Source organism: Cylindrospermum sp. FACHB-282 (genome assembly GCF_014697195.1).
GTDB lineage: Bacteria > Cyanobacteriota > Cyanobacteriia > Cyanobacteriales > Nostocaceae > Cylindrospermum.
The window spans coordinates 115,343-170,043 of sequence record NZ_JACJRJ010000005.1; the positions used below are offsets into that span (position 1 = coordinate 115,343).

Annotated in this window: 49 protein-coding genes, 3 tRNA genes, 2 pseudogenes and 1 CRISPR repeat array (1 of these 55 cut by a window edge); of the genes and pseudogenes, 24 read left to right on the forward strand and 30 right to left on the reverse strand. The window is 42.5% G+C overall.

Annotated elements, in window-relative coordinates:
• From cas10d to H6G32_RS04255, 9 genes are all read left to right on the forward strand, one after another.
• Nucleotides 1-1,595, forward strand: the 3' portion of a protein-coding gene (gene cas10d / locus H6G32_RS04215) for a type I-D CRISPR-associated protein Cas10d/Csc3 (protein ID WP_190455243.1). The gene continues 1,774 nt to the left of window position 1, outside the view; 1,595 of the gene's 3,369 nt are visible here — the last part of the coding sequence; its start codon lies off the left edge, out of view; the stop codon is at nt 1,593-1,595.
• A 187-nt stretch (nt 1,596-1,782) separates the two neighbouring features.
• Entirely contained in the window at nt 1,783-2,793 is a 1,011-nt protein-coding gene (cas7d, locus tag H6G32_RS04220) for a type I-D CRISPR-associated protein Cas7/Csc2 (RefSeq protein WP_190455246.1), read from the forward strand.
• Nucleotides 2,794-2,798: 5 nt separating this feature from the next.
• Nucleotides 2,799-3,506, forward strand: a complete 708-nt coding sequence (cas5d, locus tag H6G32_RS04225) for a type I-D CRISPR-associated protein Cas5/Csc1 (RefSeq protein ID WP_190455249.1) — start codon at nt 2,799-2,801, stop codon at nt 3,504-3,506.
• Nucleotides 3,507-3,655: 149 nt separating this feature from the next.
• Nucleotides 3,656-4,276 (forward strand): 2OG-Fe(II) oxygenase, encoded by a 621-nt coding sequence (locus tag H6G32_RS04230; RefSeq protein WP_190455252.1) that lies wholly within the window; start codon nt 3,656-3,658, stop codon nt 4,274-4,276.
• Nucleotides 4,266-5,105 (forward strand): CRISPR-associated endoribonuclease Cas6, encoded by an 840-nt coding sequence (gene cas6 / locus H6G32_RS04235; protein ID WP_190455255.1) that lies wholly within the window; start codon nt 4,266-4,268, stop codon nt 5,103-5,105. The genes H6G32_RS04230 and cas6 overlap by 11 nt, the downstream gene beginning before the upstream one ends.
• 287 nt (nt 5,106-5,392) lie before the next feature.
• A complete protein-coding gene (cas4, locus tag H6G32_RS04240; RefSeq protein ID WP_190455258.1) occupies nt 5,393-5,986 on the forward strand; it encodes a CRISPR-associated protein Cas4 in 594 nt (197 codons plus the stop codon).
• Between the two features lie 11 nt (nt 5,987-5,997).
• On the forward strand, nt 5,998-7,002 hold the full coding sequence (gene cas1d, locus H6G32_RS04245; protein WP_190455261.1) for a type I-D CRISPR-associated endonuclease Cas1d: 1,005 nt from the start codon (nt 5,998-6,000) through the stop codon (nt 7,000-7,002).
• Between the two features lie 220 nt (nt 7,003-7,222).
• Nucleotides 7,223-7,510 (forward strand): CRISPR-associated endonuclease Cas2, encoded by a 288-nt coding sequence (gene cas2, locus H6G32_RS04250; protein ID WP_190455263.1) that lies wholly within the window; start codon nt 7,223-7,225, stop codon nt 7,508-7,510.
• Nucleotides 7,511-7,775: 265 nt separating this feature from the next.
• Nucleotides 7,776-8,817: direct repeats of the CRISPR family, unit length 37 nt; unit sequence GTTGCAATTCATCAAAATCCCTATTAGGGATTGAAAC.
• Nucleotides 8,818-8,912: 95 nt separating this feature from the next.
• Complete coding sequence (locus tag H6G32_RS04255; RefSeq protein ID WP_190455267.1) at nt 8,913-9,284, forward strand: Dethiobiotin synthetase; 372 nt, start codon at nt 8,913-8,915, stop codon at nt 9,282-9,284.
• Between the two features lie 42 nt (nt 9,285-9,326).
• On the opposite strand, the gene H6G32_RS04260 is transcribed toward H6G32_RS04255, so the two are convergent.
• The 3 genes from H6G32_RS04260 to H6G32_RS04270 form a co-directional block, all read right to left on the reverse strand.
• Nucleotides 9,327-9,938 (reverse strand): hypothetical protein, encoded by a 612-nt coding sequence (locus H6G32_RS04260; RefSeq protein ID WP_190455381.1) that lies wholly within the window; start codon nt 9,936-9,938, stop codon nt 9,327-9,329.
• 374 nt (nt 9,939-10,312) lie between these two features.
• Nucleotides 10,313-11,338 carry a zinc-dependent alcohol dehydrogenase gene (locus tag H6G32_RS04265; RefSeq protein ID WP_190455270.1) on the reverse strand — a complete coding sequence of 342 codons (1,026 nt, stop codon included), beginning with the start codon at nt 11,336-11,338 and terminating at the stop codon, nt 10,313-10,315.
• A gap of 228 nt (nt 11,339-11,566) precedes the next feature.
• A complete protein-coding gene (locus H6G32_RS04270; RefSeq protein ID WP_190455272.1) occupies nt 11,567-11,752 on the reverse strand; it encodes a hypothetical protein in 186 nt (61 codons plus the stop codon).
• Between the two features lie 562 nt (nt 11,753-12,314).
• On the opposite strand from H6G32_RS04270, the gene xth reads away from it, so the two are divergent.
• The 3 genes from xth (at nt 12,315) to H6G32_RS04285 (ending at nt 15,671) form a co-directional block, all read left to right on the forward strand.
• Nucleotides 12,315-13,097 carry an exodeoxyribonuclease III gene (gene xth / locus H6G32_RS04275; RefSeq protein ID WP_190455275.1) on the forward strand — a complete coding sequence of 261 codons (783 nt, stop codon included), beginning with the start codon at nt 12,315-12,317 and terminating at the stop codon, nt 13,095-13,097.
• Between the two features lie 111 nt (nt 13,098-13,208).
• On the forward strand, nt 13,209-14,084 hold the full coding sequence (locus tag H6G32_RS04280; RefSeq protein WP_190455278.1) for an SDR family oxidoreductase: 876 nt from the start codon (nt 13,209-13,211) through the stop codon (nt 14,082-14,084).
• A 90-nt stretch (nt 14,085-14,174) separates the two neighbouring features.
• A complete protein-coding gene (locus H6G32_RS04285; protein ID WP_190455281.1) occupies nt 14,175-15,671 on the forward strand; it encodes an HlyD family efflux transporter periplasmic adaptor subunit in 1,497 nt (498 codons plus the stop codon).
• A gap of 150 nt (nt 15,672-15,821) precedes the next feature.
• Here the strand turns inward: H6G32_RS04285 and H6G32_RS04290 are convergent, their stop codons facing one another.
• Complete coding sequence (locus H6G32_RS04290; protein WP_190455283.1) at nt 15,822-17,255, reverse strand: S8 family peptidase; 1,434 nt, start codon at nt 17,253-17,255, stop codon at nt 15,822-15,824.
• Nucleotides 17,256-17,961: 706 nt separating this feature from the next.
• Entirely contained in the window at nt 17,962-18,642 is a 681-nt protein-coding gene (locus tag H6G32_RS04295; protein WP_190455284.1) for a Uma2 family endonuclease, read from the reverse strand.
• 357 nt (nt 18,643-18,999) lie between these two features.
• Here H6G32_RS04295 and H6G32_RS04300 point away from each other — a divergent pair, with 357 nt between their 5' ends.
• Nucleotides 19,000-19,314, forward strand: coding sequence for a hypothetical protein (locus tag H6G32_RS04300; protein WP_190455287.1), 315 nt, complete (start codon nt 19,000-19,002; stop codon nt 19,312-19,314).
• Nucleotides 19,314-19,754 (forward strand): type II toxin-antitoxin system VapC family toxin, encoded by a 441-nt coding sequence (locus H6G32_RS04305; protein WP_190455289.1) that lies wholly within the window; start codon nt 19,314-19,316, stop codon nt 19,752-19,754. The genes H6G32_RS04300 and H6G32_RS04305 overlap by 1 nt, the downstream gene beginning before the upstream one ends.
• Before the next feature lie 63 nt (nt 19,755-19,817).
• Here the strand turns inward: H6G32_RS04305 and H6G32_RS04310 are convergent, their stop codons facing one another.
• The 4 genes from H6G32_RS04310 to H6G32_RS04325 form a co-directional block, all read right to left on the reverse strand.
• Nucleotides 19,818-22,511, reverse strand: coding sequence for a peptidase domain-containing ABC transporter (locus H6G32_RS04310; protein WP_190455291.1), 2,694 nt, complete (start codon nt 22,509-22,511; stop codon nt 19,818-19,820).
• Nucleotides 22,460-23,218, reverse strand: coding sequence for a peptidylprolyl isomerase (locus H6G32_RS04315; RefSeq protein ID WP_190455292.1), 759 nt, complete (start codon nt 23,216-23,218; stop codon nt 22,460-22,462). The genes H6G32_RS04310 and H6G32_RS04315 overlap by 52 nt, the downstream gene beginning before the upstream one ends.
• Before the next feature lie 256 nt (nt 23,219-23,474).
• Nucleotides 23,475-24,251 (reverse strand): TIGR00297 family protein, encoded by a 777-nt coding sequence (locus H6G32_RS04320; RefSeq protein WP_190455294.1) that lies wholly within the window; start codon nt 24,249-24,251, stop codon nt 23,475-23,477.
• Between the two features lie 56 nt (nt 24,252-24,307).
• Nucleotides 24,308-24,925, reverse strand: a complete 618-nt coding sequence (locus H6G32_RS04325) for an esterase/lipase family protein (RefSeq protein WP_190455296.1) — start codon at nt 24,923-24,925, stop codon at nt 24,308-24,310.
• Between the two features lie 357 nt (nt 24,926-25,282).
• Here H6G32_RS04325 and H6G32_RS04330 point away from each other — a divergent pair, with 357 nt between their 5' ends.
• The gene (locus H6G32_RS04330) at nt 25,283-25,723 is read left to right on the forward strand and encodes a hypothetical protein (RefSeq protein WP_190455299.1); all 441 of its coding nucleotides are present in this window, start codon (nt 25,283-25,285) and stop codon (nt 25,721-25,723) included.
• A 154-nt stretch (nt 25,724-25,877) separates the two neighbouring features.
• On the opposite strand, the gene H6G32_RS04335 is transcribed toward H6G32_RS04330, so the two are convergent.
• From H6G32_RS04335 to H6G32_RS04355, 5 genes are all read right to left on the reverse strand, one after another.
• Entirely contained in the window at nt 25,878-26,960 is a 1,083-nt protein-coding gene (locus H6G32_RS04335) for a tetratricopeptide repeat protein (RefSeq protein ID WP_190455301.1), read from the reverse strand.
• Nucleotides 26,961-26,981: 21 nt separating this feature from the next.
• Nucleotides 26,982-27,689, reverse strand: coding sequence for a 16S rRNA (uracil(1498)-N(3))-methyltransferase (locus tag H6G32_RS04340; protein ID WP_190455304.1), 708 nt, complete (start codon nt 27,687-27,689; stop codon nt 26,982-26,984).
• Nucleotides 27,690-28,351: 662 nt separating this feature from the next.
• Nucleotides 28,352-28,990, reverse strand: a complete 639-nt coding sequence (locus tag H6G32_RS04345) for a histidine phosphatase family protein (RefSeq protein WP_190455307.1) — start codon at nt 28,988-28,990, stop codon at nt 28,352-28,354.
• Between the two features lie 389 nt (nt 28,991-29,379).
• Nucleotides 29,380-31,290 (reverse strand): sulfite reductase, ferredoxin dependent, encoded by a 1,911-nt coding sequence (gene sir / locus H6G32_RS04350; RefSeq protein WP_190455310.1) that lies wholly within the window; start codon nt 31,288-31,290, stop codon nt 29,380-29,382.
• Nucleotides 31,291-31,577: 287 nt separating this feature from the next.
• Nucleotides 31,578-32,114 carry a hypothetical protein gene (locus H6G32_RS04355; protein ID WP_190455313.1) on the reverse strand — a complete coding sequence of 179 codons (537 nt, stop codon included), beginning with the start codon at nt 32,112-32,114 and terminating at the stop codon, nt 31,578-31,580.
• A 483-nt stretch (nt 32,115-32,597) separates the two neighbouring features.
• Between H6G32_RS04355 and H6G32_RS04360 the strand changes: the two are divergent.
• Nucleotides 32,598-33,565: pseudogene (locus H6G32_RS04360) on the forward strand (ADP-ribosylglycohydrolase family protein).
• A 54-nt stretch (nt 33,566-33,619) separates the two neighbouring features.
• Nucleotides 33,620-34,587: pseudogene (locus tag H6G32_RS04365) on the forward strand (ADP-ribosylglycohydrolase family protein).
• 90 nt (nt 34,588-34,677) lie between these two features.
• Here H6G32_RS04365 and H6G32_RS04370 read toward each other — a convergent pair.
• The 3 genes from H6G32_RS04370 to H6G32_RS04380 all read right to left on the reverse strand — a co-directional run bounded on the left by H6G32_RS04370 (nt 34,678) and on the right by H6G32_RS04380 (nt 37,326).
• Nucleotides 34,678-35,652 carry a transposase gene (locus tag H6G32_RS04370; RefSeq protein WP_190455315.1) on the reverse strand — a complete coding sequence of 325 codons (975 nt, stop codon included), beginning with the start codon at nt 35,650-35,652 and terminating at the stop codon, nt 34,678-34,680.
• A 21-nt stretch (nt 35,653-35,673) separates the two neighbouring features.
• A complete protein-coding gene (locus H6G32_RS04375; RefSeq protein WP_190455317.1) occupies nt 35,674-36,525 on the reverse strand; it encodes a hypothetical protein in 852 nt (283 codons plus the stop codon).
• A 141-nt stretch (nt 36,526-36,666) separates the two neighbouring features.
• Nucleotides 36,667-37,326, reverse strand: a complete 660-nt coding sequence (locus tag H6G32_RS04380) for an Npun_F0813 family protein (protein WP_190455384.1) — start codon at nt 37,324-37,326, stop codon at nt 36,667-36,669.
• Between the two features lie 364 nt (nt 37,327-37,690).
• Here H6G32_RS04380 and H6G32_RS04385 point away from each other — a divergent pair.
• Nucleotides 37,691-37,763, forward strand: a tRNA-Arg gene (locus tag H6G32_RS04385).
• A gap of 73 nt (nt 37,764-37,836) precedes the next feature.
• A complete protein-coding gene (locus tag H6G32_RS04390; protein ID WP_190455319.1) occupies nt 37,837-38,490 on the forward strand; it encodes a group I intron-associated PD-(D/E)XK endonuclease in 654 nt (217 codons plus the stop codon).
• 52 nt (nt 38,491-38,542) lie between these two features.
• Here H6G32_RS04390 and H6G32_RS26640 read toward each other — a convergent pair whose 3' ends face one another.
• The 10 genes from H6G32_RS26640 to ffh form a co-directional block, all read right to left on the reverse strand.
• Nucleotides 38,543-39,319 carry a PmeII family type II restriction endonuclease gene (locus H6G32_RS26640; RefSeq protein WP_190455320.1) on the reverse strand — a complete coding sequence of 259 codons (777 nt, stop codon included), beginning with the start codon at nt 39,317-39,319 and terminating at the stop codon, nt 38,543-38,545.
• On the reverse strand, nt 39,316-40,188 hold the full coding sequence (locus H6G32_RS26645) for a DNA-methyltransferase (RefSeq protein ID WP_309232559.1): 873 nt from the start codon (nt 40,186-40,188) through the stop codon (nt 39,316-39,318). The genes H6G32_RS26640 and H6G32_RS26645 overlap by 4 nt, the downstream gene beginning before the upstream one ends.
• Before the next feature lie 276 nt (nt 40,189-40,464).
• A tRNA-Thr gene (locus H6G32_RS04405) sits at nt 40,465-40,536 on the reverse strand.
• Between the two features lie 84 nt (nt 40,537-40,620).
• Nucleotides 40,621-40,706 (reverse strand) — tRNA-Tyr (locus tag H6G32_RS04410).
• A gap of 90 nt (nt 40,707-40,796) precedes the next feature.
• The gene (locus tag H6G32_RS04415; protein ID WP_190455324.1) at nt 40,797-42,617 is read right to left on the reverse strand and encodes an ABC transporter ATP-binding protein; all 1,821 of its coding nucleotides are present in this window, start codon (nt 42,615-42,617) and stop codon (nt 40,797-40,799) included.
• Between the two features lie 93 nt (nt 42,618-42,710).
• Entirely contained in the window at nt 42,711-43,505 is a 795-nt protein-coding gene (locus H6G32_RS04420; protein ID WP_190455326.1) for a DUF6816 family protein, read from the reverse strand.
• Nucleotides 43,506-43,611: 106 nt separating this feature from the next.
• The gene (locus H6G32_RS04425) at nt 43,612-44,565 is read right to left on the reverse strand and encodes a PhoH family protein (RefSeq protein ID WP_190455328.1); all 954 of its coding nucleotides are present in this window, start codon (nt 44,563-44,565) and stop codon (nt 43,612-43,614) included.
• 486 nt (nt 44,566-45,051) lie between these two features.
• Nucleotides 45,052-45,486, reverse strand: a complete 435-nt coding sequence (locus tag H6G32_RS04430) for a KH domain-containing protein (protein WP_190455329.1) — start codon at nt 45,484-45,486, stop codon at nt 45,052-45,054.
• A complete protein-coding gene (gene rpsP / locus H6G32_RS04435; RefSeq protein WP_190455331.1) occupies nt 45,449-45,709 on the reverse strand; it encodes a 30S ribosomal protein S16 in 261 nt (86 codons plus the stop codon). Before rpsP ends, H6G32_RS04430 begins: the two co-directional genes overlap by 38 nt.
• 159 nt (nt 45,710-45,868) lie before the next feature.
• Entirely contained in the window at nt 45,869-47,326 is a 1,458-nt protein-coding gene (gene ffh / locus H6G32_RS04440; protein ID WP_190455334.1) for a signal recognition particle protein, read from the reverse strand.
• 360 nt (nt 47,327-47,686) lie between these two features.
• Between ffh and H6G32_RS04445 the strand changes: the two genes are divergently transcribed.
• The 3 genes from H6G32_RS04445 to H6G32_RS04455 all read left to right on the forward strand — a co-directional run bounded on the left by H6G32_RS04445 (nt 47,687) and on the right by H6G32_RS04455 (nt 49,329).
• Nucleotides 47,687-48,004, forward strand: a complete 318-nt coding sequence (locus tag H6G32_RS04445) for a hypothetical protein (RefSeq protein ID WP_190455337.1) — start codon at nt 47,687-47,689, stop codon at nt 48,002-48,004.
• Nucleotides 48,001-48,402 carry an aspartyl protease gene (locus H6G32_RS04450; protein WP_190455339.1) on the forward strand — a complete coding sequence of 134 codons (402 nt, stop codon included), beginning with the start codon at nt 48,001-48,003 and terminating at the stop codon, nt 48,400-48,402. The genes H6G32_RS04445 and H6G32_RS04450 overlap by 4 nt, the downstream gene beginning before the upstream one ends.
• A 285-nt stretch (nt 48,403-48,687) precedes the next feature.
• Nucleotides 48,688-49,329: a Uma2 family endonuclease gene (locus H6G32_RS04455; protein WP_190455342.1), complete on the forward strand. Its 642-nt coding sequence runs from the start codon at nt 48,688-48,690 to the stop codon at nt 49,327-49,329.
• Between the two features lie 219 nt (nt 49,330-49,548).
• Here H6G32_RS04455 and H6G32_RS04460 read toward each other — a convergent pair whose 3' ends face one another.
• From H6G32_RS04460 to H6G32_RS04470, 3 genes are all read right to left on the reverse strand, one after another.
• The gene (locus H6G32_RS04460; protein WP_190455345.1) at nt 49,549-49,743 is read right to left on the reverse strand and encodes a hypothetical protein; all 195 of its coding nucleotides are present in this window, start codon (nt 49,741-49,743) and stop codon (nt 49,549-49,551) included.
• 175 nt (nt 49,744-49,918) lie between these two features.
• Entirely contained in the window at nt 49,919-50,398 is a 480-nt protein-coding gene (locus tag H6G32_RS04465) for a hypothetical protein (RefSeq protein ID WP_190455385.1), read from the reverse strand.
• Between the two features lie 99 nt (nt 50,399-50,497).
• Nucleotides 50,498-51,880 carry an aminopeptidase P family protein gene (locus tag H6G32_RS04470; protein ID WP_190455348.1) on the reverse strand — a complete coding sequence of 461 codons (1,383 nt, stop codon included), beginning with the start codon at nt 51,878-51,880 and terminating at the stop codon, nt 50,498-50,500.
• Nucleotides 51,881-51,971: 91 nt separating this feature from the next.
• On the opposite strand from H6G32_RS04470, the gene H6G32_RS04475 reads away from it, so the two are divergent.
• Nucleotides 51,972-52,772 (forward strand): PhzF family phenazine biosynthesis protein, encoded by an 801-nt coding sequence (locus H6G32_RS04475; protein ID WP_190455351.1) that lies wholly within the window; start codon nt 51,972-51,974, stop codon nt 52,770-52,772.
• 624 nt (nt 52,773-53,396) lie between these two features.
• Entirely contained in the window at nt 53,397-54,527 is a 1,131-nt protein-coding gene (locus H6G32_RS04480) for an oxygenase MpaB family protein (RefSeq protein ID WP_190455354.1), read from the forward strand.
• The last annotated feature ends 174 nt before the right edge of the window (nt 54,528-54,701 follow it).

The window sequence follows — 54,701 nt, forward strand, 5'->3', positions numbered from 1 at the left end:
TGTTACCAAGCGCTAATCAGGAACCATCTGTTAAACCTCAATTCAAAACGTTTTTAGAGGAGTTGAATAACTATAATGCTGCTAAAAAACCAGGACGGGGACGGCAATTAATCTGCTCAATTTCTCATTCAGCTTACACAGTAACTGAGCAGATGGAATCAGCAGTTTTATTTACACCCCAAGTTTATACAAATAAGCAAATGTTAGGAGGTTCTAACGCTAAACGCAATATCTCCAGTATTGCGGGTGTGGAGATGATGCTGAGGCAAATCTTGATGAATCAAACTCAAGCTGTAGGTAAAAGATTTGAAGATGGTAAATATCGCTATCTTTACTTTTATCCTACTTATTACTTCACTCCAGAAACTAACAAGTTTTTGCAGAAGGCTTACAACGGAATTGCTCAAACTCGCTTTGATACCAGCGTCCGCAACCACTTTATTAGTAAAGATTTACAGGCAAATTTGGGACGGGAACGCTACCAAAGTGTTGATAGTTTCTTGATTGATGAAAACTTACAGTCTGAGAAAGACCGCACATTTAAACTTTCTTATCCTGAAGACCAGCCTTTAACATTTTACTTCATGGCACTCCCACCAGGACGAGACAGCACAGATACAGAATCTTGGGTAATGCCTAGTTGGTTAGCCTTTGCTTTCCCGATGATTTTAGATGTAAAAACTGTTGTCTCTGAGTCGCCAATTCCCCCATTTAATGATGGTTCTGAATTTGAAGAAAGTGTTTTTCTGGATAGTGCGCCTCATGCATTTCGCGCCTTGGTAAAGCGTGATAGATTTCGGCTTGACTACATCCTTGAAGGTTGGGAAGAGAACGGCATTCAATACCCTGCACCATTAAACGTTTTAACTGCTGCCTATGCCATTCATTTAGATGTCAATGCAAAACAAGGTAAGTCTGGTTATGATGCCAACTGGGGGAGATTTACCGAACTAGCAAAGGATTTTGAAACAAGTCCGCTTTATGTCTTCTCTTATCTCAATCGTTGGGTACGTAATCAAGGAGTAGAAACAGCGCGAATTGAAAAAATCCGGCTTTATGTCTATCATTTTTACCCTTGTTTTGACCCTTATGTGAAATATAACCCTAATACAGAGGAGTTAACGGTGTTAGCAGAATCAAGTTTGAATCATCCCCAGAAATTAACAGAACTTTATCGCCGCTTTTACAGAGCAAATAAGCGTTTTAATCCCAAAGCTAATGCTGTGTTAAAACCAATTGATATTGCAGCAGAAACTATACTCAAAGCTGAGTCAAGTGTGTTTCAAGGAGAAACCTTAGTTGTAGCTGTTGCGGCAGAAGTCTTTAAACTGATGGATAGAGTGCATTCTTCTACAGCAGAAGGACGCTGGAAAATGAGCAAACGTGAGGAAGAAAGACAGGCTGTTTTAGAGTTTTCTAAGTATTTTGTAGTGGAGGTATTTGATAAATCATTTGCAGGAGACCGCGCTCGTTTAGCAGGTCGTCAACTTAACTTAATTCGAGATACCTGTGAGTTTCTTTATCGCTTAGAAGATGATAAAGAAAACTCCGAAAAAAATGAAAAAACTGCTGAAATAGATGATGACAATGAGTAAAGGTAAATCCTTTGCTATTTATCTCGCTCCCAGTTTCTGACTGGGAATGCCTCTAGTATCAAGGAAGGCAGAGCCTTCTAGAATTCATTCCCATACAGAGTATGGGAACGAGGGAAGGAACGAGGAAACGAACGAGAAAGCGAGAAATTCAATTTTGAACTAATTAACCTTATTTTGGAGAAACATCATGACACTTTTAAAAACCGTTGACCCTAAGTTCTTTCAATCAGAAATTCCCTACAAACCGATGGGTAAATACGTCCATTTTTTGACAGTTAGAATTACTGAATCTTATCCTCTATTTCAGACTGATTCAGAATTGAATAAGGCAAGAGTAAGAGCCGGAGTTAAAGATAAAACTACAATTAGTCGTTTGTCAATGTTTAAGCGGAAGCAGTCTACACCAGAGCGTTTAGTTGGTCGGGAATTGCTGCGTAACTATGGCTTGATGACTGCTGAAGAATGCGAATATAACGTAAGTTTTGCAATGGATAATCCTGATTGCATTATTTACGGGTTTGCTATTGGTGATTCTGGTTCTGAGAAATCTAAAGTTGTGGTAGATACGGCATTCTCAATTACATCTTTTGATGAATCACACGAAACCTTCACGCTCAATGCTCCCTATGAAAATGGCACAATGGCTTCTAAAGGAGAAAACGGTTCTAAACCTGGTGAAGTTACCAGCCGTATTAATCAGCAAGACCACATCAGACCGCAAGTTTTCTTTCCTAGTATTGTGACGCTGAAAGACCCTACAGAAGCTAGCTTTCTTTACGTTTTTAATAATATCTTACGGACACGCCACTATGGAGCGCAAACAACCCGCACAGGTCGCGTTAGAAATGAGTTGGTTGGTATTATTTTTGCAGATGGAGAAATTACTAGCAATCTGCGTTGGACTCAGGCAATATATGACCAAATGAAGGCTAATAATAGTCTCAATGCACCTGATCCTTTAGATGAAGATGAGGTAATTACTGCTGCTAAAAATGCAATTGAGGTGCTAATGTCTGATGAGTTTATCGTGCATACTGACTTTATTGGTGATGCTTTTGTACCTCTGTTGAATGAAATTAAGACTCTCACGGGTAGCGAAGCTGGAATTAAGTCAATTTTGCAAAAAGCTGATGCAGAAGCTAAAGAATATGCCAATAAGCATATTAGCAAAAAGAAACCTGCTGCTAAGGCTAAGTAACAACCATGACCATTATCTATCGCTGTCAGTTAGAACTACATGACAGTCTCTATTTTGCCACTCGTGAAATTGGTAGACTTTATGAAACAGAGCCAGCAATTCATAATTATGCGCTTTGTTATGCACTGGGTTTAGTTGATAGCCTAATCTACTCAACTACTGTTGCTGAAGAAGATTCCTATCGCTATTTTTGCCCGGAACAAGTGCCAAAATATGAGCAGCATTTAACGCCGTTAAATAAACAGGGAATTTACCTGACTCCAGCGCGTGCAATTAACTATTCTGCGGTTCTCAATACTTGGAAATATGCTAATAATAACTACCATGTTGAAATGGAGAAAACCCAGAAAAATATCCCTAGTTTTGGGAGAGCAAAAGAAATTGCACCGGAAAGTCAATTTGAGTTTTTCTTAATTGCTCAAAAACAACTAAAATTACCAAAATGGATTCGCTTGGGTAAATGGATGAGTAAGGCTGAGTTAATAGTTGAAGAATTGCCTAAACCTAAAACTCATGAAGGTTTATTCACCTGTACACATCCTCTAAATCCTTTAGATGTAATGTTCACTAATCAAGTGATTAGTTATGATGTGGTGAATATGCCTCCTGTTAGTTTGATTCAAAATGTGCAAATGCGGGGGCAATATTACCAATTTGATGGTAGTAAGGAGTTAAAAATTCCGGTGCGGATGGAATATCGTTTTGGGAGTTAATGACTTTCTAAAGCCTAAATCATGCTTTTTGATTGGAAATTGTAATGTTGGGTTTCGTCCCTCAACCCAACCTACATCTAAATACATCTAATTTGGACAGGCAAAATGCCTGTCCTACGGGAAATTTGAAATAAATCGTCACAGCTATCGTGAAAAACTATCAACAACAAATTAATGCTTTCCCCAATAGTTACCTGAATGATTTGTGGGGAGAAATTCATGCTTCACCTTATTTTGCTATCAATAACCTCAACCGCGATTTTGTGAATACTAAGGGATTTTCTGTGGTGTTTCAGCGTGAGGGAATAGCAGAAGTTGAACAAAAATTTCCCTTTTTTAAGCCTTATTTAGATTTTGCTCTTCTGCCGAATTGTAATGCTTTTTACCTTAATCCTTTGCTGCTGAAGGAGGGATCTCGTGTTGATCCGCACATTGATCGGTCTTTGCGTTCTTATTGCAAAACTATTGAACCACCTGCTGTTGTGAGTGTGCTTTATGTAAGGGTTCCAGGGGAGATGGAGGGGGGAGAGTTGGTGCTAAAGTCCCACAAACGCCTACTTGGGCAAGTTAAGCCCCAAACTAATACTCTGCTTTACTTTCAGGGTGATTTAACCCATTCTGTCAATGCGGTGAAAACTCCGGGAAATCGCTTAAGTTTGGTTTGTGAACAGTATAGTTTGAGTGAGGATGAACTTCAGGAAATTCCGAAGTTTACACTGGAGTCAAGAAGCTCTCAGTCTACAAATAAGAAGAAAAAGTATGCCTCATAGCTTAGTTTTAAATCTGCTTCCTCAGTCGCCGATTCCCCCACAGTTTCTCACTGGTAGACATCTGCACGCCTTGTTTTTAACTCTCGTCAGTTCTGTAGATAAAACATTAGGCGATCGCTTACATGATTCTACCGCAGATAAAGCCTTCACCCTGTCTCCCTTGCAAATTAAAGGTAACACGCCTCTGTTAAAGGGTGGTAAGGGGGTTTCTCAGTTGCAATTCTCACACCAAAAACCCATTGATGGGGGAATTCCTTGTTGGTGGCGGATTTCTTTATTAGATGACAATCTCTTTAGCCAACTTACTCAACTGTGGCTAAATCTCAACCCCCAGCAACCTTGGCATTTGGGGCCTGCTAACTTATTTATTACCAGTATTCAAGGGACACCCCAATCTACCCAACTTTGGGCAAATGCTATCTCATATCCTCAATTGTATGAGCAAGCTAGCGAAAGCGATCGCACTATTAACTTTAGTTTTGCCACACCAGCGGCTTTCCGTCAAGGAAAATTTGATACTACTCTCCCCACTAGAGAATGTGTCTTTAATTCTCTACTTTCTCGATGGAATAAATACAGCGGTAGCGAATTTACCCAGATTGCTATTGAGTCAATTTTTCCCTCTTTTATCAATATTCATACAGAGGCGTTAGCTGATTCTCGCAGTAAGTTTATTGGTGTTGTGGGTGAAGTTAATTATCGGCTTTTAGGGGAGATTGAACCAATTCAAATTAAGCAAATAAATGCTTTGGCTGATTTTGCTGTGTATGCGGGAATTGGGCGGAAAACAACGATGGGTATGGGGATGGTGCGGCGGTTAGATTATTAGCGACTAGAATTCGCGGACATACACAAAGAAATTAATTGAATTCCGGGCGAATAGAATTCGTGGACATACACAAACAAATTAATTAAATACCGGGCGAATAGAATTCGTGGACATACACAAACAAATTAATTAAATACCGGGCGAATAGAATTCGCGGCTACACAAACAAAGTCCGCCTGCGCGGACTAAGAGAATATAGATAGCCGTTTTAGCCCCCCTTTTTAAGTGGGGTTGGGGGGATTTTGTCGAAAAGTTAGCAATCAATAATTCACAATTAATTAGCACCTATGAATGATATCGATTACATTCCTATTGCGGCATTGAATCAATATGCGTATTGTCCGCATCGCTGTTGGCGGATGATTTGTGCGGGTGAGTTTAGCGATAATCAATACACAATTGAAGGGACAAGTTTACATGAAAGAGTTCATACGGTGGGGGAGGCAAATCGGGATGATGTTTGGCAAGTTCGGGCGATTTGGCTGAAGTCTGAAAAATATAAACTTATTGGTAAATCAGATTTGATTGAGGTGGAATCTGGTGAGCTTTTTCCTGTGGAATATAAGCGGGGAAATAAGGGTCAATGGGATAATGATGAGTTGCAAGTCTGCGCCCAAGCTTTGTGTTTGGAAGAGATGACGGGGAAATCTATTAAGACTGGTTATATCTATTATGCCCAATCTCATCAACGCCAATTAGTGGAGATTTCTTCGGAGTTGCGGCAAAGTGCGATCGCCACAATTCAAGCTGTCACTAGCCTCCTAACGACCGGAATTATGCCAAAACCTTTTTACAGCAAGCGTTGCCAAGGATGCAGCCTTAAATCTCATTGTCTGCCCAAAGCAAATGAAAAAATTCAGCATTACGAAGAAGCTAATTAAGGGGTGAAATCATGAGTACAGTTTACGTGATGGAAAATGATGCTTTTATCGGCAAAGTTGATGAACGTCTGACGGTGAAGGCTGATAAAAAAACTATTTTGGATGTACCATTAATCAAAATTAATGGTATTGTGGTCTTAGGTCGGGCGACTGTTTCGCCGGCGGTGATTACGGAACTATTAAAAAACCAGATTTGCTTAACTTTTCTCACAGAAAATGGCAAATATTTAGGGCGTTTAGAACCAGAAGTCACGAAAAATATCTTCATTCGTAAGGCACAATGGCAAGCAGCGGGAGAATCACTCGAAGCGATACATTTAGTTAGGGCTTTTGTGCGGGGAAAATTGAAAAATTACCGCCAAGTTTTACTTCGCGCCCAACGAGAATATGCTCATCTTAAGTTGAGTTCTCACATTACCCGATTGGAAAATGCGATCGCACCCATTAACCAGACTAGCAAAATAAATTCACTCCGAGGACTAGAAGGGGCGGGGAGTGCAGCCTATTTTGGTTGCTTTGACCAGTTGATAAAGACTTCAGAGTTTGAATTTGCAACGAGAAACCGCCGTCCACCGACTGACCCAGTTAATGCTTTATTGAGTTTTGGCTATTCTTTGCTACGTCACGATGTCCAAAGTGCTGTAAATATCGCGGGTTTCGACCCTTATCTAGGATACCTGCACGTGGAGAGATATGGTAGACCTTCTCTAGCATTGGATGTGATGGAAGAGTTTCGTCCTTTGGTGGTGGATGGGATGGTGTTGTCGCTGATCAATAAGCGATCGCTAACTCCAGATAATTTTATCACTGAACCTCTGAGCGGCGCTGTGAATTTAACCAAGGAAGGACTGCGGATTTTCCTCACCGCTTACCAGCAAAAGAAGCAGTCGAGTTTCAAGCATCCAGTTATGGGAACGAAATGCACTTACCAGGAGGCTTTTGAAATTCAAGCCAGGTTGTTGGGTAAATATCTCATGGGTGAAGTTGATAAATATCCCCCTTTGGTTTTGAAGTAATTAGTCATCTTTCGCTTTAGCAATATCCCCACCGAAAAACCTCACCCTGTCCTAACGGACATCCCTCTCCAACGCATAGAGAGAGAAAAATAATCAAAAGCAATAGCAAACTAATTAAAGCTGTCCTAACGGACATCCCTCTCCAACGCATAGAGAGGGACAGGTAAAGCGATAGCAGAACCAGGGTGAGGTTTTATTCGGTTCCATAAACCATCTATATATGTTTATTGTTGTGAGTTACGATATTCCCGAAGATAAGCGCCGGACTAAGATTCATTCGGTTCTCAAGTCTTATGGACAGTGGATGCAGTATTCTGTGTTTGAGTGCGATTTGACTGCTACCCAGTATGCTAAACTGCGATCGCGTTTGGTTAAACTAATTAAACCAGATACTGACAGCGTTCGTTTTTACTTTCTCTGCGCCTGTTGTCAGGGAAAAGTTGAACGCATTGGCGGTGAACAACCACGGGACGAAACTATCTTTTTTGCAGAGTCCCCTTCTAGCTAGGGTTTTGGACGTTTTTTGCGCGGATGGGTGGGTGTAGAAATTTGATGGTCGAAAAAAACGCTTGTATCCCAACCCCAGCAAGGTTTTCGAGCCATTTTCACCCAAAATCGATCCGCGCAAAGTCTGAAAAGCTTACCGCACAAGGGTTTCCGCCTTTTTATTTTCTTCCCTCTTTTCAAACCAACGGCTGGAATGGTATATTTATGATCGATTCGCGCAACTGCACCTTGAAAACTAAATATGGTAAGGCTTCCAGACCCCAGCGGTTGCAATTCATCAAAATCCCTATTAGGGATTGAAACGGTGCTGATGGTAGAGATTGCTTGATTGGCCCAGTTGCAATTCATCAAAATCCCTATTAGGGATTGAAACATTCTTATACCAAAGCAGATCAAAAACAACTTGTGGTTGCAATTCATCAAAATCCCTATTAGGGATTGAAACATTGTAGTAACTTCTAGGATTTTTCTATTTTTGTTGCAATTCATCAAAATCCCTATTAGGGATTGAAACCCCTTGTTTTGGCAGATAGTTGATCTTCCAAGGTTGCAATTCATCAAAATCCCTATTAGGGATTGAAACCAGAGACACGACATCATCCCTATTCAAGCTAAATCGTTGCAATTCATCAAAATCCCTATTAGGGATTGAAACAATTGCCGCAAGATATTCAAAATGAATTAGATAAGTTGCAATTCATCAAAATCCCTATTAGGGATTGAAACTTTTGAGCGCTTCTCCCATTTCTCAGATTTCTCCGTTGCAATTCATCAAAATCCCTATTAGGGATTGAAACTTTAGGTATTAAATTCCTCTCCACTTTCTTAACCAGAGTTGCAATTCATCAAAATCCCTATTAGGGATTGAAACCTTTCCTCTTCTAACCCACACCAAAAGGAAGATGTTGCAATTCATCAAAATCCCTATTAGGGATTGAAACTAGAGTTAAACTCATAAATCCCCTCTTTTAGTGAATCAATTAGTTGCAATTCATCAAAATCCCTATTAGGGATTGAAACACCATGGAGTTCACAGGAACCGTGCCCACTGGCTATGTTGCAATTCATCAAAATCCCTATTAGGGATTGAAACGAAGTGTCTTGTGAGTCGGCTCATGTATGCGCAGTTGCAATTCATCAAAATCCCTATTAGGGATTGAAACGGGGCCATTCATAATATGGAAGCCTCCCTAAACTTGTTGCAATTCATCAAAATCCCTATTAGGGATTGAAACAATTTCATCATATTCCAGGCTGTTAGCCGCATCAAAGTTGCAATTCATCAAAATCCCTATTAGGGATTGAAAAAATGTGGAATATATGGAGTAAATAGAACCAGAGCCGCATTCCCCAGGCAAAATTAAGTATTACTACGGAACCAAAAACTGCGGTAAGCTGGAGGCATGAATTACGAAACAGCTCGCAAACTCCTCATAGACCAGACAAAAACCGAGGAAAACCCAGATGCCCTGTTAAACCGTTTAAAACAGGGAAGATCCCCGGTTCCAGGTCAGATTACCTCGATTTTGTTAGCGTTGAAAGTCGTGTTTGAAGCCCTTAAAGAAACCCCTAGCCTAGATAGAGAACTGGCATTTGCCCTCTATCAGTTAGGTGTTAAGGCTCAACAGCTGTTTGTCGCAGGGCACAAAATAGGCATTGATTGGCCACCACTGCTAAAAGAAGATTTGCAGCGAATTTCCCTAGCCTCAGAGAGCATCTTTTCTGGAACATGGCAAACCCTACCTTCGGGAGGCAAACTGATAAATGAAGTTTGAAGGTTGAAATTGACATCTTTTCAGCCTTCAGCCTTCATCGGGTTAACGATTTCGCAGTTCCCCCTCTAACTTGTCTAAATCAGATTTCAGCAAAACTGTGATTTGACCGGTTATAGCCTTACCTGTCTTGGGTTGGGCAATTTCTACCCAGTAGGCATAGCGATCGCCTACTCGCAATTCTCCCCGTAAAGCTTCCCGAATCGGAGTTTTAGCCAAACGAGCCGAATTAATCGCACTTTGGTTAGGATACTGATAAATTACCTGAGCGCTTTTATAGTCTTGATAAATATCCAAACCATAAATCACCCGCAAAGATTCTTGGAAACGCTGGAAACTAACGCCATTAATACCATCATACATAGTCATGCGTTCAGTGCGTATTTGGCTGCGGTTCTTGGTAAATTCCACCCTACCGGGAGGTAATACCGACGATTGAAAGGTAAATCGCTGGGCAGCTGTATCACTCTTTTGCACAAATAGTTTCTCCCCAATTTTGGGGCGGAGTGTAGGATGAGCTTGAATCCAAGTAGTGACTTCTTCTGTACTTTGCCCTGGTAAAGCATTAACTGGACTATCCAACAGCATTCCCACCGACAGCCAGGGTACTAGAGAACAAGGCAAAATCAAAAACTTATGCAGAGATTTTTTGAGCATTTTCTGATTCAAGACTGACATAGCAATTTCCCATTGGGCGCTAATCAAAACGCGGTAATCATAGTTTTCCCCGTTTTTTCCCCAGCATTAAACTTCCCCTGAAAAAAAAATCTGTAACAGGAGTGTAGAGACGTTGTAGGATACATCTCTACATTTGGAGCCAGGTGTACACACCAGTCTCTGGTGATGCAATTGATGCTTGATCCAACAGAGTCCTAACGGACATCCCTCTCCTTCGGAAGGAGAGGGACAGGTTGTGCGTAGCAGAACCAGGGTGAGGTTTTGGGAGAATTTTGGGTAATCGGCTAATTTGTGTGTACACCGTAGACATTTGCAGAAGAGCGGTCAAAGTGTATACAAAGAAGAAAGACTATTTAACAGGGTATGAGCGCCACCTTAATTACTTTACGCGCCTTCATGTCATTAAACACCTGTGCTAAATCCTGCAATGGGCGGTGTTCGCTGATCAGTAACTCAAAGGGAATTCGACGACTAGCTATCAATGACAGGGCCGCCCGCACATATTCTGGAGTGTTGTGAAATACGCCTTTTATGGTCAGTTCGCTGTAGTGTAGCTGTTCTGTGTTCAGGGTAATTGTGGTATCCCGTGGACAGCCGCCAAATAAGTTTACAGTGCCACCAGGACGGGCACAGGCGATCGCAATTTCCCAAACCCTGGGTACACCAGTCGCCTCAATCACCACATCTGCACCCCATCCGGCGGTGAATTCCTTCACCACTGGGGGAATATCCGGTATTTGATGATAATTAAAAATCTGGGCTGCACCGAGTTTTTTACCAATTTCTAACCTGTGGTCATTTCCTCCCCACAGCAAAACCTCGGTTTGATCAGCCAAAGCTGCCACAAACATCAGTCCAATTGCCCCATCTCCCAAGACGACAACCCGGTCTTTAGCTTTGACATGAGAACGCCCTATGCCATGCAACACACAAGCTAAAGGTTCGGTCATCGCTGCTAATTCCCAAGGTAACTCATCGGGAATCGGCAACATATTCTGCTGGACTATGGGTGCGGGAATCTTCAGATATTCGGCAAAAGTCCCATTATTCCATGTCAAATTGGGACAGAGGGAATATTCTTGGCGTTGACAAAAAAAACATTTCATGCATGGTGCAGAATTATTAGCAACAATGCGATCGCCTATTTGCCAACCACTGACACCAGCGCCCAAAGCCACAATTCGTCCCGCCCCTTCATGACCAAACAGCGTTGGTAGTTTCAGCATCTTCGCATGACCACCACGACGCCAAACTTTTAAATCAGTACCGCAAGTTGTGGCTACCCCCACTTGGATCACCACCTCACCAACCGCCGGAGTAGGGTCAGCGACTTCCTCTAGGCGTAAATCTTCTTGTCCATAAAGTAACGCTGCTAACAAAGCTTTTAACCCAATGAATTAGCGACACCTGACATCTTGCACAATTCTCAAATTTAGGGCTGAAAGCTTAAATTAGAAGACAGCTAACCAAGATAAAAATTCTAACCAGTTTTAACTGGTTTTTGCTTTCAGCCGGAACTTTAGTTCACGGCTTTTGGCAATGGATGCAAGATATCAGCTACACCTGATTTTATCAGGTAGAGACTATGCAAACTAAAACTTTTCAAACTAAGAATTCACTGCCGGCAGGGGAAGTTTTCCCGGAATCCGGGTTTCTATCTTCGCGAGGCGACTGATAGTTAATAGTGGTACCTCTTGGCGGCATGACACACAAAACCAATACAGTTCACCATGACGGACATGACGCAGAATCGAACCGCCGCAGCATGGGCAAGTGTTAGCTCTCATGCTCATACCAATGTCCTCCTTGAAAAAAGTTATTGTTTAAGACAGGCAAAAAAAGTTTGTTGATTAAAACCGCATCTTGGTGACATGAATCCAGTTATTCAATGCTCTATAATCCTTAATAATTTATTTAGAGATCGCCTCGTAGTTAAGTGATCACCAACCTAATTTTCCGAGGTATAGAGCATTTGTACTTACTATGGGTTAATTTGAATTAACTTAACTGATTTCCCAGAACGCAATTTCGGTTAACTGTAGCCCCAAACCACCACCAAATCTATTCTTAAACCATCAGCTATAGTCAACTGACCGCCATAATCTAAAACTAATGCCTATAGTTAATAGTTTCATCTATCTTGAGGATCATAAGCAATTAGAATATTTTGTAAGCTTGGCTACAAAATTGCCTATTTTGTATCTGCAAATACTAAATTATGTCATGGGATCAATTACTTAGGGCCCATTTTAGGGGAAAGTTAAGAATGAAAATATAAATTATCAACATTAATTAATCAGGAAAATTTCATATCATTTATAATTCTTTACCTATCGACACACAGATAAATAACTAATGAAAATCGCTACTTGGAATGTCAACTCGATCCGTACCCGCCTAGAACAGGTTATTGAGTGGTTAACTCAAAATCCCGTTGATGTTCTCTGCTTGCAAGAAACAAAAGTTGTAGACGCCGACTTTCCGCGATCGCCTTTTGAACAATTAGGCTATCACCTTTATATTTCCGGACAAAAAGCTTACAATGGCGTTGCCCTGATTAGCCGCCAACCGCTTCTAGACGTTACCACAGGTTTTCAAGGAATTTTGCCAGACATATCACCAGAATGGGATGAGCAAAAGCGGGTAATTACTGGCATTATTGACGGAATTCGGATTGTAAATCTCTATGTTCCCAATGGTTCAGCCGTCGGAAGTGATAAATATATTTACAAACTGGGTTGGTTAACAGTATTGCGCGAATACTTGCAGACACTTCTGCTCTCACAACCTGCCATCTGCCTATGCGGCGACTTTAACATTGCCCTAGAAGCTAAAGACATTCACGACAAAGTTAAAACTGAAAATCACATCATGGCTTCTGAAATAGAACGCCAAGCCTTACAGAATATACTCGCCCTAGGATTTGCCGATGCCTTTCGCAAATTTACCACAGAAGGCGGACACTACAGCTGGTGGGACTATCGCACCAGCGCCTTCAAGCGCAATTTAGGCTGGCGAATTGACCATCACTACCTCACACCCATCTTGTATGAAAAGGCGCAAAGTTGCATTATCGACGTTGAACCGCGCAAATTGACCCAGCCTAGCGACCATACGCCGGTGATTGTCGAGTTTTAGAAATTTTCCCCTCAGAAAATAGTGATTAGACTGAACTAGGGAAGGAGATTTGAGCCAGAGGAACTGTCCAAATATCCCATACCCCCTACCCCCTAATCAAATCCAAAAGCTATGTTTCTAGTCACAGGAGCAACAGGAGATATTGGTCGTAGAGTCGTGCGACTTTTGCGCCAACAGGAGAAATCTGTGCGGGCATTTGTCCGGATCACATCGCGCTACAGCGAGTTAGAACACCGGGGTGCTGACATCTTCATCGGTGATTTGCAGGAAGAAAAAGATATCCAGAAAGCTTGTCAGGGCGTCAAATATATCATTAGCGCCCACGGTTCTGATAGCGATGCTCTATCTCTAGACTATCGCGCTAATATTGAACTCATTGACCAAGCAAAACAAGATGCAGTTGAACACTTTATCTTCATTTCCGTACTGGGTGCCGAACGAGGATATGAAGATGCTCCTGTGTTCAAAGCCAAACGGGCAGTAGAGCGATATCTGCAAGCTAGTGGCTTAAATTACACAATTTTCCGCCCGGCTGGATTAGCATCAAACTTGCTCCCACTGGCCGAAAGGTTTCGCGAAACTGGTTTGTATCTACTCATCGGTGACCCCAAAAACCGTACCTCAATTGTGAGTACCGATGATTTAGCTAGGTTAGTAGTTGATTCTATAACAATTGAAGGCGCTCGTAACCAGATTTTTCCTGTGGGAGGGCCGGAGATTTTATTGCGAGAGGATATTCCGCAAATTTTTAGCCGCATCTTCCACAAAGAGCCAGTAGTGATTAATTCACCGTTATTTGCCATTGATGGATTACGCAGTGTCTTGGGTTTATTTAATCCTCAAGCACAGGCAGGTTTGGGAACCTTTCGCACCTTGTTGGCTAATGAATTTTTCTGTACAAAAGAAGAAATTGCCAATTTAGAAAGGATTTTTAACTTTCAATTGGAGACATTAGAAAATTTTGTGCGCCGCTATCTAGCAGATTGAATGTGGTCATGGGTAATTGGTAATTGGTGATTTTCAAAAAACCATTACCGGTTACCTATTACCGATTACCGATTACCGATTACCAAATCTATGAAATATTCCCTAGCGGCAAATGGCGCTCAAGCACGTCAGACTAAAGAGAGATTCGCTAAACCAGAGGAGCAATTATCCTATGAATTAGGCAAGGCGGTACAGGAATTACCATCGCTCTATATCAGACTATTGGCGGGAACGATTAGCGTTATAGTATTTGGCGCGATCGCCTGGGCATATTTTTCAGAAATTGATGAAGTCGCTACAGCACCAGGGGAATTAATCGCTGCCACACAGGTAAGACCGGTCACAGCCTTGGGTGGAGGGACAATTTTGTCTGTGAAAGTCAAAGAAGGCGATCGCGTTAGCAAAGGACAAGTTCTGATTCAGCGAGATCCAGACTTACAACAAACCGATGTGGCCCGCTTCGCCAAATCTAGTAAATTGATTCAAGACGACTTGCAACGTTTGGATGCAGAACGCAGCGGCAGCAAAAATGCAGGGACGAAACTGCAAGATGAACTGTTAAACTCCCGGTTGTTAGACTACCAAGCGCGTCAAGCAACGGCAGAAGCAGAAGCAAATCGCCAATTGTCACTGATCAATCAAGCCAAAGTCCGCTCAACTCGCCTACAAGATAACTTAGTTAACGCCAAAACCAGCCTCACCAACGCCAAAGAAAACTTGATTAACGCCCAAAGCATTAGCGTTAGAGTTGAAAGTAATTTAGCGATCGCCCAAAAAAGAGAAGCAGGACTACGCACCCTAGTTACTCCCGGTGCTGTACCGCGAATTGATTACCTGGACTCCCAAGAAAGATTAACTCGTGCCAAAACAGAAATCACCAGAGCCAAAGATGAAGTTACCAACGCCCAAAATCGGGTAACAGAAGCTCAAGACAAAGTTGCATCTTTACAAAAAGATATCGCCGCCCAAATCCAAGAAATTCGCCAGGCTGAACAAGCCTATCAAGCTGCACGTAATCAGGGTCTACGTTTGGCATCAGAACGCCAAAGCGAAATTTTGACCCAAATCAACAAACGCAAAGAAGACCTAACCACCATCGCCGGTCAACTGGAGCAAGCCAGAAAGCAGAAAGCCTTAGAAACTATCGAGGCTCCCGTTGCAGGCACAATTTACAGAATCAAAGCCACTAAAGGGCCAGTACAATCTGGAGAAGAATTGCTGTCAATCTTACCCGAAGGCGAAGAAATGCAGCTAGAGGTGAAAGTCCTTAACCGCGATATTGGCTTTATTCGTCAGAAGATGAAGGCAAAAGTGAAAATGGCGACCTTCCCCTTCCAGGAATTTGGCGTGATTGAGGGCGAAGTTGCACAAGTCAGCCCAAATGCAATTGTTGATAAAGAATTAGGCTTAGTATTCCCCACCAGAATTAAATTAAGCAAACACTCAATCAACGTCCGGGGTCAAGAAGTTCCATTTACCCCAGGGATGGCGGCAAATGGGGAAATTGTCACTCGCAAAAAGTCAATTTTTACTTTTATTGTTGAGCCGATTACTCGCCGCTTTAGCGAAGCATTTTCTGTCAGATAAGGCATTTTTTAGAGACGTTGTCTACAACGTCTCTACAATAATTACAGCGATTTTTAGGTAAATAGACCATACCGTAGGGGCACAGCAGTGCTGTGCCCTGACGATAGATGTGGTTCAAATAGATGAAAACTGCTGTAAGCTAAAATTCGGTCAGTTTTTTTGGCGCTTTTTGACTATTCCTTCAGCATCATAATTATGATCGCTGCCAATGCTGTTGTTACTTAAACTATTATCGTAATAGCGGAATGGTGATTGATTTGCTGAACTCACTACACTGCTGTTGATGCTAGAGTTGGCAATTTGGTTTTCGCTGCTGATAGAACTGACGCTCAACTCCATTGTTGGCAGTTCATAATCACCAAACTTCACCGGCCAGCCATTTTCGCCAATGGTGACAACAACAGACGGTACTGGGATGGGTTCTGTAGATTTTGCTGATTTATTAATTGAATCAGATGTCTGGCTAGAGGTTAAAGTTTCTGAGCTACCTTCTGCCTGCCCTGTAATTATCTGACGCACTTGGGTTTGAGTCAAGTTGGGGTTAGCACTGAGCATCAGAGCAACTACCCCAGCAACATGAGGGGTAGCCATAGATGTGCCGCTATAAGTGCCGTACTGATTATTTGGTAATGAGGAGTAGACATCTACCCCTGGGGCTGTGACATAAGTGATTTCTTGGGAGCCAGAACGGTTAGAGAAGTCAGCCAGGTTATTATCTTCATCTACGGCGCCAACTGCAATGCCTGTATTGTAGGCATAGCGAGCCGGATAACCTGGGGATGAGGCACCATCATTACCTGCGGCCATGACAACAATTACACCTTTGCTGCTGGCATATTCAATAGCTGTCTTGAGAGTGTTGTTAGAATAAGAGCCTCCCAAGCTGAGGTTAATTACATTAGCGCCATTATCCGCAGCATAGCGAATGCCTTTAGCGATCGCACTATAGGAGCCTGAACCTGATTCATTCAGCACCTTAACAGGCATAATCTTGGCATCATAAGCAACACCCGTTACACCAATATCATTATTCTCTCCGGCGATTGTGCCAGCAACATGGGTACCATGACTATTGTCGTCTAGGGTATTGTTGTTATTGCTAACAAAGTTCCAGCCCTGGACATCATCAACATAGCCGTTGCCATCATCATCGATGCCATTACCGGCAATTTCTTTGCTATTAGTCCAAATATTATTCTGCAAATCTTCGTGGTTATAGTCAACCCCAGTATCTATAACTGCAACGATAACGCCCTTACCTGTGTATCCATGTTCCCAAGCTTCAGGAGCTTTGACCATATCTGCTCCCGAATTGTTGCCACCAATATTAGCAACATCATCATAAGTATCCTCACCAGCAGCTCGACTAACAGCATCAGCTGCATTCACCAAGCCATAGCCAGAGCTAGAGTTATAGTTCCCAGTACTAGAAATATTAGCAGTATCGTTGGCTGAATTAAAGCTACTACGACCACTCAAACTGAGGCTGTTATCTCCCTGAATATTGAAGGTATCAACTGAGGAGATAGGCGTAACATTTAACCCATTATTCGACAAAGAACTACTAATCTCATCAATGGGCATAAGTATTTTAGCCTCAAAAATATCAATATTTCGTGACAACGTGAACTGTGAAAACCTTTGCCATTAATAGGTTTTACAGCACAAATTATTTCCCTTTGCCAAAAAATACTATAAAATCAAATATTAAATTGCTAATTTTATTACAAATAAGATTATGTAAATTGTAATTATTTATAGCCCACCCAGATTAAATATAAATAGGACTTACACAAGTGTCACACTCAATGTAAGATTGTAGGGTGCGTCAGATATCGAAAATTTGCTCATTGTTACTGAATTACTGGGTCTGACGCACCCTACAAAGCCATGCCAGTTGCGTAAGTCCCAATAAAATCTCTTATTTTTGTCTCAATACTCTTGGTGTTAATAAAATTGTAGGTTGGGTAGAACGAAGTGAAACCCAACAAAGTCCTGGAAATGTTGGGTTTAGTCCCTCAAACCAACCTACGTAGACTTGATAGATTTTCTTAAATATGCTGATAGGGCAAAGTAATATTTTGGTACTTTGCATCTTTTAATTTTTAATTTTTAATTTTTAATTGTTTACGACTTACGCACCGCACAAATTTACTACCCGTAGGGTGCGTTCCCTAACGCACAAATCATGATTTTTAATAACACAAACCATACCGCATATTTGCTAATTTCTGTCCGTTAAGTCTTATTGTTTAAGCTTTTGTGATTTCGGCAATCGGTGTGCTACGCTCTAAATTGTATCTGGATCAATATTTAATTCCCGCAGTTTTGCAGCCAAGCGTTCTGCTCGTTGGATTTCTTGTTCTGCCGTTTCTTCTGGTGTCGGGACTAGCTCACCTTCGCGGGTAAAAAATCGTAATAGTCCTTGATATATTCCCAAATATAAACCCAATTGCTGACTCCACAGATGCCCTTGGGTATTTGGTTCTAGAGGTTCGTACTTACCATCTAATAAGTGAAAACCAGCAAATTCTAATGTATATGGGTCGAACCAAAAATAATCGGGTGTGCGAAAGGTATCTTGATAAATCTTTTTCTTTAAATCTTTGTCGGTATTAGCTGTTGATTCAGAAAGAATTTCTAGAATTAAATGAGGATATTTACCATCTTCTTCCCAAACTACCCAACTTTTACGGGTTTTGCGTTCAGTGTCCAGCACCACAAAAAAATCTGGCCCCCGGAAGTATTCTGATTTGCGTTGGTTAGGACTATAGTAAATAGTCAGGTTGCCAGCCGCGTAGAAATCATTTCTGTCTCGCCACAACCATTTTAGGCATTTGAGTAAGAGCATTATCTGCTCTAGATGCAGTTCACTTTCCAAGGGAGGTTCGTCACTGTATAAATCACCTGGGGGAAAGATAACATTTTCTGGGGTATTTTGGGGAGAGGCTAATTCTTTCGCTAGGGTCATGGAATGCTTACAGCAGTGGGTATGGGTTTATTTTAGCTGCTGTAGTTAGGCGTTGGCGTACCCACCGTAAATCGCGCAGCTTATCGGTGGGTAGGCTTTGCTCTATTCTTGCGCCTTGAAACTTGTAAACTAGAATCTTCTGTACCACCATCAACAGATGGTAGATAATACCCACCTTTATGAGTTTATCCTTCTAGTTCAGCCCTAATTTTTTCAATATGTTGGATGCTTTTGAAAGAATAAAATCTCTCAGACCATCCAAAATAACAGCACAACCTACAAAAAGTCAACATCTTACTCAAAACTTATAATATTATTTTACTAATGGGATATTGAGACAATTACTCTTCTGTACCTATGAACAGGACTACATCTAATAGTCAAAATAGTGCGTTATCCGAGTTTAAAGAAGCTCATCCTGAAGAAATACAAACAATTACTGAAGCACTAGTGAAGATAACAAGTCTTCCAGCAGAAGCCATTAAGTCTCATCTTGATGCCATGTTGGAGAAGTTAGTAAAAACCACAGAAAGTCCATTTTATGAAACAGCCTCAGATGAAGAGTGGTTTCAAGCACTGCATGAATGGAGTTATAGACATAAGCAAAACATACCTCCTTTATCTGACTATGCCGTAAGTCGGGCAGGTATCTATGAGGATGAGGAGATTTAGTGGCGTATCTTATTGATACAAATATTATATTGAGAATGGCACAGCCCAACCACCTAATGTGTGCGGAAGCTTTGAATGCACTGGGGATACTTCGGCAAAGAAAAGAAGATTGTTATCTAACTCATCAAAATCTAGTTGAGTTTTGGCGCAGTGCTACCCGTCCGGTTGAAAAAAACGGATTAGGAATGAGTTTAGCTGAAGCTGAAGCAGAACTAAAGCGTTTAGAAACACTTTTCCCCATACTGCCAGATATACCTGAGATTTACCCTGAATGGAAACGACTTGTACTTAAGTATGGGGTAATGGGTGTGAATGTTCATGACGCTAGGCTTGTGGCAGTCATAATCGCTCATGGACTGACTCACATCCTTACTTTTAATATTAAAGACTTTGCACGTTATGCGAATGAGATTACCCCTGTACATCCAACAAAGATTTGAAAAAAACCGCAGATAAACGCTAATGCAGACGGATAATTTATTGGCGTTTATCGGCGGTTAATATTAAACGTTTGCTTGCTGTCTTTGATAAAGTGACCAATACAAACCCTTTTGTTGCAATAACTGTGCGTGGGTTCCACGTTCAGCAATTACACCCTTCTCCAACACCAAAATCAAATCAGCGCGTTTGAGAGGTGCAAAACGGTGAGCAATCAAAAACACTGTGCGGTTTGCAGATGCCTTTTGAAGATTTTGCAAAACTTGCTGTTCGGTTTCACTATCCAAAGCGCTGGTAGCTTCATCTAAGATTAAAACTGGCGCTGTGGAGAGAAATAACCGCGCTAGGGCGATACGTTGTCTTTGTCCACCAGATAAAGCTGTACCCCTTTCCCCAACGTTGTTTTCGTAACCGTAGGGTAATTGACTGATGAAATCGTGAGCTACGGCTAATCTAGCAGCTTCTACCACTTGTTCGGCGGTAATATCAGGGTTGCCGAGGGTGATATTTTCCAAGATGGAACCGTTAAATAAAAAATCTTCTTGGAGAACTACGCCAATTTGTTGCCGCAAAGATGCTAAATCTGCACTTTTAATATCAAAACCATCGATGAGGATGCGTCCTGATTCAATTTGATAAAGGCGTTGCAGTAACTTTGACAGGGTACTTTTACCTGAACCACTCCGCCCGACGATGCCGACAAATTGCCCTGGTTCAACGTTAAAGGAGATGCCCCGCAGCACTGGTTCTGTGTTGGCTTTGTAGCGGAAAAAGACTTGGTCAAAACTAATTTCACCTTTGAGGGGGGGTAAAACTAGACCGGTGCCGGCTTCCGCTTCTGGGGCAACATTGAGAATATCACCAATTCGATCTACTGAAAGCAGTACTTGTTGCAGACTTTGCCACAATTGCACTAAACGCAGAAGTGGCCCTGTAACTCTGGCTGAGAGCATTTGAAAGGCAACTAATTGACCAACTGTGAGTTGATGGTCAATCACCAGCTTGGCACCAAACCAGAGGATCAACATGGTGGACAAATTGGTGAGAAAGTCGCCAATGTTGCTGCTAATGTTGGAGGTGGTAGAGGCTTTGAAACCTGTGCGGATGAAGCGGGCAAATAAGCCTTCCCAGCGATCGCGTGTTACTGGTTCTGCTGCATGGGCTTTAACCGAGTGAATCCCTGTCACCGTCTCCACTAGAAAGGATTGACTATCAGCGCTGCGGTTAAATGTTTCGTTCAGCCAACCGCGCAAAATTGGTGTCGCGACAATTGTCAAAGTGGCAAATAAGGGAAGTACCGCTAAGGCCACAAAGGTGAGAGGGATACTGTAGTAAAACATCAATACCAGGTACACCACCGCAAAGATGCTGTCGAGGATCACCGTTAAGGCTGTACCGGTGAGAAACTGGCGGATTTGTTCCAGTTCCTGAACTCTGGCTACTGTATCCCCCACCCGACGCGACTCAAAATAAGCTAGGGGTAAGCGCATTAAGTGGCGAAATAACTGGGCGGATAAACTCAAATCCAGACGCCGCGCTGTATGGGTAAAGATGAATAGCCGCAGGATGCCGAGGATAGATTCAAATGTCGCAACTAATAAAAGTGCGATCGCCATCACATCCAGAGTTGGTAAACTCTCCTGCACCATCACTTTATCAATCACAACTTGGGTAATTAACGGTGTCGTTAACCCCAAAAGCTGCAACGTAAAGGACGCCAGCAACACTTCTCCCAACAATCCCCGATACTTCCAAACCGCCGGAGTGAACCAAGCAAGGTTAAATTTCTCTTGCTTAGATATTAGTTCTGCTTGCCACAATTGCCCATCCCAAGACGCCTCAACCACAGACTGGGGCAGGCTTTCGCAAGTGCGATCAAGATTTAGGGGATTAGCGATAATTAACCGCTGGCCTTTGACACCATAAGCCACTACCCAAGTCGATTTTGGCTTTCCTAGTTCGTCTTTTTCGCTGTTGAGTGAGTCAGAATTCCACAGCATTAAAGCAGGAAACGACAATTGTCGCAAATCGCCCCAACTCACTTGCAACCGGCGCAAAACAAACCCTAGCTTTTCTGCTACCTCCACAACATTCTTTGGGCGTTGTCCCCGGAGTTGGCGTTGCACCCATTCCAGTTGCACAGCATTTTCTAACTGTTGCGCCACCATTGTTAAACAAGCAGCAGCCGGATTCGTGCTAGCAACAAAAGGATAATTGGAGATTATCGACGTAGGAGATGGCGAGATTGGCAAATTAGCAGATTGGGAAATTGGCAAATTGGGAGATTTCGGAAACGTCCCTTTCTCCTCTTCTGCTTCTAAACTTACCCAAAACTGATCAATTTGTGGAGTAGAAAATTCTGCCCACAATGCCGAATTCCAGCACACCACAACTACTTCTTTACTAGCAGCTACGGCTTTACACTCACCAGCTAATTTTTGTAAGTCGCCAAACCAATCCCCCGCTTCTAGGGATGCTAAAGGTTTGCCAACACTGCCGTCTCGCAAGCGGACTTTTCCCACAGCAATAAAGAATTGGTAACCTCCGGTTTGTTGTGACCAGATTTTTTCCCCAAGACTATAGTGGCGGATTTCTGACTGATTTTTTAATTGGGTTTGTTGTACATCCGTAAGCCAGCATAATGGCGGTTGATTCCAAGGTACAGAAGCTAGCGCATTTTCTTGTAGAGATTGATTATCCAGAGGTTTTAGCTCACTTCTAATTTGACCGTCAAATTTTGAATTTTCGACCCTAGCCATTTCTCAAACAACTCATTTTGTAGTGTTTGTTTTAGTTGAGTATCTTCTAAAGATGCCGGCAGAAATTGCTCTACTCGAAACACAGCAAAACGCCCTTCAAGTTCTATTGGCCCTACCAATTGTCCAGGAGTCGCTGCATCCACAGCCGCCCTGACTATATCCGGCAGGGTTCCCCGGCTAATAGGGCCCATCATGCCATTAAAAATTCGCTCTTCTGCTAGAGAATATTCTTTGGCGAATTCTTCAAAACTACCTCTTTCTTCAATTTGGGTTTGTAGTTCTTCAGCCAGTTCGCGATTATCAACAAGAATCCGTGAGAGTACCACCCGATCTAAAAAGAGCTTCCGTTCAATGAAGTATTCTGAAAGTTTTGGTTCTGTGACTAAAGCTTTCAGTTTTTCTAACTTGAAGCTAAAAGTAATTGATGCATGAAATGTAGCGTAATCGCTGCCATTACTTTTTAACCATTCTTGAAAAGCTTTGGGATCACTCAGTTGATTTTTTAGCCGAAACTCAATAATTGTTTGTTCAGCTAATGAGGAACTAATCTCAATATCTTCGCGCGTTTCTATTTCTTGCTCAATTACTTGCTGGCGGAGAATAGTGCCAATGAACTGCCCCATTTTTCCGGAGGCTTGTAGATATTTTACCGCCTGTGAAATGGTAATTGGCTGGTCATTGACAGTCAAAAATGATGAAGATTCCATGAAATAAACACGTCGAAGAGATTAAAAAGCGATAAAACTTTCAATTAAATGATAGAGAAAATAGCAGAAAGTTACAGTCAAGAATGATAAAGATTCTATGAAATAAATAATAAAAAAATGTCCCTAAGCATATTTTGCCTGATTACTCGTATTTTATAGAGCAGGCTATCTAGTAAAATCCAGGGAATTTACGGTTATTATCTTCTTAGTTGAATATTAGATTCTGTCAAAAATCTCACAAATAACTGGTAAATTATTAGACAATCAAGCTTGTCCACATCAAGGCAATTAAGATGGCGGCAATCGCCCCAATTAAGGTATTCACAATATTTACTACTTCATTAGTTAGCCAGGTATATTGAGATTGCAATGTTGCCCCAATCACACTTTCTAAATTGGTGGCAATAAAAGCTGCTAGAACACACCAAACTATTCCTAATAAATCAATCAAACCAATTCCCCAGCCAAGAATGGCGATCGCCAATGACGCCACTACACCAGCTATAGTTCCCTCCAAGCTTACCGCCCCTTCTGTGCCACGGGGTACTGGTTGCAGGGTGGTAATTAAATAGGTGCTTTTACCATAAGCTTTCCCCACTTCGCTAGCAGTGGTATCAGCCAGCTTAGTACTAAAACTCGCCACATAACCCAACAGCAGCAAGGGTGTGAGGCTAGGATCTAGCAATCCTCCCTTTACCAAGCCTACACCCAACGCACACAGCGCCCCAGTTAACGCCGAACCCCAAACATTTTCTGGGCCTCTAGCCCCAGAACGCTTTTCGGCAATTCCTTCAGCTTCCTTTTGGGCCATACCAATGCGCGTCACCCCAGAACCAACCACAAAATAGAACGCCACCACTAGATATCCCTGCCAACCTAGTGTGCCCCAAATTATTATCCCCAATAACCAGGCGTGGACTAATCCGGCTGGGGTGAGCAATTTTTTGGGTGCGATCGCAACTATGCCCAACAAAATTGTATTTAATCCCACGCCAACCAACCAAGGATTTACAGAATCAATTAAAGAGAACATTAGTAATCAATCCCTTTTCTTGTGCTTTACCATACCAGTTAAAAACTGAACTCTTCCTAGTCCCCTTTTTGATTAATCGGTTCTATCAAGGCTGCTGCTACTATTGCTAAAGTTCTAGAGTCTGTCAACATCCAGGGGTGCAGTGCTACAGGCAATGTTACCTCTCGTCCCAAAAGCATTTGTGAACTCTTTGGCGGTACAATCATCAAATCATAAGGTGTCCATATAGATGTAAAATTCAACTGCTTTAACATCTGGGCATCAGAATTCAAATCTAACAAAAATGGGCTTTTGGGGCGCATTTGCACACAGCCGGGAAGTGAGGAACCATAAGCAATCACAGTTCCATTATGGGGCGAAGATATGGTGATAAATCGCTGTACACGACTAATTCCTCCTAATCGCTGGAGATAGTAGCGGCTGACTATTCCCCCCATACTGAAGCCTACCAAATCCAGTGGTTGTTCTGGTGGCAGGTGCAAAGCGACATAATTAGTTACCTGCTTTGCCAATTCATCAAGGCCTACAGCACCATTATTTGGCACTAAATCCAGGGTATACACAGACCAACCCCGTTGTCTAAGATAATGTGCCATTTTATGGAAAACTGCCCCTGTATCCCCAATGCCGTGTACCAATAACAGGGGATTACGCTGTTGATTTTCAGTGTTCATCGACAAACTTTTTCTAAACAAGCCTGTTGAAAATTTAACCAGATCCCCGACTTCTCAGAGAAGTCGGGGATCTGTCGGTTAACCAAGAATTGTTAATTATTGTTAAGCTAGCTTTCAGAATCTTGCTCTGAGTTACAGTAAAATTTAATAATAAATTCTCGGTATCGACAAGTTGCAAGTACTTGCAAGCAAAGATTTGAGAACACTTGCCCTGTAGTGTGACTAAATAGTTGATTAAGCACAAATCTATAAGCGTTGTTACAGGAATGGGATAGCGCCGAGCAAAAATGTAACATTTAGCCGTAAATTTTAATAAATACGGTCACAATCTAGATATAAAAGAGAGGAGAAATTGTAATGGGTTTTATCAAAAAATTAATCGCCGGTATTCTGGGTTTCATCACTGGGTTATTACCTGGCAAAAAGAAAGGCAACGGCTACTACTTGGAACTCAACGAAGCCGCCACTGAAACCAAACCAGCAGCATCGAATGGTGCAAAAGCTGCCCAACCAGTCGCCCCAGCTGCACCAGTTCAATCCGTAATCGCACCAACCCCCGCACCGACTGCGGCCAAAGCCACCAAAGAGAAACCATCAAAAAAAGGCAAGGCTGCCAAAGCAGAACCAGCACCAGCGGTAGCACCAGCCGCAGCTAAGAGTACAAAGGCCCCAACTGAAACTACCTTTGCCCCCAAATATCTAGATCCTGCCGCTGCAAGCTCAAATGGTCGTCGGCGTCCAGGGGCAAATATGAATCCTTTCCTCGATATGGCAACTCAGGTGAAAACTCCTGGGTAAGTTTGGTAATTGGTAATTGGTGAGCCAGTGCGCAGAACCGTCTTGTTTCCACGCCACGTGCTTTAAGCCGGGGAACCCGTCCAACGCAGTGGCTCCCCATGAGCAACTGGCGAACCCGAAGGGTAATTGGTAATGGGGCATTGGGTATTGGTAATTATTGCCCTGCCCCATTATTTTTCACAAATATGAGTCCACTATATAGCTGAAAAGCTGAGTCCCAATTACTTTGTTCCCTACGAAACAGGTCAATGTGAGATGGGATTTTATGGAGGATTTCTGTTTGATCTAATACTGTCTCTGCAAAAGCAGTGAAATTTGACCACAGCTTGACTTGAGGGATTTGCTGCTCAAGGGATTTCAGTAAGCTATTCCAATTAATCCTGATGGTATTTTGGCTGGCTTGGGGTGTGATTTCTACACCTTTTTGGAATTCATAGCCGCTGTCATAAAGTCGCAAAATGCAATTTCTGCCTGGTAGATGTAAATCACAAAATTGGGCATAGTCTTGGGTTTTGGTTTTACGTTCTAGCTGACGGCGGATGTTAACGTCTACAACTTCTTCAAAAATTGGCAATAGTCCTATAACTCTTGCTGTGACTTCTGACCAGTCAAAGGTAAGGGAACCAAGTTGATTTTCTTGATTGCGGCAAACAACGGTGGTTTTTTGAGCAAATTCTGAGAAATATTTGACTTGAAATACTTGAATTTGCTGAATTTGAGCTATTGTGACCCAGAAGCAGGGAATGCCAGCCTGCTGTAGCTGTGTACCATAATATTTGAGTTCTCCCACTTGTCCAAGGCGGTATAGTCTCCAGCCGCGACTGGGGATAACTAGTCTGGCGGTGTAGGAGTCTAGCTGCATAATTTGGGCGAATTTTTGCACAGCTAGGGTTTTGGCTTGGTTGCTGACTGGTTCTAAGATTAGTATGCCTAATTCAGTATGACTGGGTTCAGCGGTTGCTTGATTAATCGCTCTTTGTCTTTCTTCTTGCTGAATTTCTTGCAGTCGTTGCAAACCAAGACGTGCTTGCATGATTATTTTCTGATTGTTTGTACTCCGCAGCAGTTGCCGATAAATGTTTTCCGCCTCTGTCCGCTTGGAGGATACTTCATGCAGCCGTCCGAGATAAAATTGCACCCAAGGATTTTCTGGCGATTCAGTTAACAGCTGTTTGAGTAATTTGGCAGCGGTTTTATAGTCTTTGTGTTCAAAAGCGGCAGCAACTTGCTCAATCATAAAAAATCTAGGTAGTGTCAATTATACTTCACAAGCTGCTGCTACTAAGGATAATGCCACTACTGGTGCTGTCACTGCTCGCAAGATGCGCCTTCCAAGGGATACTGGTTGAAATCCAGAGGCTCGCGCATTTTCAATTTCTTTCTCCGTCCATCCCCCCTCTGGGCCAGTAGCAATGACTATCTTGTGAGCAACAATATCTATCACTTTGCTTAAATGAGGGTATTCACCACGCGCCTCACAAATATAATGGTGAGTCCCCACACCAGCGCTAACAACGGCACTAAAAGCTACAGGTTCTAAAATTGTCGGCACAAAAGACCTCTCTGATTGCTCGGCGGCTTCTGCGGCAATGCGCCGCCAGCGTTCGAGTTTTTGGGGGCTAGGATTTAGTAAGGTGCGATCGCTCAACACTGGATAAATACAAGTTACACCCAACTCTGTACAACACCGCACTACGTCATCAAATCCATTCCCTTTGGGTAAGGCTACCATCAGGGTAATTGAGATAGGTAACTCGGTTTCTACGGTGAGCGGTTCTAAAACCTGGGCCTGTTCCCCAACTAACTGCGCCAACCACCATTTACCCATACCATCCATGGCAATAAAGCGATCGCCTTCATGCAAGCGCAACACCCGCCCTAGATAGTGTAATTGCTGTGGTGTCAACAATATTTGGGCTTCTTGGAGTTGATGGGGTGCGATCGCAATTCTTTGAAGTTGAGACATTAGATTGTAGCTTTTTGTCAATGTTTTTATTACCTTAACAACCTTGAATAAACGGCTCTTCCAGACTAGGTATGATAACTTAATACTACAAAAATGCTGAAGACACTGATTTAACAAGGCTTCACCAATATAAAACAACCGATCTAATAAAAATATATTTTGATTTTATTGAATCCCTTGCTATCTAATGAATTTAAGCTAATATTAATTTTTCATAGCTATTCTAGGAAAGCCAATAATATTTAGGATCTGCCAGTTTAAAACCATCCTAGTATTGACCTAATGTTTATTATTACTGCCTTTTCCTTTATTACCTTTAATTGCCATAGATATGAAAATAATGCCGCTACAGAAAAGTAAAATACTAATTACCCAACTAGCTTTGCCTAGATTATAAAACAATGAATAACCACTAAGAAAAATCATAAATATACCAACAACAAAAAATCCAAACCTAGAAAGAAAAACCTAGAACATCCCGAAAGATGAATTTTAGGACGAATGCTAAAGATTCTTTTACCGCGAACACAAAATCAGTAAAACTCATAAACTCACCTGTGTATAAAGTAGGGATTCAGTTAGGTTGAGGGAGATCATACTCTCCCTCAACCTAACTGTACTTCCAAATAGCGGAATTTTTAATCAATCGTTGCTATACCCCATTATGTTCCCGGACGAGAGCGAATATGATCGGGTAGATGATGGCGATCGCCTAATATTTCTAACAAAGGGCCATTAACGTCAAATTTAACCATACTTACCGACGCGACCAAAATATTCACCCGATAGCGATAGCGTCCCAAATCAATTCCCAGTAAACTGCAAAGCATAATCCGAATCGTGGCTTTATGGGAAACTACTAAAACATTACCTTGGGGATGTTTTTCTTGAATTTCCGCAATTACAGGCATAGAACGGTTAGCAATATCTACCGCAGTTTCTCCCCCTAGTGGTGCATTCCAAGCGGGTTCTGTCACCCATTTTACATAGTTTTCTGCGTAATTCTCTTGGGCAAACGATTTACTCTTGGTTTCCCATTCGCCGTAACTACCTTCTCTAAGTCCGTCACGCAACTGCATATCCATACTGATAGCATCACAAAATGGACTGGCAGTTGCAATTGCACGCTTCATCGGGCTAACATAAACCCCTTCCCACTTCAATTTTTGATAAACATCGGCAAAACTGGATGCCATCTGCATTCCTTCTTTTGTCAACTCCGCATCAGTTTTACCGCAGAAATTACCACTTTGACTAAAAGTAGTTTCTCCATGTCGCAGTAAGTATAAATTGAGTGTCATAGCTTGTATTGCGATTGGGATAAAAGAGTTTGGGCAAAAATAAAATACCATCAATCTCGCAATCGAGTGTGTGACACAAGGACAAAGTAATCAATCAAAAAAGTCAATCAAGCACAAACGTTTTTCATAGCTGGCGACTAAGTAAGTAGGCGAAAAAAATTAAACTATGTTAAGCAAAGTAAAAACTATTGAAATTTGCTCGTAGTGAGCGGCTCTCAGCCCTCTTTCGTAGGGCTAAAGCCCTCACTACCAACCTTGAATTATTTACGCCAACCTACTTAACCCAAACTAATTGCCAGCAGCACACTCAACAAAAACTCCCCTATCAATAGGAGAGTTTTATGAAAAGTTTGGTTTGATAGGCAGGCTGAAAATTAGATTCTTAAATACTACAGACCTTGGAAGTACTTATCTAACGCCTCATGTACCAACTCAGTCATGGGACGGTCTTGTTTTTCTGCTGCTTCCTTGATTTGCAAATATACATCTTCCCGCAAACTCACCCGATGGCGTGATTTTGAACCATTGGCGGTTGGGGGTTCGTAGCTGGCGGTAAATTCTCGGATGGCATCAAAGCCGACGCGATCGCAAAAATCACCAAAACTTTCTCTAGATTGACGCGTCTTTTTAAAGAAGACAAAAATCGGCTCTAAAAAGCTTTCTATCTCATCGTGGTGCAGCTTTTCTGTGTAAGCTTGGGCCAAGCGTGTCTGATCTGGTGAACCCCCCAGCCAAACTTGGTAAGATTCTGGCGCACTACCCACAAAACCCAATTCTGCCATGTAGGGACGAGCGCAACCATTGGGGCAACCGGTCATCCTTACCACAAAATGTTGCTTTTGTAAACCCAATTTATCTAACAGGGCGCGAATTCGTTCTAAAATACCTGGTATTGCCCTTTCTGATTCGGTGATTGCCAAGCCGCAAGTGGGCAAAGCTGGGCAGGCCATGGCAAACCTGGTTAAGGGTTCAATTTTACTAGGGTCAGCAACAACACCGCGATTTTCGAGAATTTCTTGAATAGCTTGCTTGTTATCTGGTGTGATGTCGTAAAAAATCAGGTTTTGGCTGGGTGTGAGGCGGATGGGTAAGTTAAATTGCTCGACAATTTCCCGCAAGGCTGTCTTCAGGAGAAACGAACCTTCATCCTTCACCCGACCATTATCGATGGAAATGCCCAAAAACAAATTACCATCGCCTTGTTCATTCCAGCCCAGGTAATCTTGATATTTAAATTTGGGTAGATTTTTAAAAGGTTCGACTGGTTTACCAAAATATTCTTCAACTTGGGCGCGGAACTTATCTACACCCCAATCATTGATTAAATATTTTAATCTGGCGTGACGGCGGTCAGTGCGATCGCCATAATCTCTCTGAGTGGCAACAATCGCCTTGACTAAATCGTAAACATCAGCTTTCGCCACATAGCAAATTGGATCGGCGATTCTGGCAAAGGTTTCTTCTTTTCCGTGTGTCCGTCCTAAGCCACCACCGGCAAAGATATTAAATCCTTGTAGTTCACCCTTCTTATTGGTCATTACCACCAAAGTCAGGTCTTGGGAATACAAATCAACCGAATTATCTCCCGGCACTGTGACGCAAATTTTAAATTTGCGGGGCATATAGTGAGTGCCATAAATTGGTTCTTCGGTGTCATGGATAATAGTGCCAGTACCATTACCCTGCCGCGCTGCCTTCACATCTGGGTGTTCTTCAGCGCTAATGGCTTTTTCTCCATCTAACCAAATTTCGTAATAAGCGCCCGTTTGCGGTGACAGCAAATCAGCGATATTCTGGGCATACTCCCAAGCATATTGGTAGTCTGGACGATTTTTAAAGGGGACTGGTGGCGCCATCACATTGCGGTTGACATCGCCGCAAGCGCCCAAAGTCGAACCCAAGTTTTTAAAGATGGTAGCGATCGCTGTTTTGAGATTCTTCTTTAAAATTCCATGTACCTGAAACCCTTGACGGGTAGTGGCTCGCAAGGTATGGTTGCCATATTCATCAGCCAGCTTGTCTAAGGCCAGATATAGCTGCGGTGGCACGAACCCACCCGGATTTTTTGTCCGCAGCATAAACTGGTAATCTTTCTCCTGTCCTTTTACACGGTTGTCTCGGTTATCTTGCTGGTAAGACCCGTGAAACTTCAGAAGTTGGATCGCATCTTCGCTAAAATGAGTCGTATCCTCAAGGATTTCAGTAGCTACAGGTTCACGTAAAAAATTACTATTTTCCTTGATGCCTTCTACTTTGGAAGGCTTACGGCTGGCAAGGGGGGAAGGGGCAGATTTAACCATTACACTTGATATCTTTTTTCAATAAAGCATCAGTCAAAGCCGATGCAACAAATTAGCTTGCGGCTGGTTCAACACCAGAATTTCGGTCGGAATTATGAAGAATGATCTTAATTTTAACACGGCAAAAGCCGACTTTGTCAGTGATGCAACACTTAACAAAACCAGCATACTCCATTCGGAGAATCCGTAGATATAGGCTGCAAGGTTTAGGTATGTCCTAAAAAGGATACAAGACTAGCTCAACTAGTCTTGTCCTTGTGGGCGGCTATCACTGTTTTTTGTCAACTTTATTTGAAGCGATAGCCGATACCACCATTGATGCTGATAGCAGAAGCGGGGCTATTTTGGTAGGCACGAAGTCCGACTTTGGCGTTAGTGTAGACGAGGAAGTTGTTGGCAACTTCCGATTCCACCCCAGCACCCACCACGACAGCGTCTCTGTTACCCAAGGGAGTTGGTTTGCCATCTTTTTCTACAAAAGAATAACCACCAGTGATAAAGGCGTTAGTTCTATTAGCGATCGGCACGTCGAGGGAAAGTTCTGGGATAATCGCACTTGTCTGATCACTCCAGAGAACGTTACCCCGTACAGAAACTGGTGCATTTCCCAATTTCACCCGACCTGTGAGATTTCCGCCAAAGGTAGCAGCGTCGTTGTTTCGTCCGCCATTGGTAACGCCAGCTGCCACACCAGCACCAATATAACTGGCATCAGTACCATTTTTTGTTTCAGCAGTAGCTTGACCTGCTGATAGAACTAAAGGACTAACTAGTAAGGAAGACAGTGCAGAAACCGTCAAAAAAGACTTGATCAATCGTTTCATAATTTTGGCTAACTTTTGGAAGTTTTACTTTTATATTCCAGGTCGAAACTTGAGTAGAAATGTTCCAGATAATTCTTGGATTTGAGGAAAGGCTTGTTCTGATTAATGCATCCTGCTTAAGAGAACTTCAGTCGTGCTGAGTTGTGAGTAATTTTTACTTCTCTGACTCAGCAAGGGCTACGTCCTGCAATCACTACAGCACTTTTTCCTCAGCACTTTGTGGTGAGCCATCAACTTTAAGTATAAGCTGTTATATTTACACAGTCGATTAACTGCCATTTCCGCAAAAGTTAGCCGCTTTTTTAACTGTCACAAAATTGAGAATTAAAAGTTAGTCGGAATCTGGTGGATCAGATACCCAATTTCATCACTCTTTGGGCAGTTTTGCCAGAAGATGAAACAGTAGGCTGTAGCGGCTATGGCAACAAGCTTTAGAGAAAATCTATAAAGTTAAATTTTGGGATTTTTTATGGAGATTGAATAATGCTAACCGCTGCAAAAACATTGTCTGGTTTGATGGGTTTATGTGTCGGTGATGCGTTGGGTGTACCTGTGGAGTTTACTAGCCGCGCTGATAGAGTGAAATCTCCGGTGACAACGATGCTGGGTTATGGAACTTGGAATCAACCCCCAGGAACTTGGTCTGATGACAGTTCGCTAACGTTTTGCTTGGCAGAAAGTCTTTGTAGAGGGTATTCGTTGGATGCTGTTGCCAATTCTTTCTGGCGCTGGTACAAGGCAGCTTACTGGACTCCTCGCGGTGATCTCTTTGATATCGGCCAAAATACCCATGAAGCAATTATGCGCCTGAAACAAGGAATTCTACCCCATCAGGCAGGGGGTAAGGTGGAAAACAGTAACGGTAATGGTTCTTTGATGCGAATTTTGCCGATGGCTTATTGTCACAGAACCATAACTTTTAGCGAATTGATGGCGCGGGTGCATGATGTTTCGGCGATTACCCATGCCCATGTGCGATGGCGCAAAGCGCCCGCCGGAGGCGATCGCAAATGGCCTGTGGTATTTATATTAGTATTGCTGTGGCCCTACTCAAAGGGGCTGACCTGCAAACAGCTTATATACAAGGCTTACAAGACATTCAAGCAATTTATGCTGACCGTGAATATCTCCTAGAAAAGCCCCACTTTGGCAGAATCTTCAATGGGAAAATTGCCGAATTACCAGTTGAAGAGATTAATTCGGGCGGTTATGTGATTGATACTTTAGAAGCATCCCTGTGGTGCTTGTTAAATAGCTCTTCCTACGTCGAAGCAGTACTGAAAGCTGTCAATTTAGGCGGCGATGCGGATACTACCGCTGCGGTTACTGGTGGGTTAGCAGGAATTTACTACGGCGTGGAAACTATTCCCCCAGAATGGATTAACCAACTTGCTCGCAAACAAGACATTATTAACTTGGCAACTCGTTTTGCAGCAGCTGTTTACAGCTAGTGCTGCTTTTCGCCAGTAAAATCAGTTGTAGGAAAGTTTCAAGCTGATTCAATCATGCTGACCACTACCAAAGCATTGTCTGGTTTGATGGGTGTATGTGTCGGTGATGCCTTGGGTGTGCCTGTGGAGTTCACCAGCCGCCCTGAACGAGTTAAATCTCCGGTGACATCTATGTTGGGTTATGGAACTTGGAATCAACCCCCAGGAACTTGGTCAGATGACAGTTCGCTGACATTTTGTTTAGCAGAAAGTCTTTGTGACGGATTTTCTGTGGATGTTATAGCCAATTCCTTCTGGCGCTGGTACAAAGAAGCTTATTGGACAGCTCATGGCGAAGTTTTTGACATTGGTAACACCACATTTCTCGCAATTGTGAATTGGAAAGAGGGTACTCCAGCCCTGAAAGCAGGTGGTACGAGTGAAAAAAGTAATGGCAATGGTTCTTTGATGCGAATTTTGCCAATGGCTTATTTTCACAAAACTTTAACTTTCAGCGAATTGATGGCGCGGGTGCATGATGTTTCGGCAATTACCCATGGCCACGCGCGATGGCGCAAAGCGCCCGCCGGAGGCGATCACAAATGGCCTGTGGTATTTATATTAGTATTGCTGTGGCCCTACTCAAAGGGGCTGACCTGCAAACAGCTTATATACAAGGCTTACAAGACATTCAAGCAATTTATGCTGACCGTGAATATCTCCTAGAAAAGCCCCACTTTGGCAGAATCTTCAGTGGAAAAATTGCCCAATTACCAGTTGAAGAGATTAATTCGGGCGGTTATGTGATTGATACTTTGGAAGCATCCCTGTGGTGCTTATTAAATAGCTCTTCATATCGTGAAGCGGTGTTAAAAGCTGTCAATTTAGGCGGAGATACAGACACCACTGCTGCTGTTACTGGTGGGTTAGCGGGAATTTATTACGGTGTAGAAAATATTCCCCCAGAATGGATTGACGAAATTGCCCGTAAACAGGACATTATCAATTTGGCAAATCGTTTGGCGACGGCTGTTGATAGCTAAGTAAGTGATTGATAATTCAACCAAGTAGTTAATAAGCAGCTAAAAGAGAATGGGGAATTGGGAAACTACCAATTCCCATACTCGTTTTAGCTAAACCAGAGACAGGGAGTAGACCTGACCATCAATCAATAGTCGCGTGATGCCTTTGGCTTGCAAATGAGTACGAGCCTTGTGCAGCATTTTACTATCGGGAACTTTAATGACGCGATCGCGCTTGGTAGAAAAGCGCTTTGCCACTCGGTGGTTATCAAACACCGGCAGAGTTCTTTGCTGGGTTTCGATGCTGGGAATTTGCCCCAAATCACCAAAATCCTTCAGTGGTCGGGTAATCAATTCCGAGGCCCGGTCAATCACCAAATAACAAGTTTTGGGCAAATGGGCGATGGACAATGGCAAGACCTCAACAGGGGCTTCACCTGGTCTGCGTCTAGCGACTAGGGGTTTTTGCTCCTCTAGGTCTTCTTCGTCAAAATCTTCCTCGTCCTCAAAATCGTCATCGTCTAAATCGTCCAACTCCTCAGACTCGTCTAGCAAGTCTTCGCCCAAAATATGAGCGATCGCCGTCGATTCTAAACGTTCATCCTCTAGTATGGGGCTGGGGATGCTGGCAATTTCCGGCGGCTTTGGCTTGACAATTTCTACATCCTTGAGTATCGGCAGCCTGGGTTTTTCCACCGCTGAGGAGCGTGTTTTCACCCGTCTAATAGCCGGGATTGACTCCATCCCATCTGGATGAGGTTCCTGGGCTTTCACAGGCTCCTGAGCCTCAACTGGCGGCAAATCCAAGGGGAGGCTTTCGCTGCTTGGTAGTTCTGTTTCTAGCTGTGGCTGACTCAATAGCGGTAACTGCTCATAGCTTACCTGCGCTCTGCCTTCAGGGGTTCTGGCGGCACGTTTTAGAGAAACGAGGTATTCGTACTCATCCTCTGGTAAGGTACTTTTGAGCAGACGACTGATTGTCGAGTTACTGACACCATAGCGCTCCGCTAAAGTTGAGGTTGTTTCAGCGGTCTCTCGATATAACTTGAGAATTTCTTGCTTGTCAGAATCTGTTAATTTTCTCACGGTAGACACCAAAATTCTTTGCTAAGTTCGTTTTCGTCCACTGGTACGCCGTTTTCGGTTCAATGATGCGTCGTATTCTAAAACAGCGCCCATGCCAATCAACACTCCACTAAACACCCAAAATACTTCTAGGATCTCTCCACTTTGATAAGTGGGCCCCTGGGCGTATTTCAACCACATATCTGCAATGTAGAGCGAAAATGCTGCGGCTGCAATCATTCGCCAAGAGAGGGAAACTCTTCCTCCCCAAAAAGCTAGCAGCAGAGTGGTGGCAATCATTAACAGAACTACGTCGCTAACTACGTAAAACCAATTCAAGGCAGCCGCTAGCGGCTCTAAGGATGTGGTCTGTTGCTGAGAAATCCACCAGGCTAAAAAACTTGCTAATCCTCCAATAGCTGCCACAATTAACCATTGCCATTTTTCCAGATTAATTCGCCTGGAAGCCACAGCCAAAACCATGCCTGTGCCAAGGAGTATATAAGTCGATACAAAAAATATATCGGCCAGAGACACATCCGGTTCTTCTTTTAAAATTATTTCCGTATAACCGAAAATTATCCCCCCTATAAAATAGGCAATCATACCCAAGCCAATTGAGAGCCATACATTGCGATTGCTGACAATTTGGGGACTCCGCCAGTTCCTCAAGCATAAGACACCCGCACCCAGATATGCTACAGCTTCAAAAATATTCGTCCCCAGCACATACCACTCGGCACGGGCTTCTTGACCATCTGCTCCGGGAATTTTGGCACTAAACAACAAAAAGTATAGCAGTGCTATTACAGCCCAGCCAATGCCAGCCAATATCAGGTTTTGAGTGTTGAGAATGGACTTAGAACGGTACGAATTGTCGTAAGAGTTACTCATAGGACTTAACTAAGTAAATGCACTCTGGCAGTATTTTTGGCGTCAGTGATTGTATTTCCAGCAGTTTATCTACCAAGCAATACACAATCCAACACCAAAAGCAAGTGCCAATGGACGGTTTGTGATCAAACAACTTCCATGCTACTGCCAAAGTTTACTCAGTGGAGATTGATTTAGCCAATCAATAAACAGCGATCGCTCGGCATCTGGCAAATCTAGTAACTTCTCAACCAATTCATTGGCAAAGTTGGTATTGCCAAAATATGACTTGCCAATTCGGTGCAGTTCTTGCAACAGGATAATCACATGAGTTTCTTGCCAACGGGGAAGCTTGGCTATTTGCGACGGTTCGGTAGTTAACAAATATTTAACTACTTCCAGGGAAGATACTTGAGGAAATTGCTTCTGCTGTAAGACATCCCCCACATCTTTCTGAAATAAACCTGCTTGCCGAGTACCTAAAAAATCTTCAATCTCCATATAGACAGCTTGCAGCACCAATATACTAGCTAGAGTCAAAATCTCTGTCTTGCTATGGCTACCTGTGTCATTACCTAGCTGTTCTAAGCGGATTTTTCCCCAGACACTATAACGCTCCGGTTCTTCCAGCAGGACACAGGCTTTACCCCGATTATCAGTTAGTTCTCTCCACAAGGATCTAGCTTCCACCTCTTGACTAGCTTTGAAGACACTAATCAGGCGAAAGGTCTGCCCCTGATAATGGAGGATCGGCACCTGCTGATCCCGTGATGGGTGCTGAATACTAGATATTTCAACATCCTGCCGTTTGAGAATAAACATGGCACTAGCAAATAACTCCTCACAGGGGCTTTCTTGATAAGGGATATATAATGGCATTTGCCAGCATCGCCAAGAGTGTAATTACTTAGCTTGCTGTAGAAACTAATCTGGTAGTTACCAGATACTTCACTAGGATAAGCCACTTAGACAACACCGACTCTAATAGGCAAATAAACCCTTGACATCACAATAATATCTAACCAATACCCCATCTGCGTCGTTTTTAGTGTACATCGACTCGCTGGCATACATGGATCTTTGCCTTACCATTGTGAAGTTTGCTTTTTTGATCTTGCCGATTACCAGCAAGAATAGATATAATCCTGTAGATGGCTCTTTTGTTTGGGAGTCAACATTTCACCTTGGGCGCATAGCTCAGTGGATAGAGCAACGGATTTCTAATCCGTCGGTCGCAGGTTCGAAACCTGCTGCGCCCGTTTTAACTAAATACGAACCCTCAACTCCCTCTAGTAGTGATAAACTACACAGCATTACTGGGGGTTCATCCTAATGCATCACACAAAAGATAAAGGTGATTTAGCGGCTGCTAAAGTGATAGCAGATTTAGTTGAGAAAGAATATTCCGTTTTTGTTCCCGTAGTAACCGAACACGCGCCTTTTGATTTAATTGCCTATAAAGACGGCAAATGTTACAGAATTCAAGCCAAATATAACAGTAATGGCATAGTTAAAAATAAAACCAGTTGGGCAGATAAAAATGGTTCTCATGATAGAAAATATCAACCTGATGATTTTGACTTCTATGCCGTTTACTTGCCAAACTTAGGTAAAGTAGTATATCCATCAATTAAATTTGGTGGTTGCTCTATAAATACTCAACTACCTAATTCACCTACACCTTTTTATTGGTGGCAAGATTTTACAGACTTTACTGAAGAAGCACCAAAGCGAACCTATAAGGAGTTTGGAGTTGATTTAACAACTAGAAAGGTGAATCCAGACGCTAGAATTCACACCAGGAAGGTAGAAAGACCATCGAAGGAAGAACTGGAAAAACTAGTATGGGAAAAACCCACAGCGCAAATCGCTAGAGATTTTGGTGTGTCTGATAAAGCTGTAGAAAAGTGGTGTAAAACTTACGGGGTAGCAAAGCCACCGAGAGGATATTGGGTGAAAAAAGCTCATGGGAAAGTTGAGAAATAGTTTAGATATTGGCTTTCTTGCATCAACTTAACCTATAGAATAATTTGACAATTTAAAAAATATTCATTTGTATAAACTTTTCTCTTTTGGATACATAATCAATTAGTTTAACCCAGTCAATTAGATTGTTTTTCATAAAATTTAGCATAAAACATTGAGTCATTTTATTAACTTTTGCAGCATAGGCTGATTTAAATATTTCATCTCTCTCTTTGGCTTTTTTGTCAATTGGCACAATTATTTCTTGATAAAGATTATCATCATTAGATATGAAATTCCAAAAAGCCTGCCCTGCATATTTGTAATAAATTTTGTCAGAATCTGTATGATTTTTTAAATATGTGGTTTCTCTTCCATACATACATCCATTAACTGCAATAACTTCTCCTGTAAAACCTTCCTGTCGCAAACTTTGTTTAGCGATTTTAAAATTATTTCTCATTGCGGCTATCTGGTCAGAATTACCCCAATTTGTTCCAGATTTAATCCCTACGATATAATAAACAGAATCTCTTTCAAATTCTAAATCGACACTTTTGAACTTAGATTTAAAACCATTATCTAAACTTTGGGATACATAAATAGCAAATCCTTCAAGTAAATTCCCGAAAATAGTTTCTTCTTGCGAAGATAGAAACGCATCAATAATACTTCTTACTAAATCTCCAGCTAATTCGATATTTTTAGCTTTAAACAAGTAGGGATTTTTCCGCTTTAAAACATCTTCTAAACGTAATTTACTTAGGCTGTTAAGCCTGATGTTATAGAAAGGAGTAACAACTTCTTCTGAAAGATAGTTATAGTATCTTTGATAAAGAGCATTATTCATAGTAGTTTCATTTGCGTAGCTTTATGGTTTATAGCATTAACTTGCGATAGCGCTAACTCATAGTAATCTGCTTTGATTTCTATACCAATATATTCTCTGTCTAATTCTGCTGCAACTACACAAGTTGTGCCAGAACCTACAAAAGGGTCGAGTACCAAATCACCTTCTTTAGTAAATAATTTGATGAACCATAACGGAAGTTCTTTGGGGAAAGCAGCACTGTGATTTTTATTATTACATTCGGTTGCTAAATGTACAACATTTGTCGGATAAGCCATTTCCCGTCCTACCCAATTTGAAATGTTTTTACCAAATGGACTACCAACTTTTGAAGCATCTCGTTTTTTATCTGTTTCACTCAAGTTTTTTAGCCGTGATTTAGCCCATTCACCCATGGGAACCATTACAGCTTCTTGATACATATTAAATTTTTTTTGTTTATTAAACTGCAAACATCTCTCCCAAGCATCACGAAAACGATTTGACCATTTACCAGGAAAACAATTTTTTTTATGCCAAATAAATTCTTCTGTCCATAACCAACCTTGTTTTTTCATCTCTAATATAAGTTCTAATACATAAGTATGACGTTCACCATTAAGTACTTTTTCTTTGATGTTTAGTATAAAGGTTCCATCTTCTTTTAAAACTCGATGCAATTCCTGAGATATGGGTAAAAACCACTCCACATATTTATCTGGGTGAATACCACCATAGGTATTTTTTCTGCTATCAGCGTATGGAGGTGAAGTGACGATAAAATCTACACAATTAGAAGGTAAATTTTGCAGAATGTCCAAACAGTTACCAAGGATAATTTTATTCTGCCACTCTTCTATGTTTAAAGCGGATTGATTTTTATCTGACACTGGGGATATTTCTGAGGAAATGCTTAAACTCATTTTTGCAATCAAAATAAAATACTAGAAACTCATCAATATGAATATAATTTATTATCTTACCCAAAACATAGTCAAATCATAGTCAAAAGGACAAGTAAGATACCCAAATCGTAGCCAAATCATAGCCAATTCATAGCCAATTCATAGCCCAAGATGCAAGAAGGGACTCAGTTTTTTAATTTCTGAGTCCCTTGTGAAGGCTGGAAGCCTTGATTTCTCGTTAATTTTCTGTATAATAGAATAAGCCCGTGACGAGGATTGAACTCGTGACCTCACCCTTACCAAGGGTGTGCTCTACCACTGAGCCACACGGGCAAAAAAGGATTTTTTTGTTTTTTAGCTATGAGTTATATGGCTGTGAACTTTACACTCAGCCATTATAACTCACATCTCTAGAAGTGGTGGGCCGGGCTGGATTTGAACCAGCGTAGGCGTAAACCAACGGATTTACAGTCCGTCTCCATTAACCACTCGGACACCGACCCATTTGTGTCACTGTTTTCCCATAATAGCGCTAGTTTTTAGAAATGGCAAGGGGGTGAGAAAAAATAGTGGTACACCTGGCCATCAACCGCCTAACTCAGCAGTTCTCCGGTTTCTTGTAGGGAGTGCAAGCGGTGATAAATGCCCCCTTGGCGCAAAAGTTCAGCGTGGCTACCCACCTCAACAATCTTTCCCTGATCGAGGACGACAATTTTATCGGCTTCCCGGACTGTACTCAGGCGATGGGCGATAATAATTGTGGTGCGAGTTCCTTGAAGCTCGCGCATTGCCAGTTGAATTGAACGCTCAGACTCGTAATCTAGACTAGAAGTAGCTTCGTCAAAAATCAAAACATCAGGTTCCACTAGCAACGCCCTAGCAATTCCTAAGCGCTGTCTTTGTCCTCCCGACAACCTAACGCCGCGTTCCCCCACAACGGTGTAATAACCCTGCGGTAGGTGCTGTACAACTTCATCAACTCTAGCAATCCTACAAGCTTCCTGAACCTGCTCAAAACTAGCGTTTGACTTGCCATAGGTGAGGTTATCCAAGATAGTGCCATTAAAAATGTCTACTTCTTGGTGAACGATCGCTAATCTCCGTCTATACTTACCCACATCTAAGGTGCGAATATCTTGACCATCAATCAAAATTTGACCCTGTTGAGGTTCAAAATAGCGCAACAGTATCTTCACTAAAGTAGACTTCCCAGAACCAGACTTGCCAACTAAGGCTACTGTTTGATATGGCTCAATGAACAAGTTGATATCTTGCAAAACTTGACGGTTAGCTTCATAGCCAAAGCTGACGTGGGAAAATTCCACTTTTCCAGTAAATTTATATGGTGAGTCTGTCTGAAATTCTTCAGCTAGAAGTACATCAGAACCAATTGGAGTTGGTTCTTGCAGTAATTCATGAAAGCGCATCATAGAAGAATAGCGACGGGCAAAAGCTTCTGCTAGATTGCTAATAGGTTGTAATTCTGCATAAGCCATACTAGAAAGAGTTAAAGTCATCACAAAATGACCAAGAGAAATCTTTCCTTTTAATGTTCCTACCAAGGTTAAACTTAGTAGAAAAAGTACGCAAAATTGCACCATAGTACGTTGGTACATGGCGAGGATGACATAACCTTTATGAATGCGATAAGTGACTACTATTAGCTCACGATTTAGGCGTTGATTTTGGCGTTTTAGTTCTTTAGCTTCCGTGGCAAATGCTTTGACTGTTTTGATGTTTGTAACAATTTCAGAAGATCGGCTTTCTGTATCTTCCATATATTTATCTATGCGGTTGTCATGCCAAATCAGCCGTTGTAGCTTTTTCACAGTAAAGCCGAGAATCACTACAAAAGAGATTAGCAATAAAGCGGCAATTCGCCAATCAATAAACCAGATTATCACCACAATTGCTAATACTCGGAAGAGTTTAGGAAACAACTGTCCGGCAAATTCTGGATAACCCCAGGTATGGTTATAAATACCTCTAGCAACTCTCCCGGCAATACGTCCAGAGTTATTTTCGTCATAAAATTCTAGTGGTAGTGTGAGAATTTTTTCTATAGCTTTTTGTCCTTGAATGCGTCGCGCTTTAAAAGCTATATCCCAATGGAACCAAGCAGTTAACCAAGGCTCAGTTGGCGCTCTAAATACAGTAGCTAAGAAAATTAATCCCAGTAATACACCTAAAGAAAGAAGTTGATTAGCTGGATAATTGCTAATGTCGGAAATAGTAGCGATCGCCTGTTGAATTGGCTTGTCTAAAGGTTGATGAGACAAAATATTTAATATCTGCCCGGTTGCATAGGGTACAACCAGATCTATTATTTCGTAAATACTAGATGTAGTAATACTGAAAATACTCAGCCCCCAGTGGGGACGAAAGTAGTTAATAATGTCTCGAAATTTTGCCATGATGCACAATATCCCAGACCGCGAATGTTGGCAGGCAATTTTATATTACATATATACTACGTTGTAGTCAATAGCTAAATAGCTAAATCATGCTTAGGGAATAATTGGCAGTTCTGAGGGAAAAAAGTCCAGGTGATAGCGATAAAGGGCAACGGGTCGAGAAGCTGCGGTAAAATAATCTGGATCTTGAGGAGAAAGGTAAACAGCAGTTACTTGGTCTGCTTCAATTCCTGGGTTGGATGTAGAAAGTTTGTGGTAGGCGGTGGTAGATTCTACAGAATTTAAATAAGGATTTGAACTACCTTTAAATAGTTGTTGAAACACTTCTGTGGTGATAAACTTATTATCTGGTGTTGTTTCTGTAGCGCGGGCGGTGACGATAGAAACTAACTGGCGTTCACCACGCAAAAATGTAATTTGACGATTAGGCGAATCTGGATCTACTTTGACTGATAGCACAGATTGATTACCTAAATAAGCCCGTGCCAAATTCAAGCTATTAAATGCTCTATCAGCTACTAGAATTAGTTTTTTGTGATCTAGCTTAGGGATGATTTTTAAGCCAGAAATAGGTAGTTGCACTTTGACAAATCTGACTAAGAAACTCACAGGCTGATTTAATTGGCGGCGATTTCCTTCAAACCCAGGTGTGAGGATATCTGGTGCTAAAGGTGCAGCCAAATCAACTAAAGTACTTGTAACTTGCCAATAACCAGCCATCCATTCAGGATAAGCCAAATCTCCGATGGCAGGTTGTACTGAAGTTAATTTTTCCCACTGGGGAAAGTTTGCTAATCTTTCAGCTAATTCTCCGGCTTGAGCCTCCCCACTCAAGAGCAGGAATAACACCGTTAAGCAAAAACTCCAAATTACTTTAATAGTAAACATAAGTAGAGCAACGTAAATAATTAAAAGTTTGTAGTGAGGGCTTTAGCCCTCAAATCAATCATGTTAATCCTTTAATCTGAGAATCTTGATCCCAATTACCAATTTATTATTTTTCGTACTGTTCGTAAGCAGCGACAATGCGCTGAACTAGAGGATGACGCACGACATCTTTTTGAGAGAATTCGCAAAAGGCAATGCCTTCAACGTGTTTGAGAATTTGCAAGGCGACTATTAAGCCTGATTGTTGGTGAATTGGCAAATCGGTTTGTGTGATGTCACCGGTAATTACCATGCGGGAACCAAAACCCAAACGAGTCAAAACCATTTTCATTTGAGCGGGTGTGGTATTTTGAGCTTCATCAACAATTACAAAGGCGTTGTTTAAGGTACGTCCCCGCATATAGGCGAGTGGTGCGACTTCAATGACGCCACGTTCTATTAAATTGGGTATTTTTTCTGGATCGATAAATTCATTGATGGCGTCATAAAGTGGGCGAAGATAGGGATCAACTTTTTGCTGCAAGTCTCCGGGCAAAAATCCGAGTTTTTCACCAGCTTCGACGGCAGGACGGGTTAAAATCAGCTTTTCAAATTGATTGCTGAGGAGTGCTTGGACGGCGACGACAACGGCGAGATAAGTCTTGCCAGTACCTGCGGGGCCGATACCAAAGGTGAGATCGCGCTTGCGGATGGCGTCGATGTATTTTCGCTGGACGAAGGTTTTGGCACGGATTTCTTCACCCCGGCGCGTTTTGGCGAGGATCTCTCGCTGTAAATCTTGCAGTTCACCTTGGCGATCGCTATCTAGGGCAAGACGTGCTGTTAAAATATCAGCACTGGAGATGTAATTGCCTTTACTCCAAAGAGTTTCCAGCGATCGCACTAATCGCGCCGCCAAATCAATTTGCTGTTCGCTGCCAGAAATGAGTAGTTCTTGTCCGCGCAGCACTAAGCTGGCTCCTGTTTGCCGAGACAGGATTTTGAGATTTTCTTCCCCATATCCCGCTAGAGCGATCGCACTGGGAACATTAGGCAGCTGAATTGTGTAGGCACCTGCCATAGTATTTCTTAATTCCTGTGGAGCAGTTCTTGATTGTTCTTGATTAAAGTGATATTTTCCCGCCAACTGCGAAAAGGCAATTTTTCTGAGAAAATTTTCTGTACTAATTTATACTATTTTAAACTAGATTTTCTAGGAAAACTAAGTCTCATAAATAAAAGTTTTCTCTAATTTTGGCAGTCTTTTATTTAGCAATAAACTTTACTTGTTTTCAAAAATATGTTAGTAAATTTACTTAAGTTTTTTAAGTTTCTAATATTTTTGGAGAGAGGGTAGAGACACTAGTAATTGCGCCTCTACTTTGTATAGGTTTCAAACCTGGAATTGAAAGATATAGTTGGCGAGAAAAACTTTTTATTTCTTATCCCCACTTTTGATCAAACTTAACTGCTCTCGCGGGGGTGTTCAGAGGAGTTAAGCCCACCGTTCACCCCATCGCCGCCACTGGGGTGGACGGCATAGGGATTCTGGCGGAATTTGTTAAACCTAGCGGGCGCGGGGTTTAGCAATAGGTCTGGGTGGTGCGTTTCCACTTCTTTCTCTCGATTTTGGTGGCGCTATTCGCTCTTCCTGTTCTTCATCAAAAAACATCCCTTCCCGACCTTGGGAAGTGCTGCCGTAGATGTCCAGGTATACTGTTTGTCCAGCAACTTCTGCTGCTGCGGCAATTACTGTGCGAATCGCCTGAATATTGCGTCCTCCCCGACCAAACACTTTTCCTTTATCTGTGCTGTCAAAGGCGATGCGAATCCAAGCCCGTTTGAGGATTTGAGAAATTTCACAATCGACGCTTAAAGACCCTGGAGATTCTAAAAACGGCTCCATAAGAAACCTTACCAGCCCAACGTAGTTTGGGCTAGCTGCTGGAGATTTTGTTTCGACGTTATGATGCGGCTGTTGCACTGACCTGTTCAAAAACATTGGCTTTTACTAGGATGCGACGGACGGTGTCAGTGGGTTGAGCGCCTTGTTGTAGTCGCTTGACGATGCCTGGGATATCCAATCGCACTTCATCGGTTCTGGGGTTGTAGTATCCCAATTCTTCTAGGGGGCGACCATCGCGGCGAGCGAGGTTGTTAATAGCGATAATGCGGTAACTTGCTTCGCGTTTTTTACCGAATCGCTTCAAGCGCAGTTTGATCATGTTGAGAAATCGTTCTCCTGTTGGTAGGTATTGGTTTTGTACTTGACGAGGAAGTGGCTGGGCTGGGGTTGCCTCTGTTCAGGACTTCCGCTGCTGGAATGCTAATTTTAGCACTTGCCTAGCATTAACTGCTATTAGTCCTTTTTCATTTGTTGAGGACTAAAGACTCCCGAAGCCTTTCTTCTTTTTATCTTTCTTTTTCTTTTTCGTGGCGGCGCCGGTATTGTAACCACGCCATCCGGGGGCTGGGGGACGATTACCAGGGGCTGCGAAGGCGTTATTCATGCCACCGCCGAACATTCCTGGCATACCAGGAAAGCCACCTTGACCCATTTGCTGCATGAGCGATCGCATTTTTTGGAAATCTGCCACTAGTTTACTCACATCCGCCTCCCTATAGCCAGCGCCAGAAGCAATTCGCCGCCGCCGACTGGGAGAACTTGAGAGCAAATCAGGGTCACGCCGTTCCTTGGTGGTCATGGAATTAATCATCGCTTCACAGCGTTTTAGCTGGGTTTCTCCCTGTTTGAGTTGGTCATCAGAAAGTTTACCCATCCCCGGAATCATCTTCATGATCCCACCCAGGGAACCCATATTTTTCAACAGGCGCATTTGCTTGAGAAAGTCAGTAAAGTCAAACTTCGCTGACAGGATTTTCTCCTGCATTTGTTCAGCATCTGCCATGTCAATCTCTTCCTGGGCTTTTTCTACCAGGGTCAAGACATCGCCCATACCGAGAATCCGCGACGCCATCCGGTCGGGATAAAACGGTTGCAGTGCTTCGACTTTTTCACCCACACCCACAAACTTAATTGGTGCGCCGGAAATCTGGCGGACTGACAGCGCCGCACCACCACGGCTATCACCATCTAGCTTGGTGAGAATCGCCCCAGTAATCCCAATTTGATCGTGGAAGGTGCGGGTGAGATTTGCCGCCTCTTGACCAGTCATGGAGTCCACCACTAACAGGGTTTCATCGGGTTGGACTGTGGCTTTGATGCGGGCTAATTCCGCCATCATGTCTTCGTCAATTTGCAGGCGTCCGGCAGTATCAATAATTACGGTATTTACACCTTCTGCCCTGGCACGCTCCACACCTTGGCGAGCAATTTCCACTGGGTCAGCATCGCTACCCAATTCAAACACTGGTACGTCAATTTGCTTACCGAGTGTGATTAGCTGGTCGATAGCAGCGGGGCGATATACGTCTGTTGCTACTAATAAGCAGCTACGATTTAATTTACGTAAATGTAAAGCTAATTTAGCGCTAGCTGTGGTTTTCCCAGTACCCTGCAATCCAGCCATCAAAACGACGGTGGTTTGTCCCTCGGTTTCTGCTAGGGGAACATTCTCCTCACCCATCACCTGCACCAGTTCATCGTAAACAATTTTGATGAACTGCTGGTCAGGGCGCACACCAGAGATTACCTCGGCTCCCTGTGCTTTTGCTTCGACTTGGGTAATAAAATCTTTGACTACCTGGAGATTGACATCTGCTTCCAACAAGGCGCGGCGCACTTCCCGCAAAGCGTCTTGGATGTTGGATTGAGAGATTTTGTCCTGTCCCCGCAGTTTTTTCCAGGCGGCTTCTAAACGGTCAGATAGTGCATCAAACATAATGTAATTACAGGTAGTTAGCCAATGGGTTCTTTTGCATCGCCCAGATTAGCGATATCGCAAATTTCCGGTTGAGTTTTGAACGTGCTATTTACCAGCTTAGTAGTTTTCACTGCGTCTGTAGCAAGCGGAGAGCTACATACCCCTCTTTTGTCACTTTTCCTAAATGAAACGATGTTACCCTTGCCATACAAGAGTTTTAGTCTAATGCTAATGCTGTAGGTATGAGTCAAAGCTGGGTAAGGGATATTGAGACTAAGGGTAAGGATGCACCTATTCCTGAAAAGTATACTGCTATAATTAAAGAAGTTTTAAATTTTAGAAAAGCTGTTGAAAATAATTTTATTGAGGTCAAAAAATATGACACAAACTCCATCAGAAAGAATTGTCAGACGTGGGAGAATATTTCCTGAAATTCAATGGACAGAAGAACAAAAAGCTCAAGATAGAGCTAGAAGACAGGCATTTTATGAGCGTTGCTGGGTAATTTTTGAGCGGTTAAAACCAGAAATACTAGATAAATACTATGGTTGGTACATTGCGATTGAACCTGATAGCGGTGATTATTTTATTGATCAGGATAAAGAAGTTGCAAGTAAAATGGCGAGAGAAAAGTATCCTAATGTGATTCATCATATTTTTGGCATTAATGAAACAGGAGTTAGTGGCAGAATATGATTGAGGGAAGATTTGGGGAAAATGGCCAAATTTATTTTGAAATTGATTTAATTGGTGGAGATAATTTCGGTTTTCCTGTAGAAACAATGTTAGATACAGGATTTACTGAATTTTTAGCAATGAATAAACAGGATATAGAAAGTCTAGATTGGACTTTTTTAGGTCAAGATAAATTAAGAACTGCTCAAGGAGAAACTGAATTTGATGTCTATAGTGGTAGGGTAATAATAGATAGTCAAGAGTGGGAAGTTCCTGTATTTGCTGGAGATGAAATACAGGAAATTTTACTGGGGTCTCGATGGTTGAAGTTATTTATTTTAGTTGCTAATTATGGTGAAAATATAGTTAAATTGAGATCGCTAAATCCCCCCACTTGCGATAAACATCCAGCTTATTGACAATACTAAAACTCAAAACTATTGATATTACGTTTAAAAATAAGAACCACTCACCTTTATTGAGAATAAAAAAGGGTAATTTTCCACTACTCAATAACTCCCCTCCTTGTGATAATTGATTTTTGAGAAACCCTTACCCAATAAAGCTTTCAAACCCTAACCACTCAAATCACCTAAAACTTGTACATTATTAGGATGTGGCAAAACGTCTTTGTCTGCGTTAATCAACTAAATTGAAGGTAAGAATCGCCATTTTACAGCAAGATTACACATCTGAATATCGCCATGACTAGCAACACTCTGATTCAGCCCACAGAAATTATCCACCTATCAGGTATTAGTTGGCAAACCTATGAGAACCTACTAACTGAGTTAAGTGCTAGTCGCCGTCTCCGACTCACTTACAATCGAGGTACTCTAGAAATTATGGTTCCTTCACCTGAACACGAAATTAATAAAAAAGTCTTGGGTCGATTTGTCGAGACTCTAGCAGAAGAATTAGAAGTTAATATTCAACCCCTTGGTTCTACTACTTTCAAACGTCCAGAATTAAGTGGTGCAGAACCAGACGAATGTTTTTACCTGAAAAATATCAATCTCATCAAGGGCAAAAAAAGAATTAATTTACAACAAGATCCACCACCAGATTTAGTTGTGGAAGTTGATATTACCAGCAGTTCCAAAAATCGCTTTCAAGTCTATGCTGATATGAGTGTGCCGGAAATTTGGCGATATGATGGTAATGATTTTAGTATTAATATATTACAAAATAACAAATATATATCTGTTGAGCAAAGTTTAGCTTTTCCTAATTTACCGATTCTAGAAATTGCTAATTTTTTAGCCCAGGTTGGAGAGAAAGATTATTTAGAGTTGGTGAGGGAATTTCGCAACTGGGTTCAAGGCCAAATTCGGCAAAATCAATAGACATACCTGTGCAGATAGACTTGAGATACTAACTCAGAGCAATTCTATGTGAGGTGGCGTCAAATAAATTCCGTAGAGACGTTGCATATAAAGCAATACGGTTCAGTTAAGCCTAAAAGCCAGTATTTACGTAGGTTGGGGAGCCACTGCTCGGCTAGAGTTTCGCGACTTAAAGCAAGTGGCGTTTGAGGAACGAAACCCAACATTATCAATAAATTTTTATAGCTGGTTTTCCTCCTGGGCGAGGATCTTTTTCATTTCTTCAGTAGTGCGCTCTCCTATTTGCAGATGTTTTGCTTTTTCCTGTAAAGCTTTCACCTCATCGTTATGAATCTGCTGATCGGCGCAAACTATATGTGTGAGGAGTAAAAAGCTATAGTTGAGTTGCTCGCCGGTTGCTATTCGGTCAGCCATTATTACTTTAGTATAAATTATCATTTAGTCTAAGCAATATACGAAGGCTTTTGAACCGAAAATTTACTTAGTTTTGAGGATTTATCTGATGATTCACCAGTATGCAAGTAGGAATTTTTGCAACTGGTGAATGGGATGAGGATAAATTGAGGATTAAGTTAGCGATCGCAATATCCTAACTAGCTGCTGGTTTTGCACGCTGCTGCTGGTAAAACCGGACAACTTTTTGCACATAATCACCTGTAAAGCCTTTGTCGCAACCTTTATAGCTGCCGGTCATCCACCAACAAGCGGCACCACGCACAGAGGCAATTTCGTTGTTGTTGGTGGCGCGAAACTGGTTGTTTAACTCACGGCGCGTGATGCAAGAGACAACTTGACGCGCGATCGCTGGGTTGTTTTCAAACTGCGTTGGTGTTAGTTCCTTTTTAAGACAAGTTCTTGTCCAGCCTTTGAGAGTTTCCGGTTTAACTTGCCATTCACTGTAATATCCATCGTTGGCTTTTTTAGTTTGTGGTGCAGCCTTTCGCAACGCTTCTACCATCGCTGCAACTTGAGCATCAGAAACCGTTGGCTGTGCTTGAGCTAATAATGGTGACAATCCGAAGCTGACAATAACTCCGCCCAGTAGTAATCCTATGGGGTTTTTGATCATGACTTGGGAATTATTTTTATATACCACGATGAAGCATCCTATGTCTTTACAGTACTAATTAGCAAGGCATGATGGACAGATTTAAGTAGTGCATATTCTTTAACAACCAACTAAATCTTCTATAGTATTGGCATGATTTGGTAGTGCGGCTGTTAAAACTTCGCTACCTGTTTCTGTGACTAAAACATCATCTTCGATGCGGATTCCTCGCACATCAGAAAATTCAGATAAGCGTTCCCAATTCACGACATTTTGATATTTTGAGCGCAGTTGAGGATCATTTAAAATTGCTGGGACTTGGTAAAACCCAGGCTCAATTGTGACTAACATACCTGGACGCAGGGGACGATTTAACCGTAGATAGCCTAAACCAAAGCGATCGCTTCTTTTCCTTCCCTCTTCATACCCAGCTAAATCTCCCAAATCCTCCATATCATGGACATCTAAGCCCAGTAGATGACCAATACCGTGAGGAAAAAATAGGGCGTGGGCATCGATTTCTACTAAATCCTGGGGATTGCCTTGTAAAATGCCTAAATCCACTAAACCTTCAGCTATGACATTGGCAGCTAATAGATGAATTTCTCTATACTCCACACCAGGGTAAATCTTGGCAATGCAAGCATCATGAGCCGCTAGCACCACATTATATATGTCTCTTTGGGTAGAGGAAAATTTGCCAGAAACAGGCCAAGTTCGAGTGATATCAGCAGCCCAACCCATCCCAGTCTCTGCACCGACATCAGCCAGCAGTAAATCACCAGGCTGCAAATAGTGGTGATATTGCTCGTTATGTAAAACTTCGCCGTGAACGGTGACAATACTGTTGTAAGCGGTGGTCATATTATGGGCGATAATGACTCCTTCCATCGCCGCCCGAACTTCCGCTTCCCGTCGGGCGTTGGGTGTAGCAGCCATTCCGGCAATGTGTGCCTCAACACTAACAGCGGCTGCTTTTCGCAATTCAATTAACGCTTCTTCATCGTGGACAAGGCGCAGTGATGCGATCGCTTTCGTTAACTCCAAATCAATTCCTTGGGGCGGATTTTGTGGTAAAACCCATCTATTCAATAGTTGTGATTGCTGTGTCCAGGTAGCAGCATCCTGGACGGCAATTGTGGCTGCATTTTCTACCCACAGTTCTAATTCTGCCATTGGTCGGGCGCCATCCGCCCCCATCTTTTGGGCGATTTCTTCACGGGTTGGCATTTCTCCATGCCAAAGGGCGCTGCCGGGTTGGGGGTCATCGATGAATAGTTCTAGTTTGCCCCCTTCCAGGCGCATGACGGCATTTTGTAGCGGTAAACCAGCGAAGTAGAGGAAATTACTGCTAGCGCGAAATGGAAAGCGATTTGCGGGAAAGTTGCGCGGATTGCTGCTTCCTGACCACAAAATTGCCGGAAAATTAATCAGGCTGGCTAGTTTTTGGCGGCGGTGGCGTAGGGTATCGGCGAGGGAACTAGAGGTATTTTGGATCAGCATATAGTTGTTTGGAGAGGAAAATTTAAACGCAGAGGAACGCGGGGGTTCACGCAAAGGTACGCTGAGTTTATGGGCTAAATGAGGTGAATCTATGGGACAAATTATTATTCAGGTTGATGCTTTCACTAATAAACCATTTGCAGGTAATCCGGCTGCTGTGTGTGTTTTGCCTTTTCCTCAAGATGAGGACTGGTTGCAAAATGTGGCGATGGAAATGAATTTATCGGAGACAGCTTTTTTAGTCAAGCAGGATGATGGTTTTAATTTGCGTTGGTTTACGCCAATGGTGGAAGTACCGCTTTGTGGTCATGCAACTTTAGCTAGTGCTCATGTACTTTGGTCAGAGGGGCATTTATCACCTGATGAAGTGGCGCGGTTCTACACTAAAAGCGGTGTACTGATTGCTAAGTTGCAAGGTGACTGGATTGAGTTAGATTTTCCGGTGAATCACTCGCAAGAAATAGAAGCACCGTCAGAACTTAGCCAAGCTTTGGGTGTGGCTTGTAAATCTGTCTTCCAGAATTCTCTTGGCTATTTGGTAGAGGTGGAGTCTGAAGAATTGGTGCGGGATATGCAGCCTAATTTTCAGATGCTGAAAACGTTACCTGTTGCTGATGTGATTGTTACTAGTTTGACTAATCCTGCTTCAGATTATGATTTTGTTTCCCGTTTCTTTGCGCCAGGTTTAGGGATTAATGAAGATCCGGTGACTGGTGCGGCTCATTGCTGCCTTGCTCCTTTCTGGCGGAGTCGCCTAAACAAGGATCATTTTCTAGCTTATCAAGCATCAAGTCGTGGTGGGGTGGTGAAGGTAAGTTATGGGGGAGATGAACGGGTTTTTCTCTCTGGACAAGCGGTAACAATTATGCATGGGGAATTAATTACAGTCTAAAGCCGGAATTTTGATATCTCGGAAAACAGGCGTCTGGCCTGTACAAGGGTACTTATTTACGGAATCGCAAACTGTGAAAATGTTACTCCTCTTGATTTTTCTCTACTTCACTCAATTTCTCGTGATTTCTTGCTAACTTTCTTTACTCTTACTGTTAATTTGCGTAAATACCATCGTCTTTTTCTTCTTCTTTTTTCCGCCTCTCAATCTCCCTAATTCTTCCCCACTAAATTTTCTAGCCTTTTTCCCTTTTATTACGAATAATTCGACTAAGTAGGTTGGCGTCAATAATTCAAGGTTGGTAGTGAGGGCTTTAGCCCTACTTTGAGGGCTGAAGCCCTCACTACGAGCAAATTTTAATAGTTTTTACTTTGCTTAACATAGTTTGATTTCTTTTCGCCTACTTACTAATGCATAGCTTTTCCGACTTGACTTTATAGTATCAAATAAGCTTTGATACTAATGCGAAATAACTATGCTACTTAGCCAGCTAGAAAGTCAAGCATTCTTCTAGTTGAACTTCAGAACAAAAAATTGTCTTATTATTTTTATCATTGTCAAATGTATAAAAATAATTTTTTATAAAAGTCTGATTTCTCAAAAAAACTCCAGATTTAAAGACCCATGTTATCAAACAGATGGACCCCCAACACCCTAGAATCGTATCGTGAAATCGGTGATCCACAAGCCGATTCCGTCATTGAGAAAATCTTTGGACTGAATGAGTTGGATGCCGTAAATAAACTCCTAAAAGACATTCAAAACAACGATGATCTGGTAGCAGTCGAAATGCCTGACCAGCTCGAAGATTTCCTCAATACCACAGATGACTGGCCTTCATGGGCGGATCGGGAGCAGATCCGGCTCGGACAACAACTGTTCTCGCGTTATGGTATGCAAATGACGATGGCGTTGTTTTGCTGGTCGTTGCCTTCGTGCTACTCTTGCGCCAAGGGAGCGCAGGTACTGAGTGTGACGCACCGGATCACCAAAAGGGTACATCAACGCCTCATCGAAACCGCGCAGTTTGTCCTCGATGTTATGGCCGAGGGTGGGTTGGAGCCAAATGGTCGTGGGGTACGCACGGCTCAAAAGATCCGTCTGCTGCACACCACAATTCGCTACCACATGAGGCAATATCCCCGCTGGCTTGCTGAGTACGGTGTTCCCATTAACCAAGAAGACATGGTTGGTACGATGCTATCCTTTGCACTGTTGCCCCAGGTCTTGACTAAGCTAGGATTGGACTTTACTGCGGAGGAAGAGGCCGGGTTCTTTCACTGTTGGCGTGTCATTGGCTGCATGATGGGAATTGAGGAGGAGATGCTACCCCGTGATGTCGAGGATGGCAAAGCATTGTGGGATGCGATCCTGACCCGTCATGCGGCTCCGTCAGATGCCGGGCGAGAACTGACTGCTGCGCTGGTTGATTATATGAAGGAGCGCGTTCCCGGCAAGATGTTCGATGGTATTGTTCCCACGCTCATCCGCGAGCTCTGCGACGAACGGGTGGTTGAAGCGGTTGGTATCGAACGCGCCGATTGGACTCGGCACTTTTTACGTCCACTGCGCTGGTTTTTTGGAGTCACCGACGAGATGCAGGATCGCTCGAAGCTGGCGGCGCGGATCAGCGGCGCATTCTCACGCAGGCTGATTGAAGGACTGCATTACCTGGAGCGGGAAGGACAAAAGGTGGAATTTACGATTCCCAATAGCTTGCAGGATAGCTGGGGGCTGAACCTCCGTGAGAAATGATTGCATGTTTTTGATACTCCCCACGTCTGAAGCCGGGGGTTAATTAACAATGAGCATTTTCGTGACATACTCCACACACTCCCCTTCGGGTGAGTGTGGGCTTCTCAACGACTCCTCTATGAGGACATTGATTGAGCTTTGAGGGCGTGTGTCCCACGCGCCTTTATGTTAATA

Excerpts from the sequence above, each read along its gene's own strand:
- H6G32_RS04310 (WP_190455291.1), bottom strand. The coding sequence starts at position 22,511 with ATGGCTAGGGTCGAAAATTCAAAATTTGACGGTCAAATTAGAAGTGAG.
- H6G32_RS04460 (WP_190455345.1), bottom strand. The coding sequence starts at position 49,743 with ATGGCTGACCGAATAGCAACCGGCGAGCAACTCAACTATAGCTTTTTA.
- H6G32_RS04320 (WP_190455294.1), bottom strand. The coding sequence starts at position 24,251 with ATGTTCTCTTTAATTGATTCTGTAAATCCTTGGTTGGTTGGCGTGGGA.
- H6G32_RS26640 (WP_190455320.1), bottom strand. The coding sequence starts at position 39,319 with ATGAATAATGCTCTTTATCAAAGATACTATAACTATCTTTCAGAAGAA.
- H6G32_RS04270 (WP_190455272.1), bottom strand. The coding sequence starts at position 11,752 with ATGAGCATGAGAGCTAACACTTGCCCATGCTGCGGCGGTTCGATTCTG.
- H6G32_RS04355 (WP_190455313.1), bottom strand. The coding sequence starts at position 32,114 with ATGAAACGATTGATCAAGTCTTTTTTGACGGTTTCTGCACTGTCTTCC.
- H6G32_RS04480 (WP_190455354.1), top strand. The coding sequence starts at position 53,397 with ATGTTATCAAACAGATGGACCCCCAACACCCTAGAATCGTATCGTGAA.
- H6G32_RS04380 (WP_190455384.1), bottom strand. The coding sequence starts at position 37,326 with ATGTTTATTCTCAAACGGCAGGATGTTGAAATATCTAGTATTCAGCAC.
- rpsP (WP_190455331.1), bottom strand. The coding sequence starts at position 45,709 with ATGATCAAACTGCGCTTGAAGCGATTCGGTAAAAAACGCGAAGCAAGT.
- H6G32_RS04450 (WP_190455339.1), top strand. The coding sequence starts at position 48,001 with ATGATTGAGGGAAGATTTGGGGAAAATGGCCAAATTTATTTTGAAATT.
- H6G32_RS04425 (WP_190455328.1), bottom strand. The coding sequence starts at position 44,565 with ATGGCAGGTGCCTACACAATTCAGCTGCCTAATGTTCCCAGTGCGATC.
- cas1d (WP_190455261.1), top strand. The coding sequence starts at position 5,998 with ATGAGTACAGTTTACGTGATGGAAAATGATGCTTTTATCGGCAAAGTT.
- H6G32_RS04315 (WP_190455292.1), bottom strand. The coding sequence starts at position 23,218 with ATGGAATCTTCATCATTTTTGACTGTCAATGACCAGCCAATTACCATT.
- H6G32_RS04285 (WP_190455281.1), top strand. The coding sequence starts at position 14,175 with ATGAAATATTCCCTAGCGGCAAATGGCGCTCAAGCACGTCAGACTAAA.
- H6G32_RS04420 (WP_190455326.1), bottom strand. The coding sequence starts at position 43,505 with ATGTTTACTATTAAAGTAATTTGGAGTTTTTGCTTAACGGTGTTATTC.
- H6G32_RS04295 (WP_190455284.1), bottom strand. The coding sequence starts at position 18,642 with ATGACCCTAGCGAAAGAATTAGCCTCTCCCCAAAATACCCCAGAAAAT.
- H6G32_RS04335 (WP_190455301.1), bottom strand. The coding sequence starts at position 26,960 with ATGATTGAGCAAGTTGCTGCCGCTTTTGAACACAAAGACTATAAAACC.
- cas2 (WP_190455263.1), top strand. The coding sequence starts at position 7,223 with ATGTTTATTGTTGTGAGTTACGATATTCCCGAAGATAAGCGCCGGACT.
- H6G32_RS04340 (WP_190455304.1), bottom strand. The coding sequence starts at position 27,689 with ATGTCTCAACTTCAAAGAATTGCGATCGCACCCCATCAACTCCAAGAA.
- H6G32_RS04325 (WP_190455296.1), bottom strand. The coding sequence starts at position 24,925 with ATGAACACTGAAAATCAACAGCGTAATCCCCTGTTATTGGTACACGGC.
- H6G32_RS04290 (WP_190455283.1), bottom strand. The coding sequence starts at position 17,255 with ATGCCCATTGATGAGATTAGTAGTTCTTTGTCGAATAATGGGTTAAAT.
- H6G32_RS04300 (WP_190455287.1), top strand. The coding sequence starts at position 19,000 with ATGAACAGGACTACATCTAATAGTCAAAATAGTGCGTTATCCGAGTTT.
- cas4 (WP_190455258.1), top strand. The coding sequence starts at position 5,393 with ATGAATGATATCGATTACATTCCTATTGCGGCATTGAATCAATATGCG.
- H6G32_RS04475 (WP_190455351.1), top strand. The coding sequence starts at position 51,972 with ATGGGACAAATTATTATTCAGGTTGATGCTTTCACTAATAAACCATTT.
- xth (WP_190455275.1), top strand. The coding sequence starts at position 12,315 with ATGAAAATCGCTACTTGGAATGTCAACTCGATCCGTACCCGCCTAGAA.
- ffh (WP_190455334.1), bottom strand. The coding sequence starts at position 47,326 with ATGTTTGATGCACTATCTGACCGTTTAGAAGCCGCCTGGAAAAAACTG.
- cas5d (WP_190455249.1), top strand. The coding sequence starts at position 2,799 with ATGACCATTATCTATCGCTGTCAGTTAGAACTACATGACAGTCTCTAT.
- H6G32_RS04465 (WP_190455385.1), bottom strand. The coding sequence starts at position 50,398 with ATGATCAAAAACCCCATAGGATTACTACTGGGCGGAGTTATTGTCAGC.
- H6G32_RS04415 (WP_190455324.1), bottom strand. The coding sequence starts at position 42,617 with ATGGCAAAATTTCGAGACATTATTAACTACTTTCGTCCCCACTGGGGG.
- H6G32_RS04260 (WP_190455381.1), bottom strand. The coding sequence starts at position 9,938 with ATGCTCAAAAAATCTCTGCATAAGTTTTTGATTTTGCCTTGTTCTCTA.
- sir (WP_190455310.1), bottom strand. The coding sequence starts at position 31,290 with ATGGTTAAATCTGCCCCTTCCCCCCTTGCCAGCCGTAAGCCTTCCAAA.
- cas6 (WP_190455255.1), top strand. The coding sequence starts at position 4,266 with ATGCCTCATAGCTTAGTTTTAAATCTGCTTCCTCAGTCGCCGATTCCC.
- H6G32_RS04345 (WP_190455307.1), bottom strand. The coding sequence starts at position 28,990 with ATGACACTCAATTTATACTTACTGCGACATGGAGAAACTACTTTTAGT.
- H6G32_RS04330 (WP_190455299.1), top strand. The coding sequence starts at position 25,283 with ATGGGTTTTATCAAAAAATTAATCGCCGGTATTCTGGGTTTCATCACT.
- H6G32_RS04470 (WP_190455348.1), bottom strand. The coding sequence starts at position 51,880 with ATGCTGATCCAAAATACCTCTAGTTCCCTCGCCGATACCCTACGCCAC.
- H6G32_RS04375 (WP_190455317.1), bottom strand. The coding sequence starts at position 36,525 with ATGAGTAACTCTTACGACAATTCGTACCGTTCTAAGTCCATTCTCAAC.
- H6G32_RS04255 (WP_190455267.1), top strand. The coding sequence starts at position 8,913 with ATGAATTACGAAACAGCTCGCAAACTCCTCATAGACCAGACAAAAACC.
- H6G32_RS04445 (WP_190455337.1), top strand. The coding sequence starts at position 47,687 with ATGACACAAACTCCATCAGAAAGAATTGTCAGACGTGGGAGAATATTT.
- H6G32_RS04390 (WP_190455319.1), top strand. The coding sequence starts at position 37,837 with ATGCATCACACAAAAGATAAAGGTGATTTAGCGGCTGCTAAAGTGATA.
- cas7d (WP_190455246.1), top strand. The coding sequence starts at position 1,783 with ATGACACTTTTAAAAACCGTTGACCCTAAGTTCTTTCAATCAGAAATT.
- H6G32_RS04280 (WP_190455278.1), top strand. The coding sequence starts at position 13,209 with ATGTTTCTAGTCACAGGAGCAACAGGAGATATTGGTCGTAGAGTCGTG.
- H6G32_RS04455 (WP_190455342.1), top strand. The coding sequence starts at position 48,688 with ATGACTAGCAACACTCTGATTCAGCCCACAGAAATTATCCACCTATCA.
- H6G32_RS04430 (WP_190455329.1), bottom strand. The coding sequence starts at position 45,486 with ATGTTTTTGAACAGGTCAGTGCAACAGCCGCATCATAACGTCGAAACA.